48 protein-coding genes (1 of these 48 running past the window's edge) are annotated in these 57671 nt (G+C 62.3%); 32 read left to right on the top strand and 16 right to left on the bottom strand.

What is annotated here, in order from left to right:
* From ACTJLB_RS14210 to ACTJLB_RS14200, 3 genes are all read left to right on the top strand, one after another.
* On the top strand, window positions 1-578 hold the end of the coding sequence (locus ACTJLB_RS14210; protein WP_440783636.1) for an NAD-dependent succinate-semialdehyde dehydrogenase. The gene continues 862 nt to the left of window position 1, outside the view; only the last 578 of its 1440 coding nucleotides appear in the window; its start codon lies off the left edge, out of view; its stop codon occupies window positions 576-578.
* Window positions 579-650: 72 nt separating this feature from the next.
* Window positions 651-2033: an MFS transporter gene (locus ACTJLB_RS14205; protein ID WP_020068587.1), complete on the top strand. Its 1383-nt coding sequence runs from the start codon at window positions 651-653 to the stop codon at window positions 2031-2033.
* 350 nt (window positions 2034-2383) lie between these two features.
* Window positions 2384-3985, top strand: a complete 1602-nt coding sequence (locus tag ACTJLB_RS14200; protein WP_020068586.1) for a peptide chain release factor 3 — start codon at window positions 2384-2386, stop codon at window positions 3983-3985.
* A gap of 128 nt (window positions 3986-4113) precedes the next feature.
* On the opposite strand, the gene ACTJLB_RS14195 is transcribed toward ACTJLB_RS14200, so the two are convergent.
* On the bottom strand, window positions 4114-4983 hold the full coding sequence (locus tag ACTJLB_RS14195; RefSeq protein ID WP_087753648.1) for a LysR family transcriptional regulator: 870 nt from the start codon (window positions 4981-4983) through the stop codon (window positions 4114-4116).
* Window positions 4984-5250: 267 nt separating this feature from the next.
* On the opposite strand from ACTJLB_RS14195, the gene ACTJLB_RS14190 reads away from it, so the two are divergent.
* Window positions 5251-7731 carry a bifunctional acetate--CoA ligase family protein/GNAT family N-acetyltransferase gene (locus ACTJLB_RS14190; protein WP_440783635.1) on the top strand — a complete coding sequence of 827 codons (2481 nt, stop codon included), beginning with the start codon at window positions 5251-5253 and terminating at the stop codon, window positions 7729-7731.
* Window positions 7732-7765: 34 nt separating this feature from the next.
* Here the strand turns inward: ACTJLB_RS14190 and ACTJLB_RS14185 are convergent, their stop codons facing one another.
* Both ACTJLB_RS14185 and ACTJLB_RS14180 read right to left on the bottom strand, forming a co-directional pair.
* Window positions 7766-8311, bottom strand: coding sequence for a hypothetical protein (locus ACTJLB_RS14185; RefSeq protein ID WP_087753647.1), 546 nt, complete (start codon window positions 8309-8311; stop codon window positions 7766-7768).
* 109 nt (window positions 8312-8420) lie between these two features.
* Entirely contained in the window at window positions 8421-9209 is a 789-nt protein-coding gene (locus ACTJLB_RS14180; RefSeq protein ID WP_310069894.1) for an IclR family transcriptional regulator, read from the bottom strand.
* A gap of 213 nt (window positions 9210-9422) precedes the next feature.
* Here ACTJLB_RS14180 and ACTJLB_RS14175 point away from each other — a divergent pair, with 213 nt between their 5' ends.
* The 6 genes from ACTJLB_RS14175 (at window position 9423) to ACTJLB_RS14150 (ending at window position 14784) form a co-directional block, all read left to right on the top strand.
* Entirely contained in the window at window positions 9423-9746 is a 324-nt protein-coding gene (locus ACTJLB_RS14175; protein WP_408130520.1) for a UxaA family hydrolase, read from the top strand.
* Between the two features lie 42 nt (window positions 9747-9788).
* A complete protein-coding gene (locus ACTJLB_RS14170; RefSeq protein ID WP_440783634.1) occupies window positions 9789-11114 on the top strand; it encodes a UxaA family hydrolase in 1326 nt (441 codons plus the stop codon).
* Window positions 11115-11194: 80 nt separating this feature from the next.
* Complete coding sequence (locus ACTJLB_RS14165) at window positions 11195-12235, top strand: aldo/keto reductase (protein ID WP_440783633.1); 1041 nt, start codon at window positions 11195-11197, stop codon at window positions 12233-12235.
* A gap of 8 nt (window positions 12236-12243) precedes the next feature.
* Window positions 12244-13074: an amidohydrolase family protein gene (locus ACTJLB_RS14160; RefSeq protein ID WP_088176622.1), complete on the top strand. Its 831-nt coding sequence runs from the start codon at window positions 12244-12246 to the stop codon at window positions 13072-13074.
* Window positions 13075-13113: 39 nt separating this feature from the next.
* Window positions 13114-13857, top strand: coding sequence for an SDR family oxidoreductase (locus ACTJLB_RS14155; RefSeq protein ID WP_440783632.1), 744 nt, complete (start codon window positions 13114-13116; stop codon window positions 13855-13857).
* Between the two features lie 78 nt (window positions 13858-13935).
* Window positions 13936-14784 (top strand): ureidoglycolate lyase, encoded by an 849-nt coding sequence (locus ACTJLB_RS14150; protein WP_440783631.1) that lies wholly within the window; start codon window positions 13936-13938, stop codon window positions 14782-14784.
* A gap of 39 nt (window positions 14785-14823) precedes the next feature.
* Here ACTJLB_RS14150 and ACTJLB_RS14145 read toward each other — a convergent pair whose 3' ends face one another.
* Window positions 14824-15258: a PaaI family thioesterase gene (locus ACTJLB_RS14145; protein ID WP_020068575.1), complete on the bottom strand. Its 435-nt coding sequence runs from the start codon at window positions 15256-15258 to the stop codon at window positions 14824-14826.
* A 269-nt stretch (window positions 15259-15527) separates the two neighbouring features.
* Between ACTJLB_RS14145 and ACTJLB_RS14140 the strand changes: the two genes are divergently transcribed.
* On the top strand, window positions 15528-17150 hold the full coding sequence (locus tag ACTJLB_RS14140) for a methyl-accepting chemotaxis protein (RefSeq protein ID WP_440783630.1): 1623 nt from the start codon (window positions 15528-15530) through the stop codon (window positions 17148-17150).
* A gap of 111 nt (window positions 17151-17261) precedes the next feature.
* Here the strand turns inward: ACTJLB_RS14140 and ACTJLB_RS14135 are convergent, their stop codons facing one another.
* On the bottom strand, window positions 17262-17465 hold the full coding sequence (locus tag ACTJLB_RS14135) for a cold-shock protein (RefSeq protein WP_006047528.1): 204 nt from the start codon (window positions 17463-17465) through the stop codon (window positions 17262-17264).
* 218 nt (window positions 17466-17683) lie between these two features.
* Here ACTJLB_RS14135 and ACTJLB_RS14130 point away from each other — a divergent pair, with 218 nt between their 5' ends.
* A complete protein-coding gene (locus ACTJLB_RS14130) occupies window positions 17684-17959 on the top strand; it encodes a hypothetical protein (RefSeq protein WP_020068573.1) in 276 nt (91 codons plus the stop codon).
* Between the two features lie 111 nt (window positions 17960-18070).
* Here the strand turns inward: ACTJLB_RS14130 and ACTJLB_RS14125 are convergent, their stop codons facing one another.
* Window positions 18071-19180 carry an AGE family epimerase/isomerase gene (locus ACTJLB_RS14125; protein WP_440783629.1) on the bottom strand — a complete coding sequence of 370 codons (1110 nt, stop codon included), beginning with the start codon at window positions 19178-19180 and terminating at the stop codon, window positions 18071-18073.
* 258 nt (window positions 19181-19438) lie between these two features.
* Here ACTJLB_RS14125 and ACTJLB_RS14120 point away from each other — a divergent pair, with 258 nt between their 5' ends.
* The 6 genes from ACTJLB_RS14120 (at window position 19439) to ACTJLB_RS14095 (ending at window position 24706) form a co-directional block, all read left to right on the top strand.
* Window positions 19439-20125 (top strand): MgtC/SapB family protein, encoded by a 687-nt coding sequence (locus ACTJLB_RS14120; protein ID WP_088176627.1) that lies wholly within the window; start codon window positions 19439-19441, stop codon window positions 20123-20125.
* 129 nt (window positions 20126-20254) lie between these two features.
* Window positions 20255-21595, top strand: coding sequence for a hypothetical protein (locus ACTJLB_RS14115; RefSeq protein WP_440783628.1), 1341 nt, complete (start codon window positions 20255-20257; stop codon window positions 21593-21595).
* Between the two features lie 369 nt (window positions 21596-21964).
* Window positions 21965-22123: a hypothetical protein gene (locus ACTJLB_RS14110; protein WP_020068569.1), complete on the top strand. Its 159-nt coding sequence runs from the start codon at window positions 21965-21967 to the stop codon at window positions 22121-22123.
* Between the two features lie 437 nt (window positions 22124-22560).
* Window positions 22561-22866, top strand: a complete 306-nt coding sequence (locus tag ACTJLB_RS14105; RefSeq protein WP_087753636.1) for a hypothetical protein — start codon at window positions 22561-22563, stop codon at window positions 22864-22866.
* Window positions 22867-22995: 129 nt separating this feature from the next.
* Window positions 22996-23940: a 3-hydroxyacyl-CoA dehydrogenase family protein gene (locus ACTJLB_RS14100; RefSeq protein WP_440783627.1), complete on the top strand. Its 945-nt coding sequence runs from the start codon at window positions 22996-22998 to the stop codon at window positions 23938-23940.
* Window positions 23941-24094: 154 nt separating this feature from the next.
* Window positions 24095-24706, top strand: coding sequence for a flavin reductase family protein (locus ACTJLB_RS14095; protein ID WP_020068566.1), 612 nt, complete (start codon window positions 24095-24097; stop codon window positions 24704-24706).
* Window positions 24707-24744: 38 nt separating this feature from the next.
* On the opposite strand, the gene ACTJLB_RS14090 is transcribed toward ACTJLB_RS14095, so the two are convergent.
* On the bottom strand, window positions 24745-26208 hold the full coding sequence (locus tag ACTJLB_RS14090) for a polyhydroxyalkanoate depolymerase (RefSeq protein WP_440783626.1): 1464 nt from the start codon (window positions 26206-26208) through the stop codon (window positions 24745-24747).
* 216 nt (window positions 26209-26424) lie between these two features.
* Here ACTJLB_RS14090 and ACTJLB_RS14085 point away from each other — a divergent pair, with 216 nt between their 5' ends.
* Window positions 26425-27078: a glutathione S-transferase family protein gene (locus ACTJLB_RS14085; RefSeq protein WP_131316367.1), complete on the top strand. Its 654-nt coding sequence runs from the start codon at window positions 26425-26427 to the stop codon at window positions 27076-27078.
* 40 nt (window positions 27079-27118) lie between these two features.
* Here ACTJLB_RS14085 and ACTJLB_RS14080 read toward each other — a convergent pair whose 3' ends face one another.
* Together ACTJLB_RS14080 and ACTJLB_RS14075 are read right to left on the bottom strand one after the other, a co-directional pair.
* Window positions 27119-29092, bottom strand: a complete 1974-nt coding sequence (locus ACTJLB_RS14080) for a methyl-accepting chemotaxis protein (RefSeq protein WP_440783625.1) — start codon at window positions 29090-29092, stop codon at window positions 27119-27121.
* 153 nt (window positions 29093-29245) lie between these two features.
* Entirely contained in the window at window positions 29246-31561 is a 2316-nt protein-coding gene (locus tag ACTJLB_RS14075) for a heavy metal translocating P-type ATPase (protein ID WP_440783816.1), read from the bottom strand.
* A gap of 330 nt (window positions 31562-31891) precedes the next feature.
* Here ACTJLB_RS14075 and ACTJLB_RS14070 point away from each other — a divergent pair, with 330 nt between their 5' ends.
* Together ACTJLB_RS14070 and ACTJLB_RS14065 are read left to right on the top strand one after the other, a co-directional pair.
* Entirely contained in the window at window positions 31892-33313 is a 1422-nt protein-coding gene (locus ACTJLB_RS14070; RefSeq protein WP_440783624.1) for a DUF1254 domain-containing protein, read from the top strand.
* A 218-nt stretch (window positions 33314-33531) separates the two neighbouring features.
* Entirely contained in the window at window positions 33532-37344 is a 3813-nt protein-coding gene (locus tag ACTJLB_RS14065; RefSeq protein WP_440783623.1) for a DUF748 domain-containing protein, read from the top strand.
* Between the two features lie 34 nt (window positions 37345-37378).
* Here the strand turns inward: ACTJLB_RS14065 and pdxR are convergent, their stop codons facing one another.
* Window positions 37379-38926 (bottom strand): MocR-like pyridoxine biosynthesis transcription factor PdxR, encoded by a 1548-nt coding sequence (gene pdxR, locus ACTJLB_RS14060; RefSeq protein WP_310069856.1) that lies wholly within the window; start codon window positions 38924-38926, stop codon window positions 37379-37381.
* Between the two features lie 128 nt (window positions 38927-39054).
* Between pdxR and ACTJLB_RS14055 the strand changes: the two genes are divergently transcribed.
* The 8 genes from ACTJLB_RS14055 to ACTJLB_RS14020 all read left to right on the top strand — a co-directional run bounded on the left by ACTJLB_RS14055 (window position 39055) and on the right by ACTJLB_RS14020 (window position 47005).
* Window positions 39055-40161: an ABC transporter ATP-binding protein gene (locus tag ACTJLB_RS14055; protein WP_440783622.1), complete on the top strand. Its 1107-nt coding sequence runs from the start codon at window positions 39055-39057 to the stop codon at window positions 40159-40161.
* A gap of 104 nt (window positions 40162-40265) precedes the next feature.
* Window positions 40266-41315 carry an ABC transporter substrate-binding protein gene (locus ACTJLB_RS14050; protein ID WP_440783621.1) on the top strand — a complete coding sequence of 350 codons (1050 nt, stop codon included), beginning with the start codon at window positions 40266-40268 and terminating at the stop codon, window positions 41313-41315.
* Between the two features lie 212 nt (window positions 41316-41527).
* Window positions 41528-42805, top strand: coding sequence for an ABC transporter permease (locus tag ACTJLB_RS14045; protein WP_440783620.1), 1278 nt, complete (start codon window positions 41528-41530; stop codon window positions 42803-42805).
* Window positions 42806-42820: 15 nt separating this feature from the next.
* Window positions 42821-43660, top strand: a complete 840-nt coding sequence (locus ACTJLB_RS14040) for an ABC transporter permease (RefSeq protein WP_020071570.1) — start codon at window positions 42821-42823, stop codon at window positions 43658-43660.
* Between the two features lie 152 nt (window positions 43661-43812).
* Entirely contained in the window at window positions 43813-44874 is a 1062-nt protein-coding gene (locus ACTJLB_RS14035) for an OmpA family protein (protein WP_440783619.1), read from the top strand.
* A 135-nt stretch (window positions 44875-45009) separates the two neighbouring features.
* Window positions 45010-45645: a response regulator gene (locus ACTJLB_RS14030; protein ID WP_440783618.1), complete on the top strand. Its 636-nt coding sequence runs from the start codon at window positions 45010-45012 to the stop codon at window positions 45643-45645.
* A gap of 11 nt (window positions 45646-45656) precedes the next feature.
* Window positions 45657-46052, top strand: coding sequence for a hypothetical protein (locus tag ACTJLB_RS14025; RefSeq protein ID WP_440783617.1), 396 nt, complete (start codon window positions 45657-45659; stop codon window positions 46050-46052).
* Window positions 46053-46777: 725 nt separating this feature from the next.
* Entirely contained in the window at window positions 46778-47005 is a 228-nt protein-coding gene (locus ACTJLB_RS14020) for a hypothetical protein (protein WP_440783616.1), read from the top strand.
* A gap of 109 nt (window positions 47006-47114) precedes the next feature.
* Here the strand turns inward: ACTJLB_RS14020 and acnA are convergent, their stop codons facing one another.
* The 6 genes from acnA to ACTJLB_RS13990 all read right to left on the bottom strand — a co-directional run bounded on the left by acnA (window position 47115) and on the right by ACTJLB_RS13990 (window position 55349).
* Entirely contained in the window at window positions 47115-49832 is a 2718-nt protein-coding gene (acnA, locus tag ACTJLB_RS14015; protein WP_020071576.1) for an aconitate hydratase AcnA, read from the bottom strand.
* A gap of 45 nt (window positions 49833-49877) precedes the next feature.
* The gene (locus ACTJLB_RS14010; RefSeq protein WP_440783615.1) at window positions 49878-51329 is read right to left on the bottom strand and encodes a bifunctional 2-methylcitrate dehydratase/aconitate hydratase; all 1452 of its coding nucleotides are present in this window, start codon (window positions 51327-51329) and stop codon (window positions 49878-49880) included.
* Window positions 51330-51353: 24 nt separating this feature from the next.
* The gene (locus ACTJLB_RS14005; protein WP_020071578.1) at window positions 51354-51863 is read right to left on the bottom strand and encodes a hypothetical protein; all 510 of its coding nucleotides are present in this window, start codon (window positions 51861-51863) and stop codon (window positions 51354-51356) included.
* A gap of 104 nt (window positions 51864-51967) precedes the next feature.
* Window positions 51968-53137, bottom strand: a complete 1170-nt coding sequence (gene prpC / locus ACTJLB_RS14000) for a bifunctional 2-methylcitrate synthase/citrate synthase (RefSeq protein ID WP_440783614.1) — start codon at window positions 53135-53137, stop codon at window positions 51968-51970.
* Between the two features lie 25 nt (window positions 53138-53162).
* Window positions 53163-54161, bottom strand: a complete 999-nt coding sequence (locus ACTJLB_RS13995) for an HpcH/HpaI aldolase/citrate lyase family protein (protein WP_440783613.1) — start codon at window positions 54159-54161, stop codon at window positions 53163-53165.
* A 204-nt stretch (window positions 54162-54365) separates the two neighbouring features.
* Window positions 54366-55349 (bottom strand): malate dehydrogenase, encoded by a 984-nt coding sequence (locus ACTJLB_RS13990; RefSeq protein ID WP_408488384.1) that lies wholly within the window; start codon window positions 55347-55349, stop codon window positions 54366-54368.
* A 592-nt stretch (window positions 55350-55941) separates the two neighbouring features.
* Between ACTJLB_RS13990 and ACTJLB_RS13985 the strand changes: the two genes are divergently transcribed.
* The 3 genes from ACTJLB_RS13985 to sdhD all read left to right on the top strand — a co-directional run.
* On the top strand, window positions 55942-56742 hold the full coding sequence (locus tag ACTJLB_RS13985; protein ID WP_204523395.1) for a GntR family transcriptional regulator: 801 nt from the start codon (window positions 55942-55944) through the stop codon (window positions 56740-56742).
* Window positions 56743-56897: 155 nt separating this feature from the next.
* Window positions 56898-57311 (top strand): succinate dehydrogenase, cytochrome b556 subunit, encoded by a 414-nt coding sequence (gene sdhC / locus ACTJLB_RS13980; RefSeq protein ID WP_440783612.1) that lies wholly within the window; start codon window positions 56898-56900, stop codon window positions 57309-57311.
* Window positions 57312-57315: 4 nt separating this feature from the next.
* The coding region (gene sdhD, locus ACTJLB_RS13975) for a succinate dehydrogenase, hydrophobic membrane anchor protein (RefSeq protein WP_440783611.1) at window positions 57316-57671 on the top strand (356 nt) is incomplete at its 3' end.

Below are 57671 nucleotides of genomic sequence, written 5' to 3'. Positions count from 1 at the left end.
GCTTTTACGTGCAGGACGGCATTTACGATGCGTTCACGCTGGCGCTCGCGCAGGCGGCGCGCAAGATGCGCGTGGGCAACGCGTTGCAAGGCGACGTCGAACAAGGGCCGTTGATCAATCAGGCCGCGCTGACGAAGGTGGAGGCGCATGTGGCCGACGCGTTGCAAAAGGGCGCGAAGGTGCTGACCGGCGCAAAGCCGCATGCGCTTGGCGGCACCTTTTATGAGCCGACGGTTCTCGTCGATGCATCCAGTTCGATGCTGATTGCGCAGGAAGAGACCTTCGGACCGGTCGCCGCGTGTTTTCGCTTCAAGACCGAAGACGAAGCCGTCGCCGCGGCCAACGCGACGCCGTTCGGGCTGTCCGCGTACTTTTATACGCGCGATCTGGCGCGTGCATGGCGCGTGGGCGAGGCGCTCGAAAGCGGCATGGTCGGCATTAACGAAGGGATTCTGTCCACCGAAGTCGCGCCGTTTGGCGGCGTCAAGCAATCGGGCCTCGGCCGCGAAGGATCGAAGTATGGGCTCGATGAATACACCGAACTCAAATACATGATGATGGGCGGGCTCGGACGCTGATCGTCAAACCTCATACGGGCGGGAGCGCATCGCGTTCGCCGCCCGAAAAAGCCAATAAATCAAGGAGACAGCGTGAGTAATCAGGATGTCCAGGCGAGCCCTCTCGGCCTCGCCCCCACTTTCCCGGCTGCGGCGCCGTCCGCGAACCGCCCCATTTCCATCGACGACGTGCCGTTGAACGCGTTCCACGTGAAGATCGCCGGCCTCACGTTTGGCGCGCATTTCACCGAAGGTTTCGCGCTCGGCACAATCGGCTACGCGCTGGCCGCGATGAATCGTCAAATGCCACTCGACGCATTCTGGATGGGCATGATCGGCAGTTCGGCGCTGATGGGCATTTTCTTTGGAAGCCTCGTGTTCGGTTGGCTGTCGGATCGGCTCGGGCGGCAAAAAATCTTTCTGTTGAGCTTTGTCATCATCACCGTGGCCGCGTTTGCGCAGTTCTATGTGCACTCGCCTTTCGAACTCTGCTTGCTGCGCGTATTGATCGGCTTCGGCATGGGCGGCGATTTTGCGGTGGGACATGCGATTCTCGCGGAATTCTCGCCGCGTAAGCATCGCGGAACATTGCTCGGGTCGTTCAGCGTCGTGTGGACGATTGGTTACGTGGTGGCGAACGTGCTCGGCATGCACTACGCCGACGCCTCGCCCGATGCCTGGCGCTGGCTGCTCGCCTCTGCGGGCGTTCCGGCGCTGATCGTGCTGGTGTTGCGCATGGGCACGCCCGAGTCGCCGCGCTGGCTGCTCGGCAAAGGCAGGATCGCGGAGGCGAGGTCGGTCGTGCTCAAGCACTTCGGCGAGAACGTAACGCTCGACGGCGCTCACGACCAGCACGCGCAAACGGCTGGCGGCTTCATGCGTCTCTTCGAGAAAGACCTGATTCGTCGGACTATCTTTAACTGCGCGTTTTTTGTGTGCCTCGTGATTCCGTATTTCGCGGTCTACACATTTTTGCCGACCATCCTGAAGGCGATTCATCTGAACAACGACTCAGGCGCGGATTTGCTGCTGAACGGCTTTCTCGTGCTTGGCGCGCTGATCGGTATCTGGCTCACGATCAAACTGCCGCGGCGCGTTTTCCTGATCGGCTCGTTCGCGGTGACGTGCGTGTCGCTGATCGCGCTCAGCTTGCTGCCGGAATCGGCGACGCTCGCCATGATTGTCGCGTTCGGCATTTTCACGCTGACCATGTCGGCATTCTCAAACCTGGTCGGCGTGTTCCCGCCCGAGTGCTTTCCCACCGAAGTACGCGCCTGCGGCGTCGGACTGGCCATTGCTTGCAGCCGTCTCGGCTCCGCAGTGGGGACGTTTCTGTTGCCGCTCGGCATCGCCACGCTCGGCTTTCACATCACAATGTTCGTGCTCGCGGCCGTGCTGCTGGTCGGCATGATCGTTTCGATTGCCTGGGCGCCGGAGACTAAACATTTGACGTTGACCGAAGCGAGCGGCGGCTAGGACACGAAGCGTGCAACCCGGCGGCGGCGCGGTTACGGGCCAAAGGTAACCGCTTCACCGCCCGGCGAACGTTTCTGACAGTAGCGCCGGCCGGCCGCCCCTTGCGGGCGGCTTTCCCACGTCCGCCGTCCCGGCGTGTATCATTCGTTCCCTGCGCTGTTCTGCGCTGGCGATTATCCGTATTGTCGAACGCTCGTTCCCGACCTGTTTTCCGACGCGGCCCGGTTGCCATAGTGATGCGGGTTCCCGACCCGACTCCCGCAGCTCGACGCCGCCGCGCCACGCGTGGCAGCCCGGAGGCCACAAGCTTCCGAAGACCGCCGAACCCCTATCCGTGACCGCCAGACCCGATGTCAGTCTCCGAACTCAAACGCCGCCGCACCTTTGCGGTCATTTCCCACCCGGACGCGGGCAAAACCACGCTGACCGAAAAGCTGCTGCTGTTTTCGGGCGCGATTCAGATTGCGGGCACCGTTAAGGGCCGCAAGAGCAATCGCTACGCGACTTCCGACTGGATGGAAATCGAAAAGCAGCGCGGCATTTCCGTCGCGAGTTCGGTGATGCAGTTCGAGTACGGCGACGCGGTTATTAATCTGCTCGACACGCCGGGCCACGAAGACTTCTCCGAAGACACGTATCGCGTGCTCACGGCGGTGGATGCGGCCGTGATGGTGATCGACGGCGCGAACGGTGTCGAAGCGCAGACGCTGAAGCTGCTCGAAGTGTGCCGCAGCCGCAAGACGCCGATCGTCACCTTCATCAACAAGCTCGACCGTGAGGTGCGCGAGCCGCTCGAACTGCTCGACGAGATCGAGCAGCATCTCGGCGTCGCGGCGGTGCCGTTCACATGGCCGATCGGCATGGGCAAGGAATTCCAGGGCGTCTACGACATTCAGCGCGATCAGGTTCGTGTGTTCCGGGCCGGGCAGGACACGGCCGGCGGCGCGGTTGAAACGCTGCAAGCGTTGAGCGATGAAGAAGGCGAGCGCCGTTTCGGCCACAGCTGGACCAAGGCAAAGGAAGAGATCGACCTGATCACCGGCGCAACGCCCGATTTCGACCGCGAGCAGTTTCTTGCCGGTCAGCAATCGCCGGTGCTGTTCGGCTCGGCGATCAACAACTTCGGCGTGAAGGAAATTCTCGACGCGCTGGTCGACCTGGCGCCGCCGCCGTCGATGCGCATGACGGTGCAGCGTCCGGTGATGCCGGACGAGCCGAAGTTCACCGGCGTCGTTTTCAAGGTGCAGGCGAACATGGATCTGGCGCACCGCGACCGCGTGGCGTTTATTCGTGTGTGTTCGGGGCGTTTCGAGCGCGGCATGGCCGTGAAGGTGACGCGTTCGAACAAGACTTTTCGCGCGAATAACGTTGTGACGTTCCTGTCGCAGCGGCGCGAGACGGTGAGTGAGGCGTATCCGGGCGACATTATCGGTATTCCGAATCACGGCACGCTGAGCCTCGGCGATACGCTGACCGAAGGCGAGGCGTTGCAGTTCGTCGGACTGCCGTTCTTCGCGCCGGAAATCTTCCAGACCGTCGAGGTGGTCGACCCGATGCGCGCAAAGCAACTCGGCGAGGCGCTCAAGCAGCTTGGCGAGGAAGGCGCGATTCAGGTGTTCCGTCCCGAAGTGGGCGGTTTGATGATTCTGGGCGCGGTTGGCCAACTTCAGTTCGAAGTCGTGTCGCACCGTCTGTCGACCGAATACAAGGTCGACGTGCGCATGGCGCCCGCGCGCTACCGCATGTCCCGCTGGGTGACGTGCGACGACCCTGCGGAACTGCGCCGCTTCACCGACTCATACGCCGCACGCATCGCGCTCGATGCATCCGACGCGCCCACGTATCTGGCCTCGCATGTGTCGGAGATCGAAGTTGCGCAGAAGGCGTGGCCGAAAATCGTGTTCAACGAGTTGCGCGAGCATTCGGGCGCGCCGTTCAAGAAGGCAATGTGACGAGTTGAGCCCGTCCGCCAGCGCATGTGGCCGGCGGAGCCTGTTCAGATCAGAGAAAGCCGCGTGTCATGCACGCGGCTTTTTTATTTCGAGGCTCGCTTTCGGCTTGCCATTGGATGGAATGGCCGCTAGCCCATGTTCAGTACTTGTTCGCGCAACCATCCCGCGAACGCCTGCACATATTCGAGGGCGGCGTGCTGAGGCGCGACGTCCAGCCAGTACCCGAACGGGCCGGCCACTTCGACATCGGAGAACTGCGCGAGGCTGCCATCCGCCAGTTCCTCGACGATCATATTTCTGTCGACGATAGCGAGGCCCGCGCCCTTGCGCGCGGCGCGGATCGCCTGTTCCAGCGTCGAGAATTCAATGCCGTTGTCCGCGTAACGCGCGGGCAGCGCCGCCGTGGCGAGCCAGTTCGGCCACAGGTCCAGCCTCGCGTCGTTGTGCAGCACGTGCAGCGCGGGCATGTGTTCAAGCAGCCTGTCGAGCGGCTCGCCGAGCAGCATCGGCGCGCCCACCAGTGCATGGCGCTCGGTCATCAGCAATTCGGAGTGTGCGTCGGGCAATGCATGACGGCCGAAGCGGATCGTGCAGTGGCAGTCGGCGGTCGGCTCGGTGCGAATCGACAATTCGACGTCGGGCATCTCATCAGCGAGTGAACCAAGCCGTGGCGAGAACCATTGCGTCGCGAAGGTAGGCGGTACGGCCACCACGAGACGGCGCCGGCCCTTTGCCGCGGTGATCTGCCGGAAACCGCGCTCAATGGTGTCGAACGCGTCGGACAGGCAAGGCAGGAATTGCAGTCCCACGGGCGTCAGGCGAATGCCTTTGTGATCGCGCTCGAACAGCTTCGCGCCGAGCGATTCCTCGAGCAGTTTGATTTGCCGGCTAACGGCGCCTTGCGTCACGCATAGCGCGCTCGCCGCGCGGTTAAAGCTCATGTGGCGCGCTGTTTCCTCGAAAAAGCGCAACGCGATGAGCGATGGCAAGCGTCGCATACATCACCTTCTGTCTCTTGGATCGTGCGGGGCAGTGCGGCCGATGTGAAGGCGCGCGGATCGCCTGCAATTGTCGCATTGAAGCACTGCATTTTGCCTGCGCGCGCTAAAAAAATCCCAATGCGCGGTTGCGCCGGTCAACCTCCGATTGCCAGGGCTGTGGCTCGTGCGCGAGAAGCGCCGCGCGATGGCCGCTCTTCGCCTATGCTGAGGAACACGCGCGCGTCGACGTCCGAGCGGCGCGCCATTTTCATCTGCGGAGCGCCTGTGACCGTTCGCAATCTCGACGCGTTGTTCCGACCCAAATCTGTCGCCGTGATCGGCGCCTCCGAGCGGCCGGGCAGCACCGGCGCGATGGTCTGGGCGCGCTTGCTGGAAGGCGGCTTCGAGGGTCCGCTGTGGCCGGTCAATCCGAGATACGAAACGCTGAGCGGGCACCCGGTAATCGGCGATGTCGGCGACTTGCCGCAAGCGCCCACCGTGGCACTCATCTGCACGCCGGCTCCTAGCTGGCCTTCCATCATTCACAAACTCGGCGGTTTAGGGACGCGCGCGGCGATCATTGTCGGCGAGATGCGCTGCGACGACGACAGGCTCGCGCTGCGGCATGCGCTGGCGGCGGCGCGGCCGCATCTTTTGCGGATTGTTGGACCGGGCAGTCTCGGCGTAGTGACGCCGGCGCTGCGCGCGCATTTCGGCGCGCCGTCGTGCACTGTGAAGGCGGGCGGCGTGGCGTGGGTCTCGCAGTCGAACGCGCTGACCAACGCGGTGCTCGGCTGGGCGCATGCACGCGGCCTCGGTTTTTCGCACGCGATCGCCCTCGGCGGCGAGGCGGATGTCGACGCGGGCGATGTGCTCGACTATCTCGCGAGCGACCCAGGCACGCGCGCGATCCTGCTCGAACTCGACAGCGTGAAGGCGGCGCGCAAATTCATGTCGGCGGCTCGCGCGGCGGCGCGCAACAAGCCCGTGCTTGCTCTGCGCTCGGGCCGCGCCGATCCCGCCGACGGGCTTTATACCGCCGCATTTCGCCGCGCCGGCATGGTACGCGTCGACGCGCTCGACGACCTGCTCGACGAAATCGAAACGCTTGGCGTGGGTCGCGTCGCAGCGGGTGCGACCGCGACGCTGATCACTAGCGACCGTGGCCTCGCGACGCTTGCGTGCGACGCCTTCGCCGCCGCTGGCGATACGCTCGCGCCGTGGCCGGAGCAAGCGTCGCAGGCGCTGCAGGAGGCGCTGCCGCATGCGGTAGGCGGCAACCCGCTGCAACTCGGCGACGACGCTCGTCCCGAGCACTTCGGCACGGCGCTGAAGCTGCTTGCCGAATATCGCGGCACCGGCACTGCATTCGTCGTGCATGCCTCGACACATGGCGCGCCGGTCGGCGACGTGGCGCAGGCGCTGATCGAAAATCAGCGGTACGCGTATCGCGGACTGCTCGCATGCTTCTTTGGCGGACTCGACGCTGCTACGCGCGACGCGTTGCATGCGCAAGGAATTCCGGTTCACACGACGCCGCAGCGGCTCGCCCGCGCATTCGCGCGTCTCGTCGATTACCGGATGGGGCGCGAATTGCTGATGCAGACGCCGGAGGGCCTGCCAGCGGAAGTCCCTGATGCGATCGACGCCGCGCAGGCGCAGGCTCGCGCCGCGCTTGCTGCGGGGGAACGCGAATTAACCGGTGAAGCGGCAGCGGACTTGTTGAAGCGTTTCGGGCTCGACATAGAAACGGTGCCGACAGCGAATGCAGCGGGCGTGGGCGAGCGTCCCGACGCGGCGCAAAGTTCGCGCGAATCGGACTGTGCGGAAACCAGCCCGCCGTCTGAGCGCAAGCCGGTAGTCGACATCGCCGTGGAGCTTCATGACGACGACAACTTCGGTCCTGTGTTCCGCTTCACGGCGCCGTCCGCCGATGGTGTTTCCGAGCCGCTGCGACTCTATGGTCTGCCGCCGCTCAATCCGACGCTCGCCCGCGACATCGTCACACGGTCGCCGTATGCGCGGCTGATCGCGCCGGAGCCTGCGCTAGCCGCCTTGACGGCGCTCTCGCAAGCCGTCTGCGACGTCAGGGAAATCGTCGGTCTTACGCTCACGCTGCGCGTGTACCGCGATCATGTGACGGTTGTCGCACCCACACTGCGCATCGCGCCGACGCGCAGCCGCCTCGCGATCATGCCGTATCCGCGCCGCTTCGAGGAGACACTCGACTGGCAAGGTCTGCGTATTACGGTGCGGCCGATTCGCCCCGAAGACGAGGCCGCGCATCACGACTTCGTCGAAGCGATGACGCCCGAGGATTTGCGGCTGCGGTTTTTCGGTGCAGTAGGCAGCTTCGATCATTCGCAGCTCGCACGCATGACGCAGATCGATTACGACCGTGAAATGGCGCTGATCGCGACAGTGCAAAGCGACGAGGGCCTGGCGCGCACGCTCGGCGTGGTGCGCGCGGTGGCGGACCCGGATAACGAAACGGCAGAATTCGCAGTTGCCATTCGCTCGGATCAGAAAGGGCGACGGCTTGGCCGGTTGCTGACCGACCGAATTATCCGGTATGCGCGTGCGCGCGGTATACATTGGCTTGTCGGCGAGGCGTTGCGGGAGAACACTGCGATGATCGCGCTCGCGAGAGCGAGCGGCTTCACGATCACGCCAACGGAAGACCCGAGTGTGGTGGGCTTCCGGATGGCGCTGGAAAAAGAAGCGGAGCAGGAGAAGAGCGCCGCGACGGTGCGCGGCGCGCGTTGATTCGAAGGTGCGAGCACCTGCGCAACAGCAGTGATCAGGCCGGCAGCTTCGCAGCCGCTTCATCGACCTGCGCTCGCGTGACGGCCAACTCTTCGAGCCACGCATCCGCATACACCGCACCGGTTTCGCGTTCCAGCCGCGCGATGGTTGCCGCGCAGCGGCTCGAATCCTTCGGCGTCGCGATAAACGACTTCACCGATTGCCCCGCCTTGAATGCATCGAACAGCGGCACGCGAATATCGTCCGGCAACTGACGCGTCGTCCATTGATACGGCTTGCCGTTGAACGTGAACGAGGGCGGCAGCACGCGTTCTTTCTTGGCGGCGGGAATCAGGCCATATGTGCGCGCGGCTTCACCAATCTGCTCAGGTGAAAACAGTTCGTCGGGGCTGATGTCGAATTGCTGGATGAAAGTCTCGATGCTCTTCATCGCTGCCGCACGGTCGTCACGCCGCTTTTGCGCATGAGCGACGATGTCGCGGAGTTCGTCGGCTTCTGCAGGCGTGATCGTGAAGCTCGATTGCTTCTGCTGGAGTTCGGAAAAACGCTGGAATTCGGAATCGGTCAGAAGTTTCGCCATTGCTTATCGAAGGGCGCGCATGAACGGATTCATGCGGCGACATTTTTGAGAGGGTCGCCATTCTAAACCATGCGCGCGAGCGGTCTGCATCGAGTCAGTCAGCCACGCGTCAGACACCCTTCTCGCTGAACATGGACAGCGCCTGAACCGTCTCGCGCAGCAGCGTAGTCGCGGCTGCGAGCGTAGGCGCGACGTATTCGTCGATACGCTTCAGATAAGGGCACGTGAGCGCCGCGATTGCCTGGCCGGACGGGCCGAGAATCGGAAAGGTCACGTCCGTCACGCCGAACGTCTGCTGGCTGTCCTTCTGCGAGAAGCCCGCCGCGCGAATCCGTTCGCACGCTGCTTCGAGGGCGTCGCGGTCTATCGTCACTTCGCCCTTCACCTTGGTGTGCTCGGCGAGCATCTGCGCGCGCTGCTCTATCGTCTGGAATGCGAGCATCACGCGGCCCGAGCCAGTGTCGATCAGGCCGACCCGCGATCCGAGCCGCACCGACATGCCCCAGGTGCCCGGTCCGTCCACTTGCGCGATGACAAGCAGATTGCCGCGGTCGTACACGGCGAGGTGACACGACTGTTCGGCGGCATCCGCGAAACGTTGCATGAGCGGCAACGCCTCTGAGATGAGCCGGTTCATCGGCGGATGACGATGGGCGAGCGCATACAGCTTGAGGCTCAGCGAGTAACGATCGCCGCTCGCGGAACGCACCACGTATTGCCGGGCGACCAGACGTTCGAGCATCCGGTACATCTCGCTCGCGTTGCGTCCAAGCAGCTTGGTGATCTCGGCGCGCGTGAGGCCTTGCTTCTGCTCTGCAAGCAACTCCAGGATGTCGAGACCTTTGTCGAGCGCAGGAGCGCGATAACGGTCGGCATCGTCTTTGTCTTCTGCGTCCATCGTAAGGTCATTCCGTGGGCTGTTCGTACCTGGCGCTTGAGTGTAAGTGCGACGGCCGATTCCTGCGAGCGGATGCGTCCAGGGAAAACACGGACCATTGGTGCAGTGCACTTCCCTTGACTTCGAAAAGTGCATATATGAATAATGCGTTCATTGGTGAATTTAGCATGTCCGCTCGTAGCATGCGTCGCCACGGTCTAACGGAGAACTCATTTGACCAGTCGCCCGCAAACGGATCCGCGTTTGATCCTGCTCAGTCCCGAGGACAATTGCCTGATCGCGGCGGCGAGGCTCGACGCCGGCACGCAACTGGAGATCGAAGGGGAGAGCGTGACTCTCACGCAAACCATCGAACTCGGGCACAAGGTAGCGCGCCGCGATCTGGCGAAGGACGACAAGGTGCTGCGCTACGGCGCAGTGATCGGCCATGTCACTGAAGCGGTGCAGCGCGGGGCGCATCTGCATACGCACAACCTCGAAAGCGATTACCTGCCGACCTATACGCACGACGCCGGTCATCAATTCGTACATCACTGATTCGCGCATAACGACGCGGCTTCGCGCTGCGGTGGAACGACCATGACTGACACTTCCGTAGCAACTGCCTCCGCGCAGCAGCCCATGCTGCAAGGCTATCCGCGCAGCGATGGCCGCAAAGGCATTCGCAATGTCGTCGCGGTCGCTTATCTGGTCGAATGCGCGCACCACGTGGCGCGCGAGATCGTCACAGAGTTTCGCGAGCCGCTCGACGCGTTCGGCGACACGCTTGCCGACGGATCTGCCGGGCGCGAGCCGCCGGTTCATCTGATCGGCTTTCCCGGCTGCTATCCGAATGAGTACGCGGAGAAAATGCTCGAGCGGCTCACAACGCATCCGAATGTCGGCGCGGTGCTGTTCGTCTCGCTGGGATGCGAGAGCATGAACAAGCACTATCTCGTCGACGTGGTTCGCGGGAGTGGCCGCCCCGTCGAAGTGCTGACGATCCAGGAAAAGGGCGGCACGCGCAGCACGATCCAATATGGCGTCGACTGGGTTCGCGGCGCGCGCAAGCAACTCGCCGCACAAGAGAAAGTGCCAATGGCGCTCAGCGAGCTGGTGATCGGTACGATCTGCGGAGGCTCGGACGGCACGAGCGGCATCACCGCGAATCCGGCGGTTGGCCGCGCGTTCGATCATCTGATCGACGCGGGCGCGACCTGCATCTTCGAAGAGACCGGCGAGCTGGTAGGCTGCGAATTTCATATGAAGACCCGCGCCGCGCGGCCGGAACTGGGCGACGCGATCGTCGCGTGCGTCGCGAAAGCGGCGCGCTATTACTCGATTCTCGGCCACGGTAGTTTTGCGGTCGGCAACGCGGACGGCGGCCTCACCACGCAGGAAGAGAAATCGCTAGGCGCGTATGCGAAGAGCGGCGCGTCGCCGATTGCGGGCATCGTGAAGCCAGGCGATATTCCGCCGACCGGCGGCCTCTATCTGCTCGATGTGGTGTCGGACGGCGAGCCACGGTTCGGCTTTCCGAACATTAGCGACAACGCGGAAATCGGCGAACTGATCGCGTGCGGTGCGCATGTCATTCTGTTCACGACCGGACGCGGTTCGGTGGTCGGCTCGGCAATTTCGCCGGTCATCAAGATATGCGCGAATCCCGCGACGTATCGGAACCTGGCTGGCGACATGGACGTGGACGCAGGCCGTATTCTGGAAGGCCGCGGCACGCTCGACGAAGTGGGACGCGAAGTGTTCGAGCAGACGGTGGCGGTGTCGCAGGGCGCGCCTTCCAAATCTGAAATGCTGGGTCATCAGGAATTCATTCTTACGTACAAGACGTTCGAGCCGGTCGGGCCGGCATGCTTGCCGTCGAGCACCGCCGCGCCTCGACGCGTGGTTACTGTGGCGCCGCACTGAGCGTTGCCTTGCCGTGTGATAAAAAGAGCATGCAACAGCAACCACTTGCATGCGACCGGAGCAAGAAGGAGACACGCTCAATGACTGCAACGAACGGTTCGAAAATCCAGCAACGCCGCCGCGTTGGCCGCAGCGCATTGCAAGTAACCGGATTGAGTCTCGGCACCGCGCCGCTCGGCGGCCTCTACCGCGATCTGTCCGAAGAAGAAGCACACGCCACCGTCGCGGCCGCCTGGAACGCCGGCGTGCGCTATTTCGACACCGCGCCGCATTACGGCCACACCAAAGCGGAGCATCGTCTTGGCGACGCTTTGCGCCGCTATCCACGCAGCGAATACGTGTTGTCGACGAAGGTGGGCCGCCGTTTCGTACCGCGCACCAACCCCTACGACGGCAGCGAAGGCTGGCAGGATCCGCTGCCCTTCGAAGCGATTTACGACTACACGCACGACGGTATTCTGCGTTCGTTCGAAGACAGCCAGCAGCGCCTCGGCATCGTCGACATCGACATTCTGTTGGTCCACGACATTGGCCGAGTCACGCACGGCGAGAACAATCCTCACTACTGGCGGCAACTGACCGAAGGCGGTGGTTTTCGCGCGCTCGACGAACTGCGCTCGGCCGGCGCGGTCAAGGCCGTTGGGCTCGGCGTCAACGAAGGCGCCGTAATACTCGACGCGATGTCCGAGTTCGATATCGATTGCGCGTTGCTCGCGGGCCGTTATACGCTTCTCGAACAGGCGACTCTCGACGACCTCTTGCCGGCGTGCGAACAGCGCGGCGTCAGCATCCTGTTAGGCGGTGCGTTCAACTCGGGCATTTTGGCGCGCGGCGTCGAAGGCGATCTGAAATTCAATTACGGCGAGGCGCCGCGCGAAGTCATCGAGCGAGTGGCGCGACTGGAGACGGTTTGCCGAAACCTCGGCGTGCCGCTCGCCGCCGCAGCCTTGCAGTTTCCGTATGCGCATCCGGCGGTCGCCACCGTGCTGACCGGCGCGCGCAGTGCCGACGAATTGCGTGAGAACGCTGCGTCGTTCGAGTTGCCGATTCCCGGGGCCTTGTGGTCCGCGTTGCGCGAGGAAGGCTTGCTCGACCCTCGCGCGCCCGCGCCACAGAACTGAATGTGAAGATGCATATCGACGCTCATCAGCACTATTGGGACCCCGCTCGCGGCGACTATGAGTGGCTTACGCCGGAGCTCGAAATTCTGTACCGCCCTTTCGGTCCCGCAGATCTGAAACCGTTGCGAGAGAGGGCGGGCATCGAGAGAACGGTCGTGGTGCAGGCGGCGCCGACCATCGACGAAACGCGTTATCTGCTCGACATTGCGCGCGACGAGCCGTCCATTGCCGGCGTGGTCGGCTGGGTGCCGCTCCTGCTGCCTACGGCTCCGGCTTTGATCGGAGCGCTCGCGCAAGAGCCCAAGTTCAAGGGTGTGCGGCCCATGCTGCAAGACCTGCCCGACGATACATGGATTGCGAATCCCGATCTCGCGCCTGCCATCGAAGCGCTGATCGCGCACGACCTTGCCTTCGACGCGCTGATCTACGCACGGCATGTCGACCACGTGGAAACGTTCGCGCGGCGTTTTCCGTCGCTGCGCATCGTGGTCGATCACGGCGCCAAGCCGCCCATCCGCTACGGTCAGGCCGGCTGGCAAACATGGGCCGACGCGATCGCGCGGCTCGCGAAGCTGCCGGGCGTGCACTGCAAGCTGTCGGGGCTCGCGACCGAGGCATCGCCGGGCTGGACCGAAGAGACACTACGCCCATACGTCGAGCACCTGCTTGCTACGTTCGGCCCCGCGCGGCTGATGTGGGGCAGCGACTGGCCCGTGCTCGAACTGAACGGCGATTATCTGTTGTGGCATTCGGTGGCCAACACGCTGCTTGCGTCGCTTGACGACGGCGAGCGCGAAGCGGTTTTCGGCGGCAACGCCGCCGCGTTTTATCGACTGTGACGTGACGAACACGTTTAGCCCATTCAACTGGAGTCGTAGATGACACAAAGACTGGCCGGCAAGACAGCATTGATCACCGCGGCGGGACAGGGCATCGGCCTCGCAACCGCCGAAATGTTCGCGCGCGAAGGCGCGCGCGTGATCGCCACCGACATCCGCATTGACGGGCTCGCGGGCAAGCCCGTCGAGGCGCGCAAGCTGGACGTGCTCGATGGCGAGGCCATCAAGGCGCTGGCCGCAGAAGTCGGCCCGATCGACGTGCTGTTCAATTGCGCAGGCTTCGTGCACGCGGGCTCGATCCTGGAATGCAGCGAGGAAGACTGGGACTTTGCATTCGACCTCAATGCGAAGGCAATGTACCGGATGATTCGCGCATTCCTGCCCGCCATGCTGGAGCGCGGCGTCGGCTCGATCATCAATATGTCGTCGGCGGCGTCGAGCGTGAAGGGCGTGCCGAATCGCTTTGCGTACAGCGCGTCGAAGGCGGCGGTGATCGGGCTGACCAAGTCGGTTGCCGCGGATTTCGTCACGCGTGGTGTACGCTGTAACGCGATCTGCCCGGGCACAGTGTCGTCGCCGTCGCTCGAACAGCGGATCGCGGCGCAGGCCGCGGCGCAAGGTGCAACGCTCGAAGCCGTGCAGGCGGCGTTCGTCGCGCGCCAGCCAATGGGCCGCATCGGCAAGGCCGAAGAGATTGCTGCGCTGGCGCTCTATCTCGCGTCGGACGAATCGGCGTTCACCACGGGCCACGCACATGTGATCGACGGGGGCTGGTCGAACTGACGCATAGACACAGGGCGTCGCAAGCCGGCGCACTGACGTATCAACCGAACACCACTGAACCCAGAGGAAAGTGCAACGATGAAACTGCTTCGTTACGGGCCGAAAGGCCAGGAAAAGCCGGGCTTGCTCGACGCGCAAGGCAAGATCCGCGATCTGTCCGGCGTAGTTGCCGACATCGACGGTGCGGCGCTGACCGACGAGGGCCTCGCCCGGCTGCGCGTGCTGGACGCGGCTTCGCTGCCGGTTGTTGACGGCAATCCGCGCATGGGCCCGTGCGTCGGCAAGATCGGCAAGTTCATCTGCATCGGTTTGAATTACGCGGATCACGCGGCCGAGTCGAATCTGCCCGTGCCCGCTGAGCCGGTCATCTTCAACAAGTGGACGAGCGCGATCTCCGGTCCGAATGACGACGTGGAAATTCCGCGCGGCTCGAAGAAGACCGATTGGGAAGTGGAACTTGGCGTGGTGATCGGCAAACCGGCCAAGTATGTGGACGAAGCGAACGCGCTCGATTACGTCGCAGGCTATTGCGTGATCAACGACGTGTCGGAGCGCGAATGGCAGATCGAACGCGGTGGCACCTGGGACAAGGGCAAGGGCTTCGATACATTCGGCCCGATCGGCCCGTGGATGGTCACGCGCGACGAAGTCGCCGATCCGCAGAACCTCAGCCTGTGGCTCGAAGTGGACGGACACCGCTATCAGAACGGCAGCACGAAGACGATGGTGTTCGGTGTTGCCAAGCTGGTCTCGTATGTGTCGCAGTGCATGAGCCTGCAACCGGGCGACGTCATTTCCACGGGCACGCCGCCGGGCGTCGGCATGGGCGTCAAGCCGAATCCGGTGTATCTGAAGCCCGGCCAGACGATCCGTCTCGGCATTGAAGGTCTCGGCGAACAAACGCAGAAGACTTACGCAGCGGAGTAAGCCACTGGGAGCCGGCGGCGCGCGTTTGAGGCTTTAGCGTTAATTCGCCGGTTCGTGATCGCCGTTCTCGCCGATCCGGTTGACCGTGCCTTGCGCAACCGCGACGAGTCTTTCGCGGTTGCCGTCCATCACAAAGATGTTGCATTGGCAGGTCGCCTGATGGCGGCCCGCATACACCACCTTCGCCCGCGCGATCAGCGTGCCGTTCACCGCAGGGCGCAAGTAATTGATCTTGTATTCCCCCGTCACGACCTTGGGCCCGAGCGACAGTGCGCCGGCAAAGGTCAGCGCGTTGTCAGCGAGATAGCTGACTACCCCGCCATGCACGAAGCCGTGCTGCTGCCGCAACTCGTCGCGGATCGGCAGGCTCAGCGTCAGTTCGTCGGTGCCCGTGTGCATCAGCTCTGCGCCTAACAGCATGCTGAACGGCTGGGCGTGCAGTGCGCCGCGCGCCCGGTCGAGTAGGTCGGTCATTGTGATTCCTTCGAGGAAGGCCTGCGGTGGCAGTGCGCACTGGCGTACGCGCGTCAGTCCCTACCCACTCTAGGAAGCGCTAACGCGCGCCGTCAAGGTGAATCGGAAATATCTGCCCCGCATTGTTGCTTGCGGCGGTAGGAATGCAGACGTTGGCCGACGTAAACGCGACGTAAGGCGATCTTTGGCGTTTTTGATCTTAAGCAAAGAATGGTGCTGCCGTTAACCCTGAGGTACTCCCCGTCATTCTCTGCCTTCAGGTGTTCACGATGTTCAGCAAGATCAAGGTCGCATCCGGCCTGTTGTGTGTTCTGGCCGCATTCTGCGTTTTCCAGCTTGTCACGGTAGGTCTCGGTTTCTGGTCACTCACGCGTACCCATGACGACGTTGGCGACCTTTCGAACATCGCGCTCAAACAAGTGGATGCCGTCAACGAAACCACGCAGCATCTGATGGACGCCCGCATCAACCTGTCGCGTGCCGGTACGCGCATGGTGCGCGGCGGCGCGGAGCCGACCGAAATCGTTCAGCATGCGCGCGAGCAGCTGACGGCCGCCGAGCAATCGTTCAACGCGTTCATGAGCGCCCCGAAAACGAGCGACGAAAACAGCGCCCGTGCCGCAGCCCTCGCCGAGCGCTACAAGAAGCTGCATGGCGCGCTCACGGAACTGGCGCAGTTTCTGGACGCAAACAACATTCAGGCGTTTCTCGACCAGCCGACGCAATCGTTCCAGGACGGCTATCTGACCGAGTTGCATAACTTCACGCAGTTCGGCAATGCGGCGAGCCGCGCGTCGCTCGATTCCATCGACGCGCGTATGGCCGCGTTCCGGGTCGTCAGCATTGTGATTCTGCTGGCGCTGGTCGGCGGGACGTTCGCGGTGCATATGGCGTTGCGCCGTGGCGTAGTCGCACCGTTGGAGGAAGCGGGCCGTCACTTCGACCGGATTGCACAAGGGCGTCTCGATCAGCCGATCGCAGCCCGGGGCACCAACGAAATCGGCCGGCTGTTCTCAGGACTTGCCAAGATGCAGGCGAGCGTCGCGCGCACCGTGCAGACCGTTCGCGAGTCGGCCGACTCCATTCACCTCGGCGCCGATGAAATCGCGACCGGCAACGCCGATCTTTCCGCACGCACTGAAAACCAGGCCGCATCGCTCGAAGAAACGGCGTCGAGCATGGAAGAATTGACTGCCACAGTGCGTCAGAACGCCGATCATGCGCGCGAAGCAAACGCGCTCGCCGAAACGGCCCTCGAGGCGACCTCGCGCGGCAGCGAAGTGGTCGACAAGGTGGTGGACAAGATGCGCGGCATTGCGCAAAGCTCGGACAAGATCGCCGAGATTATTTCGGTGATCGACGGCATTGCGTTCCAGACCAATATCCTCGCGCTGAATGCGGCCGTCGAGGCGGCGCGCGCAGGCGAACAGGGCCGCGGCTTTGCGGTCGTGGCAGGCGAGGTTCGCGGACTGGCCCAGCGCAGCGCGCAGTCGGCCAAGGAAATCAAGACGTTGATCAGCGAATCGGTCGCCGAGATCCAAGGCGGATCGGCGCTCGTCGAGCATGCCGGCGAAGCGATGAGCAACGTGTCCGCCTCGATCTCGCGCGTGACGCAGATGATGGCTGAAATCAGTGCGTCGTCGCTCGAGCAAAGCACGGGCATCGAGCAGGTGAACCAGGCGGTCGTGCAAATGGACGAGATGACGCAGCAAAACGCGGCGCTCGTCGAGCAGGCTGCGGCAGCGGCGGCTTCGCTGCATCAACAGACTCAGCAATTGAAGCAGGCGGTTTCCGTGTTCGAAATTTCGGCGGCTGTGTTGCGCACACAACAGATCGAAGAAACGCCGGCGGAATTCGGGCAATTTGCGGTGTCGGGAATGCGCGCGATTTAAACGGTTCGCGCTCAAAAATCGGGCAGCCAGAAAAGAAAAATGGCCCGCGGAAGCGGGCCATTCTTGTATTAGGCGCAAGCGCCTACGCGTGCCTCAATGTACCGTTGGTACTTAGGCCGGCGTGATGTTCGCAGCTTGCTTGCCCTTCGGGCCCTGCTTCACTTCGAACGACACTTTCTGGTTTTCCTGCAGGGACTTAAAGCCGCTGCCTTGAACTTCCGAAAAGTGTGCAAACAGGTCTTCGCCGCCGTCGTCCGGCGTGATGAAACCAAAGCCCTTTGCATCGTTAAACCACTTCACAGTACCTGTTGCCATTTTTGATCCAGTAAATGTTGTGTATTGCATTCGCGACCGCTATTTCTCAAATCGAGATCGAGCGCGAAGTACGAGTTGTATCACGTCTTTATGATGGACGCCAATCAACCAGTATTCGGGTATTCCCCGGCTTCGGCCTTTTCGAGGCGTCGAGGGCACAAAAAAGGACGTGCCTCCGCGTAGGGTAAACTGCTTGTATTACTCTTCCAGGAAAAACATTGACACATTATTTGCAAGAAGAACTTACGTCGTTCTGGAGCCGTTTGACCCCCTATCTCGCGGTATTGGAGTCTAAATCACCTCAAGACGACGCACCGGACCCTGTCGGCCGAATCACCGTGGATGCCGACGACCGCCAGGCTTTTGCCCTCCACACCACCGACCGCAAGCCGCAAGGCGGCACGTCCGACACGCCTACTGGCCAAAGCGCAACGTATATGCGGACCAGATCGGCCGGCGCCGATTGGGGCCCTTGGCAGCGCGAAGAGTATTGAGCGACCGGGCGGCGGGAGTGAGTCGCGCCGCGGCGAATGTTTGGCGGATCTCGACTGAGGGCGAGGCCGCTAAAAAGAGCGTTCGCCTCGCTTGTACGTCGGCCTGCCGTGTCAGGCCGGCAACGCGTTGAAAGCCGTTGCGAGGTGATAAGGCGTGGTCGACGGCATGTCGGCGCGCGCTACTTCACCCGTTGAAGTTTTGCATTCGACCCAGCCTTGCGGCCGCAAGAAACGTTGCTGGAACAGTTCGATTTGCCGCGGCAGATCGGCCCGCACGACAGCTTCGTCGTGGCTCGCTAGTGCTCGCAAATACTCCGTTTGCGCCCAGATGCGCTGAGTAGGATCTTTGATCCGACCGTTTTCATCGAGCGACGCACAGACGCCGCCCGTTTCCTGATCCACACCATTGCGTTGCGCGAAGTCGAACGCGCGCGTCAGTGTTTCCATCAGATCTGATCCCTCGAATAGCGCGCCTGCCCGCTTGGCCAGCCAGAACCATTCGAACTGATGCCCCGGCTCGAGGCGATTGTCGTCGGTGCCAATCGGCAATTCGGCGATGCAGCCCGACGGCGCATGCACGAAGTGACGAGCGACCGCGCCGGCCAGGCGCCTTAGTGCGGCGTCGAAAGCGTTGTCGCGCGTAGCTTCGCGGGCCGCGAGCCAAGCCTCCGTTAGATGCATCAACGGGTTCTGAACCGGTGTGCCGGTTACTCCGGTGAAGTCGGCCGTGAGTGCAGCATTGAAGAGATTGTCTTCAGCGGAAAAATGCGACTGGATCAGCGCGGACGTGCGATGCACGATTTCCAGCGCGTCGCGATTGCCGGAGCGGCGGCCATATTCCGCACAGGCGAAGACGACGAACGCATGTGTGTACAGGTCTTTCGCGGTGTCGAGCGGAGCGCCTTGCTCATCGACGCTGTAGAACCAACCGCCGTGTTCCGTGTCCTGAAAAGTGTGCGTAAGGGAATCGAACAGGACTTGTGCGTGAGCTGCGTCGCCGGCTTCGGAGAACACAAAGAGTTGGCGCGCGCAGGCCATTGCCCGATAGCGTTGCGCGGGCTCTGGAAGGTGATGCTCCGCGCTGAGCGCTTCGTACGGCAGTTTGAGCGCTCCGTTGAAACCGGGCCCGCGCCACATCGGTAGGATGACGTTGTTGAAGTGCTCGCGCAGTCCCGCGGCGAGCGCGATGGCCGGGGCGGCGTCAGGGTTCTTGCTGGGCATAGTCTTGTTTCAAACGCGATGTTTCAAACGCGGTGTTTCAAAGCGCTCGTGTCAGCGAGCGTGCGTCAAGCGGTAGTGCAATTGCCGGCCGCACCGGCACACGTGCTGAGGTTGCAGACGCGGGGCACGCATGGGACACGCATGGGACAAGCGTGGGGTAGCGGCGGCCTGCGGCTTAGCATAATGGAAACCGAACGCATCCGGCGCCCAAAATCGACGAAGAAAACGCTCAAATAATTTCAAGAAGGAGAGAACGCGATGCTGGGTAACCTCGAACTCGTCTCCCGCCTGGTGTTGGCCGCGGCGCTCGGCAGCGTCATCGGCTTCGAGCGCGAACGTCTTTCGTGGGCGGCCGGATTGCGCACGCATATGCTGGTATGCGTGGGTTCGGCGCTGATCATGATCGTATCGGCGTATGGTTTCGCCGAAGTGCTCACAGGCGAGCATGTCGTGCTGGATCCCTCGCGGATGGCGGCTCAGGTTGTTTCGGGCATCGGCTTTCTTGGCGCCGGTTCGATCCTGCTGCGCGGCGAAATCGTCCGCGGGCTGACGACGGCTGCGAGCCTGTGGTCGGTCGCCGCAATCGGGCTGGCGGTCGGCGGCGGGCTCTACACGGCGTCGATCGCGGCGACCATCATCATTCTGATCATCCTCGCGGGCATCAAGCCCCTTGAGCGGCGGTTCATCACGGTCAAGCAGCGACGCCAGGTGACCATGCTCGTCGAGCGCGGCGCCGTGACGTTTCACTCACTGCATGACGAACTTGGCGCAGCGAGCCCGCGCGTCAAACAGTTCGTCATGCAGCAAAGCGACGAAACACCCGAATGCGACGAGGTCATGATTACGCTGAATCGCGTGTCGAATGTGGAGTACGAGGCGATCTGCACGCGCTTGCGCCAACTGCGCGGTGTCAGGGAGTTCAGGCAGGACGACGCGTCGTCTTGAAACCGGAAAAACGTCGGCGAATGGCTTCGGCGGCGCTGGGCGCCATGCGACAATGCGGTCTCGAAAAATTCCAATGGCATTGACGAGCGGTGCCGGCGCCCGCTCCCCGCGACGACCGCTCTTTTCTCTATGGCAGATTCCGCAGTATCCACGCAATCCCGGCCTCGGCGCGACGCTTCCACGAAGAAGCGGCGCGAGGCCACGGTCTCGACCGAAACCGAAAAAAAGCTGGCGCGCGCCGCGCGCTCGGCACAACGCCTTGCACAACTGAGCGACGTCTCGCGCGACGACAGCACGCTCGACCTGTTCCCCGACGATCCGACGCGTGCCACGCTAGAAGCGATGAACATCGACGTTCGCCAGGGCACGCTGCACGGCTTCGAACTGCCCGATGTCGTGCTGGCCGCCGTGGGCGCGCTCGATACGCCGAGCGACAGCACGTCAGCTGACGCAAAAGCGGCGCGCCGTGCGCCTCGAGCAGCCAGGGCCGATGAACCGGCCCGGATAGACGCGCAATTGAGCGGTCTCGAAACCGAGCCCTCGACAGTGACCGGGCCAGACGCCGCGCATCCGGTGCCGGCTGCCGGTTTGAATGACCAGAATGAGACAGTAGTATCGCCGCGCGAGGCTATTCCTCCGCTGTCCCCCGCGATGGCCGCCGCGACGGTGGCGCGCAGTGTCACCGCGCTGCGTCAGGCAGCCGAGCGGGAGGTCGAGACGGTGGGATCCGCGGTGGGCAACCGGTTGGAGGCTGGCGGCAAATCTTCGCAGCGTTCGGCTTCGGGCAGGAAGATGGGAGCGGCGGTTTCAGATCAGGCGCACTTAGCAGAAGGGTCCGCCGCGAGCGCACAGGGTGAAGTCAGTGCACCGGCATCCGCGCGCAACGCGAACGAATCGGCGGAGGCGGACCGCTCAACGCGTGAGACGCCGGCCACGGCTTCATCCTCCGACGTGGGCTCGGCGTTCGCCGCACCCTGGCAAGAAGCGCAACGAGCGGAAGCCGCTGCGGCTGCCGCTGCCGTGCAGCGCGCAGCCCCGGAACTCGATCGTGCGCGGGCAACGGCCTTTGCCGACACCGTCGACGCGCTGTACGGCGTGATCTCCGACCAGCGCCGTGCAGCGACGGACCATTCGCGTCGGATGAAATGGATGCTGTCGATCGTGGTCGGCGCCCTGCTCATGACGGTCGCGATCGGCATTACGCAGACCATGCTGCTTATGCGCCTCACCCGCGAAACCACCGCGCAACAGCATCGGATCGAACAGATGTTGCAAAGCCAGCAGACCGCGATGGCCAGCGTGCTCGACACACAAATGGCGATGGCCAATGCAGCCGCCCATGCCGCCCCGCCCACGCTCACACCGGCGCCCGCACCGCAGCAGGCGCTCATGGCTCCGGAATCCGCGAACGGCCAGCGCGCCGTGCACGCGCGGCACATCAGAAAGCCGAAAACGGCGAATTCGCACTGACAACCTGCGAACGGCTGCCTGCCGTGCCGGCGAAACGCCGGCCGCGGCGGCAGCTTCCATCCCCTCGCCCCATGCGGTCCGCAGTGAAAGGCGTCCGAGCGCCTCGGGAACCCCTCAAGAGCGCGCTAGCCGGGCGCCACGTAGCCATCACGAAGCCAAGCCCCGCCCGCGTCCATGTCCATCGCCGCCCACTGAAGCCGTCGATAAAACAGGGACGTTGTAATGCTGCAACGCAATATCATTGTCCAAGGCCGAGACAGCGCGTCGCATCGAATTAATGTTGCATTGCACTAGCTTTTGCCTAGGGAAAACCCTATAATTCATCTTAAGGGAAAACCCTAGCAAATGCAGTACTAACCGGGAGTCGCCATGAGCTTCATCTTTGCATTGTTCCAAAAGGTCAGCGACCTCTTTGCGTCGCCCCACTTGCCGCTCGACTCGGACTACTCGTACGCAGCGCGTTCGCGGGAAGCTGAGCGTCAGCGCAAGGCGCAAGCCACGCTGTTCGGCATCAAGCTGTCCGACTAATAACAGGTCTGGAACCGGGCGCGCTCGTCGCGCCGGGTGCGCATGTCAATGCGCGTGTGTCATTCAAGCCACGGTCCGCGAAAGCGCGCCGTGGCTTTGTTTCATCTGGGCATTCGTTCGGGCGTCGTTTGTTCTTCGGCGACGCCTTTCGCCGCCGAATATTTCCCGGCCGAAATGAATGTAACGGCGCCTCACCTATCGGCAACCCGCAAGCCGGACGAATTGCCGCGAAAGTCTTATGCGTACGGACGTCGGAACGGAAATAACGGTTCCCCAATCCGTCCCTTTCTTTGAAATGTGCGCTTACAAGTGCTCACGTCTTCATGCGAGTTGCGTCGCTAAAGTTGGTTTCAAGCGCAGGGCGTCCTTGACGGGCCGGAACTTCGAAGCCCGATCTGCAAGGCGCTGGCTCGATTCAACCTTGACGGGAGAGAACTATGAAAGCCTTCAACAAAACATCGCGTTCGATCATTGCAGCTTTGCTCGCGGGCGGCGCCTTGCTGGCAGCCGGCGGCGCGTCGGCACAAGAACGCGTGATCGTGGAACGCGGTCCGGGTCCGGTCGTGTATGGCGAGCCGCACATGATGCCGGTAGGCGTGTCGATCAACATCGGCTGGCATGGCGACCGCTATTACGACGGTCACCGCTATTGGGATCACGACGACTGGATGCGCCACCATCCGCGCGACTATGATCCGCGTCACCACGGTCGTGACGAACATCGTCCGCCCCCGCGCTACTAATTCGCACATGACCGCGCCGTTTCTTGCGGCGTGAACCAGACAAAGCCGGCTCTTCCTCGCGGAAGGCCGGCTTTGTCGCATTCGGCATTGTCGGATTGCGTACTGCGCTATCCTTTAACGCTTTCGTCGATGTCAGCAAAGGGAGCGGTCGTGAGCAAGGCAGCGAAGGCAGTAATAGGAGTGGTTGGGACGGGATTGATGGGCGTCGGCATCGCCACGCAAAGTGCATTGCACGGATACCGGACTGTCGTGCACGACGTGGACGCGGCGCGTCTTGCGAGCGTCGCGCCGAAGGCGGAAGCGGTGCTCGACGAATTGATCGACGCCAGCCGCATCGACTCGAAGGCCAAAGAGGCCGCGCTCGCTCTGATCGAGACTCATGCGGAACTGGACGGCATGCGGTCGGCGGATTTCGTCATCGAAGCGATCCCCGAGGTGCTCGAGTTGAAGCACCGTCTGTATGAAAAGCTGACTGTGCTTCTCGCCCCGAACGCTATTCTCGCCAGCAATACGAGCGGCTTCCCGCCGGATCAGCTCGTCGCTCCGCTGGTTGCAAAGGAGCGTTTCGTGATCGCGCATTTCTGGAACCCGCCGCACATGATTCCGCTCGTCGAAGTGGTGCCCGGAAGCGCGACCGCGCCCGACGTCACGGCGAAGACTGCAGAATTGATGAGCGCGATCGGCATGGAACCGGTGGTTCTCACAAAAGCGATTCCTGGATTCGTCGGCAACCGCTTGCAGTTCGCGGTGTTGCGCGAGGCGCTCCATATCGTGCGCTCGGGCGCCGCGACGCCGGACGTGGTGGATCGCGTCATGAAAGCGTCGCTGGGCCGCCGGTGGGGAATAGTCGGGCCGCTGGAAGCCGCGGACATGGGCGGGCTGGATACTTTCCTCGACATCTCCACGCATCTGATGCCCGAACTGGCGAAGGACGAAAACGTGCTCGACCTGTTGCGGCAACAGGTGCAGGCGGGGCGTGTCGGCGTGCGCAGCGGCGCGGGCTTCTATGACTGGGACGACGCACACCTCGCGCAAGTCAAGGCAGGCCGCAAGCGCGTCATTGCTCAAGGGTAGCGAGCGAGGGCTCGGCACTTGCACAAATGCCATGAGAGGGCGGGTGGCTGCCGTGGCGTCGTACGGCAGTCATCACCAGTTTTCGATCCGGCCCACTGTGCCGCCCGTCAGTCTGCGGTATAAATACCCGTCGCCTTTTTCACGCTCCGCTCCCATGTCCCATTACTTCTACGACCCCGCCGCCGGCCACAACCTTGCGCATGACCCGTTCAAAGCCATCGTCGCGCCACGGCTGATTGGCTGGATCTCCTCACGCGACACCGAAGGCACGCTGAACCTCGCGCCTTACAGCTTCTTCGGCGCGTTCGCGAGCTCCCCGCCGATCATCGGTTTTTGCAGCGAGGGCCGCAAAGACAGCGTTGCCAACATCGAAGCGACCGGCGAGTTCGTCTGGAACCTGGCAACGAAACCGCTCGCCGAGCAGATGAACCGTTCATCAGCGCCCGTTCCGCCGCACGTCGACGAATTCCAACTCGCCGGGCTCACGCCAGCGCCTGGGCGCAACGTGCAGGTGCCGCATGTCGCAGAATCGCCGGCCGCGCTCGAATGCAAACTGCTGCAGGTGGTGCGGCTGCATAGTCTCGACGGCAAGCCGATGGACAACTATCTATCGCTCGGCCAGGTGGTCGGCGTGCACATCAACGAGGCGTATCTGAAAGACGGTCTGTTCGACACGCACGCCGCGCAGCCGATCATGCGCGCCGGTTATCGCGGGGACTACGCCGAAATAGGCAACATGTTTCAGATGTTCCGCCCGACCGCATAAAACGGCGCCGCGTCCAGACGGCGCGTGCGAGTGGGCTTTCACCGCGCTGCGGGCGGCCGTCGACGCGATGCCCGCGGCTTCGCGGCCGAAGCGGCAGCGCTGCTTTCCCCCGAATCCTGCGCATTCGGTACCACCACCGCTTTCGCATCCAACTGTTCGACGGAATCCACCGCGGACGCAACTGGCGCCGCGGCCGTGAGTTCGGCGGCAACGGCCGCGGCGGCGGGCATCGGCCGGATCGTACGCGCATGCGAACTCACCAGCACGGCGCGAGGTTCGTTGTCGTAAATCACGGCCCGCACTCGCGGATAAATCTGCCGCTCCCATCGCTGTCCGTTGAACACGCCGTAATGCCCGACACCGGTCTGCACATGATGTGTCTTCAGGTAAGGCCGCAACTTGTCGCACATGTCCTGGGCGGCGAGCGTTTGCCCGACCGCGCAGATGTCGTCCTTTTCGCCTTCAACGGTAAGCAACGCAGTACGGCGTATTGCTGACGGATCGACCAGCCGGCCCATCACCGTGAGTTCGCCTAACGGCAGCGCGTGCCGTTGAAAAACCGTATCGACGGTTTCCAGATAAAAATCGGCGGTCAGGTCCATCGTCGCGAAGTATTCTTCGTAGAACGAGAAGATCGTGTCGGCTTTCGCCGGATCTCCTTTGGCCCGTTCGTAATGCATGGTTTCGAACGAGTCGAGATGCCGGCTGAGATTCATCGACATGAACGCGCTCAGCTGCACGAATCCCGGATAGACGCGCCGATGCGCGCCTGCAAAGCCGAACGGCACCGCGCTAATCAGGTTTCTCTCGAACCACTCGATCGGTTTGCTTTTCGCCAGTTCGTTGACCCGCGTCGGATTGATGCGCGTGTCGATCGGACCCGCCATCAACGTCATGCTGGCGGGCTGTGCGGGATTGTCGTCAGCGGCCATTAGCGCGACGGCGGCTAACGCCGCAACGGTCGGTTGACAAACGGCGAGCAGATGCGCGCCAGGTCCAATCGTTTCGGTGAAGTCGATCACATGCTGCACGAATTCGTCGAACCCGAAGCGGCCCTGACTCAGCGGTACGTCGCGCGGGTTATGCCAGTCGGTGATGTAGACGTCGTGCTCGGCGAGCATGGTGCGCACGGTGCCGCGCAGCAGCGTCGCGAAATGGCCGGACATCGGCGCGATCACGAGCACGCGTGGCTGCGGCGCCGGCACCGTCGTCTGCTTGCGAAAGTGCAGCAGTGAGCAGAACGGAGTGTGCGCCGCGACTTCTTCGACGACCGGAACAGGCTTGCCGTCCATCATCACGCTGTCGATTTCGAACGGCGGCCTTACGGGCGTAAGTCCCGCGAGCGTCAGCAGATCGCAAGCCGCGCGAAGCGACCGTCCATGCGAAGTCGCGCCGAACTCGGGCCACGTGTCGAGCGAACGGTTCATCAGCGCCGCGCCGTGACGCATGGGCAGCATCATGTCCGCGAACGCTTGATAGGTTGGATAGGCGAACAGGTTCATGCATCCGCGCGCGAGCGTTGAAATGAAGGAGCCCGAATAGAAGGCAAGTCACATGCCATTGCGTTTGCGCGCAACAGCCGCGGCGGCACATTGGCATAGCATTTGCGCGCGTCGTGAAAGCGGTCCGGATTTGCCGCGCTTTGGTGCACCGGCGCACGGCAACGTGCATGTGCGCCGTCGGGCGTCGGTTGAACGCCTCATCAGGAGGGGATACGTATGGCGAATACCACGCTCACCATCAGCAGCAAGAATTATTCGTCGTGGTCGCTACGCGGTTGGTTGCTGACGCGGTTCAGCGGCTTGCCGTTCGAAGAGATCGTGATGCCCATCGACGATCCGGCGGCGCGCGCCGAACTGCTACTTCTGTCGCCTTCGATTCTCGTGCCTTGTCTGTTTCACGACGGCATCAAGATCTGGGACACGCTCGCCATTGCCGAATATCTGAACGAAGTCAGGCCTAAAGCAGCATTGCTGCCGGAAGACATTCGCGCGCGAGCGCATTGCCGCTCGATTTGCGGCGAGATGCATTCGGGTTTTGCTTCGCTGCGTTCCGCGCTGCCGATGAACCTCAAGGCGCACTTCCCCGACTTCAAGGTCTGGGCGCGCGCGCAGTCGGATATCGACCGGATCGTGACTATCTGGAACGAGTGTCTGGAACAGTACGGCGGTCCGTTCCTGTTCGGCGAGCGCACTGCTGCGGATGCCATGTATGCGCCGGTCGTGACGCGTTTCGTGACATACGACGTGAAGCTCGAACCGCATATCGCTGAATACGGGCAGCGCATCATGGCTCTGCCCGACATGCAGCAATGGATCGCGGACGCGCAGCAGGAAGCCGACGAGATCGACGAACTGGATGTCGAATTCTGACGACCGACGCTGCTTCAACCCGGACGCGATCCGCGGCGACTCAGTCCCGCCCGCTTTCCAGTTTGAAGACGCTGACCACTTGCGCAAGACGCGCGGCGTGATCCCGTAGTTCGGCAGCCGCGTCTTCCGCTTCGCCGACAATCGTCGCGTTCTGCTGTGTGGCTTCGCCGATCTGCGTGACCGCGAGGTTCACCTGCTCGATTCCGCCCGATTGTTCGCGCGACGCAACGCTGATCTCGCCCATGATCGCGCGGACCTGGCCGACTTGCTGAACGATGCCTTGCATCGTCGTGCTGGCCTGCTCGGCAATCTGGAAGCCACTTTGCACGGTCGCCGTCGATTCGGCGATCAGACCTTCGATCTCCTTGACCGAAGCCGCGCTGCGCTGAGCGAGCGCGCGTACTTCGGAGGCGACCACCGCAAAGCCTTTGCCGTGCTCGCCCGCGCGGGCCGCTTCGACGGCTGCGTTCAGCGCAAGAATATTGGTCTGGAACGCAATGCCTTCGATCACGCTCGTGATCTCCGCAATTTTTTGCGACGAGCGGCTGATCTCGCCCATCGTCGACACAACGCGTTCCACTGCACGGCCACCTTCGAGCGCCGCGTCCGCAGCGCGCGTGACGAGGTTGTTTGCTTGTGCCGCGTGGTCGGCGTTCTGCTGCACCGTCGACGTGATCTGCTCCATGCTCGCCGCCGTTTCTTCAAGGCTGCTCGCTTGTGTGGCGATGCGCGACGCAATGTTGCCGCTGCCCGTGGCGATCTTCTCGGTGCCGTGCGACATATCGGTGGATGCGCTGCGCACTTGCGAAACAATGCGTGCAAGTCCTTCGCCGATACCGTCGATCGAGCGCATCAGGCGACCAATCTCGTCGGCGCGGCTGCTCGCGCTTTTCGCCACGCGTACGCTCAGATCGCCCGAGGCGAAGCGCTCAGATGCCTTCGCGGCTTCATCGAGCGGCCGGCTGACGAGGCGCCGCACCGCAAACAGGAATACGACCGCGAACACGCCGACCAGCACGAAGCCGAGTACCAGGAAGCGATTGCGCGTGGCGGTGATATCGGCCATTACTTCGTCGCGCGGCGCGATGCCGCCCACCAGCCATTGCCACTCCGGCACCGTGATGAACGAAACGAACTTGCTGCACCCGCCTTTCTCGCCGAGCGTGGCGTCGGCGGAACTGTATTCGAGCCGGCCTTCCTTCATGTCGAGCATCTGCTGATACGGCGCGTTCGCATTGTCCGCGGCCTGGCCGGCGGCGGCCGGATGCACGATCAGCTTGCCCCGATCCGGGCCCTTCGACGCGTTGAGCACGAAGTAATACCCGCTGTCGCCGATCTTCAGGTTGCGAATGCCGTCTTCGACCTGCTGGATTTCCTGGTCGACGTTCACGCCGACAAAGAGCGCGCCGATCACGCGGCCGCTTGCATCGGTAACCGGCCGGTATTGCGTGATCCAGCGCTTGCCGAACAGCGCTGCGAGTCCCGTATAAGGTTTGTTTGCGACGAGGAGCGCGTAAGCCGGCCCTTTGCGGTCGAGCAGCGTGCCGATTGCTCGCGAGCCGTCCTGTTTCTTCAACGATGTTGTCACGCGCACGAAGTCGTCGCCGGTGCGCGCGAAGATGGTCGCGACTGCGCCGCTGCGTTCGAGAAACTGGTCGGGAATGCTGAAATCCATGTTCAGGACTTTGTCGCCGGCCTTGAACGTGGGCGTGGCCACACCGTTTACGTCGATCTTCTGCGTTTCGTCGAGCGTGTAGGTAGTGGGCAGGAAGCTCGCGAACATCGACGTCGAGCGGTCGACTTCGGTAGACAACGCCTTGTCGAACAACGTGATCATCGCGGCGATCGAGCGGTCCTTTTCGGCGATGCGCTCGAGCACCTGGTCGCTGACTTGCTTGCCGGCGCTGCGCGTGAGCGCCCACGTGAAGGAGGCGAAAATCAACGCCACCAGCACGCATGACAGAACGGCGAGCCGGGCGCCGACGCTGGCGCGGCGCAAAGAGAGAAATTCCATGGGCGTATGCGGAGTAAAGAGGGACAAACGAGGCACGGCTAGTGCGGAGGCACTCTCCGGCAACGTGTCTGGTTTACGGCCGCAATCGGCGCTTTCTTTAGGAAAGTGGAAGCCTTCTGTAATAGTGAGGCGCTCGCGGCGAGCGCCTTGGCGTCAAACCTTCGCCCGCCACGTGCGCAACAACAGCGCATTCGTGACGACGCTGACACTGGAGAATGCCATTGCCGCGCCGGCCAGCATCGGGTTCAACAAGCCGAAAGCGGCGAGCGGAATGCCGATCAGGTTGTACACGAACGCCCAGAACAGGTTCTGCTGGATCTTGCGCCAGGTCTTGCGAGAAATATCGATCGCATCGGCGACGAGCGCCGGGTCGCCACGCATTAATGTGATGCCCGCTGCATGCATCGCGACGTCGGTGCCGGTTGCCATGGCGATGCCGATGTCGGCGGCGGCCAGTGCGGGCGCGTCGTTGATGCCGTCGCCGGCCATCGCGACGATGCCCGCGCTGCGCATTTTCAGGTCGCGGATCACGCGGGCCTTGTCGTCCGGCAGCACTTCCGCATGAAATTCGTCGATGCCGAGCGCTTTTGCAACGCTCGCCGCACTGCCCCGGTTGTCGCCGGTGACGAGCACGCTTTTGACGCCCATTGCTCGGAGCCTGTCGATGGCGGCGCGCGCCGTCGGCTTTACCGTGTCGCCGAATGCGATGAGCGCGAGCGCGACGCCCGATTGTGAATCGCGCTGCATGAGCCAGGACACGGTGTTGCCCGCGGCTTCGAGTTCGCGGGCGCGCGCCTCGGCTTCCGGCGACAGGCCGATGCCAAGTTCGCGAAGCCAGCGCGCGCTGCCGAGCGCGAGCGCGCGGCCTTCGACGTCCGCTTCGACGCCGCGACCGGCAACGGCCCGTGCGGCGCTCGCAGTAAGCACTCGCGCACCGGGCGCCGCCGCTTCATGTGCCTTGACGACGGCTCGCGCCAACGGATGATCGCTTTGGCGTTGCACGGCGGCGGCGAGCGCCAGTGCTTCGTCGCGGCCGATGTTGCCGACCGGTTCGAACGCTGTCACCGATGGTTGGCCGATCGTCAGCGTGCCGGTTTTGTCGAACGCAACAACATTCACGCGATGCGCGGTTTCCAGCGCCTCGGCGTCTTTAATGAGCACGCCGTGGCGCGCCGCGACGCCGGTTCCGGCCATGATCGCCGCGGGCGTCGCGAGTCCGAGCGCACAGGGGCAGGCGATCACCAGCACGGCGACCGCATTCAGGATCGCCGTTTCGCCGCCGGCGCCGGCCAGCAGCCAGCCGATCAGCGTGAGCGCGGCAATGCCCAGGATCGCCGGCACGAAAATCTCGCTGACGCGGTCAACGAGCCGCTGGATCGGCGCCTTCTCCGCCTGCGCACTCTCGACGAGTCGAATGATCCGCGCGAGTGTCGTTTCGGCGCCGATCGCGGTGGTCGTGACGGCAATGGCGCCTTCGCCGTTGATGGAGCCGGCGGTCACCGCGTCGCCCGTCTGTTTGGCCACCGGCATGCTCTCGCCGGTAATCAGCGATTCGTCAATGTGAGTGCGGCCTTCCAGCACCGCGCCATCTACCGGAACCCGTTCGCCCGGCCGCACGATCACGACCGTACCCACCTTGACTTGCGCGAGCGGCACTTCGCGCTCGTCCGCGCCGACGCGAATGCGGGCCCGGTCGGGACGCAGCGCCTGCAGCGCGCGGATTGCGTCGGTGGTTTGGCGCTTGGCGCGTGCTTCGAGCCATTTGCCGAAGCGCACCAGCGTAATGACGACGGCCGACGCTTCGAAGTAAAGATGCATCGCGTCGTCCGGATGAGTGGCCAATTGATACACGCTGATGCCATAGGCCGCCGACGTGCCGAGCGCCACCAGCAAGTCCATATTGCCGGCGCCGGCGCGCACGGCGCGGTAAGCCGCGCGATAGAAGCGCGCGCCGAACACGAACTGCACGATCGACGCGAGGCCGAATTGCAGCCACGGCGGGAGCATCGCGTGCACGCCGAACCATTCGCCCAACATCGGCACGATGAGCGGCAACGTCAGCAACGCGCAGACGAGCACGGCTACCAGTTCGCGACGCGTCTGGCTGCGTTTGCGCTCGGCGGCGGTGGGGACGGCGGCGCCGGCGGTCGTTTCGGGAGCGCTCGCAACGTCGGCATCGGCTGGTTCCGGCGCTGCGTCCGGCGGCGCGAGCAGCGCGGCTTCATAGCCGGCCTTCTTGACGGCGGCGATCAGCGCGTCCGACGCGGCGGCGGCTGCGGCTGCAGTCAGATTGACGCTCGCGGTCTCGGTGGCCAGATTCACGGACGCGGAGGCGACGCCCGGCACCTTCGCCAGCGCCTTCTCGACGCGCATCGCGCAAGAGGCGCAGGTCATCCCGCCGATTTCGAGTTCGGCGGTACGAGTCGGGGTGGCGTCGGCGTCGTGTGGAGCAGTGGCAAGTTCGGTCATGGTGGGCAGGCTGGCGACGGCATTGAGCGGCATGATGAAGCCTAGTATCGACCTTCCCATGATGGGAAGGTCAAGCTCATGCGTGCAACGCGACTGTGAGACGTTCCGGAACAGGGGGCGAGCCGTCGTTACCGGAAACCGCGCCGCGCTTCGGAAACAAAATGCTATTCACGCCTTTGCGCTTGCCTGAGAAGCGCGGATACGATACAACGCGATGTTGTCGGCGATGCGACGCGGACTGGCTGCGCTGGGTTTTGGGAGACCGCGCGAGCACCGTTGCGCTCGCGCCGGCGTCTCCCTTTTGGACAGCATGTTCCGCCCACTGAACGAATGATAAAAAATCGCCGAGCACTGTTTTCGAATTACTGTACCTGCGTATCCGTCGCGGGCCTCGCATTCCTCACCGGTTGTGCGTCGACGCCTTCCACGACGCAAAAATCCACTGGCTGGATCAAGGACGAAGTCGCCGACTCATACGTGTTCGGCTATCCGTTGGTACTGATGGGCGTCGCACGCGACGCGGCAGTCGGCACCGACCCCGGCCGGGCGCCGCTCAATACGCTGCGCCATGCGCAGGCGCTGCCGCCCATCGGCGCGGCCAATCCAATGCAGCCGAGCCTCGATACGCTGGATTCGACCGGCTGGCTGGATGTCGGCGCGGAACCCGTGATCATCGCGCTGCCTGATTCGCATGGCCGCTACGTCGACGCTCGTGTGCTCGACATGTGGACCAACGTGGTCTGGTCGACGAACGATCAGTTCGCCACCCGCGCGGCAGGCATCAAGGCTCAAGCCATCGCCTTCGTCGGACCGGGTTGGCAGGGCGATCTGCCGAAAAACGTGAAGCGCGTCGATGTGCCGACCCGCAACGCATGGGTGAGCGTGCGCATCCAGTCGAACGGCAGCCGTGATCTGACCGCGGTTCGCAAGCTGCAACGGGCGATCCGCGTCGCGCCGCTTTCCGTCTATGTGGGCGACGCGCGTTCGGCGTCGATTACGCCGCCGCGTAGCAGTGCCGATGCCGCCGCGTCCGCGAATGCGTCGGGCACGCCTGCCGCGCAAGTCGCAGCGCTCGACGCGAATGGCTTCTTCAACCGGCTCGCGCAGGCCCTGGCCGACAACCCGCCGGAGCCTGCCGATCCGCATGCGCTGAAAATCCTCTCCGACCTTGGTGTGACGCCGGACCAGCCCGTCAAGCTGCCTGGCGCATCGGAGGCAATTGCAGCCGGGCTCGCCGACGGTCACGAACGCGTGGTCACGCCGCCGTCGAACTTGCTGACCGGAAATGGCTGGAGCTGGTTCGGCGATGGCGTGGGCAACTACGGCCCCGACTACGCACTGCGCGCATACGCCGCCTACGCGCAGCCCGGCATCGGCACCAAAGACGACGAAGTGCGAGCGGTCGTCACTCAGGACAGCGACGGTCACGCACTCAACGGTGCGAATCGCTACGTGATTCACTTTGAGCCGAATCAGTTGCCGCCGGTGCGCGGCTTCTGGTCGATCACCGCTTACACGAAAGACGGCGCCCTCGGCGAAAGTGCGCCGGCGCGTATTGCGGTGGGCGATCGCAACGGCGCGCGCCGCAATCGCGACGGATCGCTCGACGTGACCGTGTCGTCCACGCGCGGCAAGGGCGGCAACTGGCTGCCGGCGCCGCGCGCGGATCTGCAACTGGTGCTGCGTTTGTACGCGCCGAAGCCTCAAGCCACCGACGGCACCTGGCAACCGCCGGCCGTCGTGCGTCAGTAATTCGCACGAGTCTGCTGCACGCTGGTCCGGGAGATTCGAAGGCCGATCAGCGCGTCCGTCACTGCAGCATATGAGTGACGGACGCGCGGCTCTATCGCGCGAGCAATTGTGTAAGCTCAGCTTACATTTATATCCCACGAAAGATTCACGACTTATACTGCCGCTTGCGGGATTTTCGTTTAGCGGCGGGCTTGCCGCCGCATTACCCAAAACCGAGCATGGCAAGCATTAATAAAGCATCATTCGCCTCTTCCATGCGGACCATGCGCGACGTCGCGCAATCGCGGCGCACAAGGCGCGTCATCACAGGTCTGCTGATCTTCATCGTATTGTTCGGTCTGCTGGGCTTTTTCGCGGCGCCGCCGCTGATTCGCCACATCGCCGAACAGCAACTCAGCAAGCAGCTCGACCGGCCCGCAACTATCGGCCGCATTGCGCTCAATCCCTACACGCTCAAACTGGAAGCCGACCGCGTACATATCGGCGAACGCGGCGGTGCCGGCAATTTCGTGGATATCGAGCGGCTCATCGTGCAGCCGTCGTGGAGTTCGCTGTTTCGCGCAGCGCCGATTATTGACGAAGTTCAGCTCGACTCGCCGCGTTTCCATGTGGTTCGCTACGACGCGCAGCGCTTTAATTTCACCGATCTGATCGAGAAGTTTTCGAAGCAGCCGAGCACGCCAGATACCAAGCCGACGCTCTTTTCTGTATCGAACATTCGTCTCGAGAACGGCCAGATCACATTCGACGACAAACTGCTCGGCGCCACCCACGTAATCGATCAATGGAAGCTCGGCATTCCGTTTATCGCTACGTTGCCTTCAAAAACCGATATCTTCGTCGAGCCGTTGCTGCGCGCGCGGATCGACGGCAGTCCGCTTGCCATCGACGGCAAGACGAAGCCGTTCTCTGCGTCGCGTGAGTCGGAGGTGTCGTTGCGCTTCGACGGGCTAGACGTCCCGCGCCTGATCTCATACGTGCCGACAAAGCTGCCTGTGATCGTGCAGTCGGGCAAGCTGTCTACCGATCTGAAACTGAACTTCGTCATGTCGAACGACGCGCCGACGCTGCGCGTCGCCGGCACCGTCGATCTGAACGACGTGAACGTGCAGGACCCGGGCAAGGCGCCGTTTTTTGCTGCGCGCGCCGTGCATGTCGCCGCGCGCACGCTCGAACCGCTGAAAAGCGTCTACCAGTTCGACGATATTCGTATCGACGCGCCAAGCGCAAATCTCGCGCGTGACAGAAGCGGCGTGCTGAGCGTGGAGCGGATGTTCGCACCCGCGCCGGCCGCTGCAAAAGCGGTAGCTGAGTCGGCGAGCGCGCCGGCGGCGGCATCGAGCGCAAGCGATGCGAACAGTGCCGCAAAGACCGACGCCACGAAAGACGCCGCGAAGCCTGCACCGCCGCTCGATCTCTCGATCAAACGCTTTGTGCTCAATGACGGTACGGTGAACGTGCGAGACGAAGCCGCGTCGCGCCCCGTCGACGTCGGTCTGGAAAAGCTCGCTGTCACGCTGACCGATTTTTCCACGCTGGCCACCGCGCCCGCGCATTACACGCTGAATACCGACCTGAAGCGCAGCGGCGGTTCGCTCGGCCTGGCCGGCGCATTGAGCCTCGCCGCTAAGACCGCGAGCGCGAAGCTCGACGTCAAGTCATTGAATTTGCCGCTGCTGCAACCGTATCTCGACGCCGCAACCACTGCGCAAGTGACGGACGGCGCGCTTTCTACGACGGCGAATATCGGCGCGAACTGGTCAAAGTCGCCGGCTGCCGTGATGATCGCGGATACGCAACTCGATATGCGTTCATTGAAAGTGGCGGCGCGCGGCGGTAGAGAGCCGCTCATCGCGCTAGCCCAAGGCAGCGTGAAGGTCAAGCAGGTGGACCTGAATGCCCGCACGGCCGACGTCACGAGTGTCGACACAACAGGCCTTGCAGTCGACGTGCAACGCCTGAAAGACGGCAGCATCAACCTTGCGTCGCTCGGGGCGGCTCATGAAGCCGAGCCGACGCGCACGGCGATTCATGCGGCGAAGAAAGCACAAGCCGAAGGACCGGCGTGGCGCTACAAGATCGGCGAACTGAATGTCAAGGACGCCACAGCCAATTTCACTGACAACACCACGCCGCAGCCGGTGAAACTGGGCATCACGCCGCTGCAGTTGAAAGTGCAGCAGATCAGCAACGACCTTGGCCGCCCGCTGCCGGTCGAACTGCAAGCCACGCTGAATGGGAAAGGCACGCTCGACCTCAAGGGCGACGTTACCGCAACGCCGCTGAAAGTCGCCGTCAAGGTGAACGCGAACCGGCTCGACGCGGCGGCTTTCGAACCGTATTTCGGCAGCAGGTTGAACGCTGCGATCGCGAGCGCGCTGCTGAATGCCAGCGGCGATCTTGCGTTGAGCCAGGCGAAGTCGTTGAAGGCGAGTTATCGCGGCGACGTTGCGCTTGTCGACGTTCGGATGCTCGACAAGGCAACCTCGGACCCGTTCGCGGGATGGCGGTCGCTCGCGCTGTCGAAGCTGAAAGCGGATTACGACGAGCACGGCACGTCGGTGGACGCGGAGCGCGTCACCTTCACAAGGTTCTATGGACGCGTGCTGCTCGACGCACAAGGCAAGCTGAATCTCACCGACGTGGTCGCGCACGAAAGCGGCGCAGCGCAGTCGCTTACGCGCGACAAGAACAACAAGGGCGGTGCCGAACCGGTGCCGTTGACGCCGCCCACGGCGTCGGCTGTCGTCAACTCGTCGGCGCCGGTGGTGGCCTCCGCGTCTGCGCCTGCGTCGTCCGCTGCGCCGGCGACAGTGACGGCCGCGACACCTCCGCAAAATCCGGTCAAGCTGCATTTCGGCCAACTTGTCTTGCAGCAAGGCCGTGTAACGTACACCGATAACTTCATCAAGCCGAACTACACGGCGAACCTAGTCGGCATCCAAGGCACGGTAGGCGCGTTCGGCACACAGTCGACCACGTCTGCGCCTGTTGAGATCGCGGCGAAGCTGGCGGCCAACGGTCCGCTGTCCATTCGCGGCACGGTCAATCCGCTGATTGCGAAGCCGGCGCTCGATCTGACCGCAAGCGCGCACGACATCGAACTGACTAATCTCACGCCGTATTCCGCGAAATATGCCGGATACCCGATCACCAAGGGCAAGTTGAACGTCGATTTGCATTACAAGCTCGAGAACGATCAGCTGAACGCGGACAACCATTTGTTCATTGATCAGCTGACGTTCGGCGATCACGTCGAAAACGACACGGCGACCAAACTGCCGGTGCGGCTCGCCATTTCGCTGCTGAAGAATTCGCGCGGCGAAATCGACGTGAATCTACCCGTGTCAGGCTCGTTGTCGAATCCCGAGTTCAGCATTGGCGGGCTGATCTGGCATGCGGTGCTCAATCTGCTGCAAAAGGCGGTCACCGCGCCGTTCTCGCTGATTGCCCATGCGTTCGGCGGAAGTGGCGAAGAGTTGGGCTATGTGGAATTCGAACCGGGCTCGGCGCAGCTCTCGGAAGACGACAACAAGAAGCTCGACACGATTGTGAAGGCGCTCGGCTCCAAACCGTCGATCAAAATGGACCTGATCGGCCGCGTGGATCCGAAACTCGACGAGCCCGCATTGCGCGCGCGCTATGTGGACCGCCTCGTCAAACAGCAGAAAATCAAGGACGTAGTGGGCAATGGCCAGAGCGTGGACTTGTCGAGCGTCACCGTCGATGCGAAGGAATACGACAAGTACCTGACCAAGGCTTATAAATCCGCGGACTTCAAGAAGCCGCGCAATTTCGTCGGCCTGACGAAGAGCATGCCCGACGACGACATGAAGAGCGCGCTCGCGGCCAACGCGCCGATCGACGAGGCCAGCTTGCGGCAGCTCGCGCAACAGCGGGCGCAGAGCGTGCAGCAGTATCTGGACGGCAAGATCGACAGCAGCCGCGTGTTTATCGTCGCACCGAAGCTCGACGCAGACGGCATCAACGACAAAGGTGCGACCACACGAGTCGATTTTGGGCTGAAGTAAGCGACGCCTTCGCCCGCTCCCCCTTGCATCGCTCTCAGGCCGCGCGCGTCGGCTTCTTCAGCGCCGTCTGCTCGATCACGCGCGCGAGTGTGTCGAACGCAGGTCCGATCTTTTCGTTCGGCACGCACGCGTAGCCGAGCAGCAGTCCGCGCATGGCGGGCGGATCGCTGCTGTAGTAGCTCGCGAGCGGCCGCACGATCACGCCGGCGTCGAACGCTGCCGCCGTGACCGCGCGATCGTCGGCATGATCGGGCAGTCCGAGCACGAGATGCAAACCGGCCTCGTCGCCCATGACGGGCAGTTCGGTGCCGAACCGCGCCGTAATCGCATCGATCAGAATCTGCCGGCGCTCACCGTATAACGCTCGCATTCGCCGGACATGCGAGGTGAGATGACCGTCCATGATGAAGTCTGTCATTACCGCCTGCTGCATCAACTGACCTTCGCGATAAAGCTCGGCGATGCCCATACGGAATGTATCGACGAGATGCTCCGGCGCGATCATGTAGCCCATGCGCAAGCCGGGAAACAGCATCTTGCCGAGACTGCCGACGTAGATCACCTGACCTGCGTCGTCGAGACCTTGCAGCGACGCTAGCGGCCGGCTGCCGTAGCGAAACTCGCTGTCGTAGTCGTCTTCGATGATCCACACGTTGTGCTGGCGCGCGTATTCGAGCAGCGTGCGGCGGCGCGCGAGGCTCATCACCATTCCAAGCGGATACTGATGCGACGGCGTGACCAGCGCGAGACGCGGCGGCTGCTGCAAATCCTGCTCGCGCGGATTGAGGCCTTCTTCGTCGACCGGCACCGGAACGAGTGTGATTCCCGACGACTGCAGCACGCTGCGCGCCCCCCAATAGCACGGCTCTTCGACCCACGCGCGGTCGCCGACGTCGGTCAGCAATCGAACCGCGAGATCGATGGATTGGTGAATACCCGTAGTGATGATGATCTGGTCCGGCGTGCAATTCACCGAACGCGCGACCCGCAAATAGTCGGACAACGCGCGGCGCAGCGGCCGGTAGCCGCCGCCCGGCGCATAGGTCAGCAGATCGGGATTGGCTTCTTTCCACAAGCGCGCTTGCAGGCGGCTCCAGGTTCGCGCCGGAAATTCGGCGACGTCGGGCACGCCCGGCATGAACGCGCCCCACTGTTTTGCAGACACGCCCGCTTGACCGATCAGGCGCCGGCCGCGATTGGACAGATCGTTCAGATCCCGCTTTGCCGTCTTGCCTGCAACCGCGACCGGCTTGCCTTCCGAGTCCACCGCCGTGACCGCTGGCTTGCGCCGCGCGTTGACGGCGGCTGTGTCCGGCTGCGTGTCGGCGACATACGTCCCGCTGCCCGTGGTCGAGATCACATAGCCTTCGGCGGTAAGCTGGTCGTACACGTGCAGCACCGTATTGCGCGCGATACCGAGGTCTTCGGCGAGCGTCCGCGAGCTTGGCAGCTTGGTGCCCGGCGGCAACTGGCCGGCGAGGATCGCCTGCTGCATCAACCGCAAAGTCTGCCGGTAGATCGGCTCGGCGGCCGCGCGATCAAGCCTGGCGGCGAGCCAATCCGACAAGATGATCGTATCCAAGTGGTTCTATCCGGAATAATGAAATGGTTCCATATTGTAGAACCGTAACGGTCTATAGTGGGCCACGCAATCGATGCAAGCCCGCTTATCGAAGGCAGCCGGCCGGACAGGCAGAGGAGACTACGGCGATGAAAACGGATGAAGTGATCGTCAGCTTTCGAGGCGTGCGCAAGACGTACGACGGCGAAACGCTGGTCGTCAAACAACTGGATCTGGACATCTATCAGGGCGAATTCCTGACGCTGCTCGGGCCGTCGGGTTCCGGCAAAACAACCTGCCTGATGATGCTCGCGGGTTTCGAATTTCCCACCGGCGGCGAGATCTGGCTCGACGGCACGTTGCTCAATACCGTGCCGCCCCACAAGCGCAACATCGGCATGGTGTTTCAGAACTATGCGTTGTTTCCGCATCTGACAGTCGAGCAGAACGTCGCGTATCCGCTGACGGTGCGCAAGCTATCGGCTGACGAGCGTGCTCATCGCACCAACAACGCGCTGAAGATGGTGCGCATGGAGAGCTTCGCGAAGCGGTATCCGGCGCAGCTTTCCGGCGGACAGCAGCAGCGCATCGCGCTCGCGCGGGCGCTCGTGTTCGAGCCCAAACTCGTGCTGATGGATGAACCGCTCGGCGCACTCGACAAGCAGTTGCGCGAACACATGCAGTACGAACTGAAGTCGCTGCACGAGAAGCTCGGCGTGACGTTCGTGTATGTCACCCACGATCAGGGCGAGGCGCTGACCATGTCCGATCGCGTCGCCGTGTTCGACAAAGGCATCGTGCAGCAGCTCGACACCGTGGACCGCCTGTACGAATCGCCGTGCAACGAGTTCGTCGCAAACTTCATCGGCGACAGCAACAAGCTGCGCGGCACGATTGCAAACGTGGACGGCGAGTATTGCGAGTTTCACCTCGTCGACGGTACGCGGCTGACTGGCCGCAACATCGGCGGCGCGCGCGCGGGCACGCCGGCAGTTGCGTGCATCCGTCCTGAACGCATGAAGCTGGCGAGTCACGGCATCGGCGCGCCGCGGGCGGGTGCCAATGCGCTCAGCGGCGAAGCGCGCGGACTCATCTATTTTGGCGACCACGTGCGCATGCGTTGCGGCTTGCCGCAACAGGACGAGTGCTTCGTCAAGGTGCCGCTCGGCACCGATGCGCTCAATACGTTCGCACCTGGCTCACCCGTCGCACTCGAGTTTGCGCCCGAGCATCTGCGGGTATTCGCGGGGGCGTGATTGCGTGAAACGCGCGCATGATTGCATGAGAAGAGCGGTCAGCAGCACATAAAAAAGTTGCATGAATGATGCTTGAAACCACCACCAAAGGAGAGCAACACACCATGAGCAAGATCGGGAAATCGCGCTGCGCCGTCGCTGTCGGTGCTGTGGCGCTCGCGCTCGGCGCGGCGCAGGTCAATGCGGCCGAACTGACGGTCGTGAATTTCGGCGGCGCGAACGGGGACGCACAAAAGGCGGCCTTCAACCAGCCGTTCGAATCGCAGAGCGGCAGCAAGGTGACCGCTGTCGAATACAACGGTGAGCAGGCCAAGGTCAAGGCGATGGTCGAGGCCAAGCACGTGAACTGGGACGTGGTGGAGGTCGAATCGGGCGACATCGGCCGAGGTTGTGACGAAGGTCTTTACGAGAAGCTCGACTGGTCGAAGATCGGCAAGAAATCGGATCTGATTCCGGAGGCGCCGCAAACTTGTGGCGTCGGCTTTTTCGTGTGGTCGACGGCGCTCGCCTATAACGCCGACAAGCTGAAGACTGCGCCGTCGGGCTGGGCCGACTTCTGGGACGTGAAGAAGATCCCCGGCAAGCGCGCGATGCGCAAGGGCGCGCGTTACAACCTCGAATTTGCGTTGATGGCCGACGGTGTTGCACCGAAAGACGTGTACAAGGTGCTGGCGACCAAGGAAGGTCAGGACCGCGCATTCAAGAAGCTCGACGAGTTGAAGCCGAACATCCAGTGGTGGGAAGCGGGCGCGCAGCCGCCGCAATTCCTCGTGGCCGGGGACGTGGTGATGTCGACGGCGTACAACGGCCGGATCGATGCCGCGCAGAAAGAAGGCAAGAACCTGAAGGTCGTGTGGAATGGCAGCATTTATGACCTCGACTATTGGGGGATTCCGAAGGGCTCGCCGAACAAGGCGCTCGCCGAGAAGTACATCGCCTTTACGATTTCGTCGAAGCCGCAGCAGGACTACGCGCACCACATCGCCTATGGTCCGGTGAACGTGGCGGCGATCAAGGCGCTCGACGCGAAGACGCTTGCGAACCTGCCGAACTCGCCGGCCAACGGCAAGAACGCGGTTCTGCAGAATTTGTCGTTCTGGACGGATCATGGCGACGAACTGGAGCAGCGTTTTTCGTCGTGGGCTTCGAAGTAGGAAGCGGGTCATGTGAAGAAGCGCGCGCAGGGGTGGGTTCGGCGCGCGTGGGTTTTAGTGCATGGGACGGCAGTAAGTGCTAAAGCGCTAACTGCCGTCGACAGCTTTGCATGGGACGGCAGTGAGCGCTAAAGCACTAACTGCCGTCGACAGCTCTGCATGGGACGGCAGTAAATGCTAAAGCACTAACTGCCGTCGACAGGAGAACGGGTGTGACTACGATGACGATCGCCGCCGATTCGACGCCGGAATCGACCGGCCGGCTCAAGCGTGAACTGAAGGCCGCGGAAGCGAAAAAGCGCGCCACAGCGCTGCTGCTTATCGCGCCGCTTGCGATTTTTCTGCTGCTGATCTTCGTCGTGCCGATCGGCGCATTGCTGACGCGTGCCGCGCAGAATCCGGAAGTCGTGAACGCGCTGCCACATACGCTCAGCGCTCTGAGCACCTGGGATCGCAAGACGCCGCCGCCCGATGCCGCATACGCCGCGTTGGCGACCGATCTCACCGCGATCGCCGACAGCGATGGCATGGGCGCCCTCGCGCGACGGCTCAACGTGGAGATTCCAGGCTATCGGTCGCTCGTTGCCAAGTCGGCGCGCGCCATGCCGTTCGTCGACGACAACAACAAGCCGTTGCAACTATCTCCCGCCCAGTTCCACGCGAAGTTCGCCGAACTGGACGAACGCTGGAGCAACATTGCGTACTGGCAAGCCATCGCGAAGAACGGCAGCCCGTATTCGCCGTTTTATCTCCTCGCTTCGCTTGACCACAAGCAGGACGCGTTCGGCCATATCATCCCGACCGATCCCGACCAGCAGATCTATCTCGCCGTTTTCAGCCGTACTTTCGTGATCGGCGCGACAGTCACGCTGTTTGCGCTGCTGCTTGGTTACCCCCTTGCTTACTGGATTTCGACGCTGCCCGAGCGTCGCGCGAATCTCGTGATGATTCTCGTGCTGATTCCGTTCTGGACATCGATCCTGGTCCGCGTCGCCGCATGGATCGTGATCTTGCAGAGCGAAGGGCTCGTGAACAAAGCGCTGATCGGCAGCGGTTTGTTGCACGATCCGCTGGCGCTGCTGTTTAACCGCACGGGAGTGTACATATCGATGACGCACATCCTGCTGCCGTTCATGATCCTGCCGCTTTATAGCGTGATGAAGTCCATTCCGCCCACGTATCAACGCGCGGCGGTCTCGCTCGGCAGTCATCCGTTCGCCGCATTCTGGCGTGTGTATGTGCCGCAGACTTATCCGGGCATCGGCGCAGGCGCGTTGCTGGTTTTCATTCTGGCCATTGGCTACTACATCACACCGGCGCTGCTTGGTGGACCGAACGACCAGATGGTCAGCTACTACGTCGCGTACTTCACCAACGTGACGATCAACTGGGGCATGGCATGCGCGCTCGGCGGGCTGCTGCTTGCCGCCACGCTCGTGCTGTATGCGATCTACGGACGCTTCACGCGCTCATCGCTGAGCCTTGGCTGAACGGAGCCCACCGCCATGAAACTCGCCAAGCCCCTTTTTGCGCCACACACGTCGCTGGTTGAGCGCGTATGGTATTTCGCGTTGCGCGCGCTCGCCGTGCTCACGCTGCTGTACCTGATTCTGCCCGTGCTCGCGATCGTGCCGCTGTCGTTTTCATCGAGTACTTTTCTGGTATATCCGATTCCGGGCTGGTCGCTGCGCTGGTATCAGAATCTGATTGCGTCTGATGAGTGGCGCATGGCGGCTAAGAATAGTTTTATCGTTGCGCCGTCCGCGACGGTAGTCGCGACCGTGCTGGGCACGCTTGCAGCAATCGGGCTCACCAAGGCGAATTTCCGCGGCAAGGGGTTGCTCATGGCAATCCTCATTTCGCCGATGATCGTGCCGGTGGTCGTGGTGGGCGTCGGCATGTATCTGTTCTTCGCGCCGCTCGGTCTCGCCAATACGTATATCGGTCTGATTCTCGCGCACGCGTCGCTCGGTGTGCCGTTCGTCGTGACGACGGTGGCCGCGACGCTGCAGGGTTTCAACTACAACCTCGTGCGCGCGAGTCTGTCGCTGGGTGCGAATCCGGTGAAGACGTTCTTCCGCATCACGCTGCCTGTGATTGCGCCGGGTGTGATCTCAGGGGCACTGTTCGCGTTCGCGACATCGTTCGATGAAGTCGTCGTCACGCTGTTTCTCGCGGGCGCCGATCAGACGACGCTGCCGCGACAGATGTTCACCGGCATCCGCGAAAATATCAGCCCGACTATTGCGGCGCTCGCCACCATCCTGATTGTCTTTTCGACGTGCCTGTTGCTGGCGCTCGAGTGGCTTCGTGGCCGCAACGCGGCGCGGGCGATCAGGGCGTAAGCGCGGGCCGGCGTGTATCGCCAGGTTCATTGAGGCAGCACGCCATTCGACAACTCTTGACATTGTTCTAAGATTCATCCCATTCCGTGGGCTTGTCCGTCTCGTCATACTTTTATCCCTCGATAAGAAGATGCGCGAGACGCAGACATTTAATGAAAACCCCGCTAACCGTGCTTGTGTGCGCGCTGACGCTGACAGCTTGCGCGGACCACGCCGCGCGCGCACGGCTCGGCATCCAGGATTCCACTCTGCTCAGATCCGGCGTTGGCGCCTCGCAAGACGAGGCCGCAGGCGCCGCCAACCCGCAATGGGTCCAAACCTACGCAATTGTCCATAACGGCGCTTCGGCGCTGGCCTCGTTGCAAGCGCGACTCGACCGCATGCCGCCGCAACCGAACGATTACTTTCGCGCGAAGGCGCAATGCTGGATCAACGCTGCTCAACAAACGCGGCAGGCTGGCGACCTTTGGGGTTTCGTCGAAGAAGCCATCGGCGAGGCGGCGGTCATCACCATAGGTCTTGAAAGCGGCAAGCCGGTATCCGCTGCTAATCCTGCACTGCGCACCGTGTCCACTGTGCGTCCCGATCTTTGGCAGATCGTCAATACCATCAAGTCGGATCCCGCCGTCGCGTCGTGTCACGAGGCGCAACCGCCGCTGGCGTGCGCCGAAGTAGAGCTCATGCAAGCTGGACACGACGCATGGATGCGAAGCTTCTCCAATGCCGAAAAGCGTCTGCCAGATATTCAGGACAACTTGCGTAAGTCAGCTGAAAGGGTGTTGCAATGCAAGCGGGACGTCGCCACCAGTGCAGCGGCGCCGAGTGCAAAATCGCCCAGGACAGTCACGTTACGCGCCGATGCTTTGTTCCGTTTCAACGGCAGCAACGACGTCGAGATGCTGCCCGCCGGACGACGCGCGCTTGACGCAGTGGCTCGCGGTTTAAAGACCGATGCGGCGCCTGGCGGTTTGACAATCACCGGCTACAGCGACCGTCTCGGCGACACCGCGCGTAATCAGAGCTTGTCACTGCAACGTGCAGAAACGGTAGCGCGGTATCTGCGCACTCGCGGCGTAACCTCGCCGATTGCGACTCGCGGCCTCGCCAGCGCAAATCAACTGGTCGAGTGCCGACAGACCAGGCGTGATGATCTGGTGCGGTGTCTCGCGCCGAATCGCCGCGTGGAGATCGAGCTCGTCGTTGCCGCTCCCTAACGTGCCTTTGTATCGCCGCCGGACGGCTTAGTTCATCACGCATGTGGCGCGACGGCAGCAGACGGCCGCAATGGTCTGCAAGGGCCGTGATGGGCCGCAACCGGCATTGGATGTTTTTCAGGAGGAACGCAACACATGTCAACTATTCTGATTATCGACGACCACCCCGCGTTTCGGATGATCGTCAGGTTGCAGCTAATGCAATTGCTGAGCGTCGAACAAGTGATCGAGGCGGACAACGGACAGACCGCCGTCGAAATGGCTCGCCAGCACAAGCCCGACCTCGTCATACTGGACCTCGACATTCCGCGTATCAGCGGACTTGACGTCATTCCGCGGCTCAAACTTGCACATCCGTCGATCCGCGTGATGGTGCTGTCGGGGCACGACCCGGCCACTTTCGCGCCGCGCGCAATGCGCTCGGGCGTTCATGGCTTTGTCGGTAAATCGCAGGAGATGAAGGAGATCATGCGCGGAGTGGAAGCGGTGCTTGCCGGCTACACCGTATTTCCGGTCGCGCCCGACGGCGCGACCATTACACCGGGCGTGTCGCCGACCGGTGATGAGGGCAGAATCATGTTGCTCTCCGACAAGGAACTGGTCATTTTGCAGATGCTTTCGAAGGGCATGTCGAACAAGGCGATCGGCGACGCGCTGTTCATGAGCGACAAAACAGTGAGCACCTACAAGGGCCGCATTCAGGAGAAACTTGGGCTGTCGTCGCTGGCGGCGTTGATTGAGTTCGCATCGTTGCACAAGTTGGTCGACTAGATTCTTGCGGTATGGATAAGACGAATTTCAACTGTGCTTTCGAGCCCGTCGAGCTTTCTGAGCCGACGGAGCCTTTTGATCCCGGCTATCTCGACGCGCTCGCGGACGAAGGCATCGCTCTCGACGCGTTTCTGAACGGCTGGTGTCGAGCGATGCGTGACGATCTCGGCCGCCTCAGCGACCTACGTTGCGAACTCGAATCGGCGCAATTGCCGGCCTTGCTGCACAGAGTGAGTGGCGCAGTGGGTCTCGTGGGCGCACAGCATTTAATGCACGCACTGCGGCACGCGAGTACCTCGCTGTCTCAGCGCAATGCCGGCTCCATTGACGCACTCGTAGCGCGTGGAAGGACTTTGATCGCGCAACTGGAAGCGGCGTCTTATCCACACCGGAACACATCATCATGAATAGGCCACTGGCCTTGATACAGGGCGCTCTGGCGCTTCCCAGTACACGCCCGCTGTCGGGTCTGCCACCGCCTTTCGGCTCGTGGCGGCGGTCGACGTCGCACAGACAGCAATGCGCCCCTCAAGCGGCGATCCCGGGCGTGCCGCGATATGCAGCATCTGCGAACCGTCGCGGTCGAATTCCGCAGAACCCAAGAATTCTGTTCCTCTACAAGCTGCCGCAGCGGCGAGACGATCCGCATCGGTTCGATGAACAATTGGCTGAAGCGAAACGTTACCTCCAGGCAGATCACACACGGCCGAGGTCGTCACGGTCGGACCATATTCTGAGCGCGGCCATCTTCGTGAGTTGCAGCATAGCGCTCGCCTGGCTACTCGCGACATGTTCCACACACGAAGTCGCCGGCAGCTTTGAACCGGCGGCGAGACCGTCTACCGCGGCGATACAAGCCGGCCCCGTCATAGTGAATCCGTTAGCGAATGTTCGGCCCGAGTTGGCCCAAACCGCGTCAGAAGCAGTAGAAACGCATTCAACGATTACGCACGCGTTGTCGTCAGTAAAGGCTGCGTCGCCGGATGCCGTGCATCCTGTCGAGACGCCAAGCTTGTCCCAGCGCGCGGAGTCGCAACGGTCAGCGAACAAGTCCCGCCATACCGTCGCGGCTGACCGCGTCGCGAAGCTCCGTCAAGCGACTGCACGGTTGAGTCGTCCTATCGAATCTCCGGTGCGCCTCTCTTTGTCGAGCCAGCCGGGAACGGCTACATCGCAATCGTCTGCGAACGACTCCGCCGAGCGCGCCGCGTTGCGCGATTGGGCTGTGCAGCAGCGGCGCGCAAATGTCAGTGTGCGTGCAAGTGGGCCTGCGCCGGGCGACATCGACTGGAACGCGCACATGACGCAGCGCCGGATCACCGACAACCCGGCGGCGTTCCAGGCGGGCCACTCACAGTAATAATCGACGAAAAAAAAGCCCGACCAAGGTCGGGCTTTGAAAGTCGGCTGCGCCCTCCACAGGACGCAGCCCCTGCAAAACAGCCAAGCTGTTTGCGTTGCCGCGATGCTTAAGCGGCCAGCAGCGAACGCAGTACGAACGGCAGAATACCGCCGTGCTTGTAGTAGTCCACTTCGATCGGCGTGTCGATACGCAGCAGCACCGGAACGCGTTTCTCGCTGCCGTCCTTGCCGCGGATCACGAGCGTCACTTCCTGCTGCGGCTTGAAGTCTGCGCCGAGGCCTTCGATGTCGTACGTTTCTTCGCCGGTGATGCCGAGCGACTGCACGCTATCCGAGCCCTTGAACTGCAGCGGCAGAACGCCCATGCCGACCAGGTTCGAACGGTGGATCCGCTCGAAGCTGCGTGCGACCACGGCCTTCACGCCCAGCAATTGCGTGCCCTTTGCAGCCCAGTCACGCGACGAACCGGTGCCGTACTCTTCACCTGCAAACACGATGGTCGGCGTGCCGGCGTCGATGTACTTCATCGCTGCGTCGTAGATCGACAGCTGTTCGCCGCTCGGCTGATGAATCGTCAGACCGCCTTCCACGCGCGAGCCGTCTGCCTTCGCCGGGATCATCAGGTTCTTGATCCGGACGTTCGCGAACGTGCCGCGCATCATCACGTCGTGGTTGCCGCGGCGCGAGCCGTAGCTGTTGAAATCGGCCTTCTGCACGCCGTTTTCCTTCAGCCACTTGCCTGCCGGCGAGTCTTCCTTGATCGAGCCAGCCGGGCTGATGTGGTCGGTCGTGACCGAGTCACCGAAAATGCCCAACGCGCGCGCGTTTTTGACTGCCGCAATGCTGTCGGCCGGCGTCATCGAGAAATCGTTGCCGAAGAACGGCGGCTCGGCGATGTACGTCGACTTCGGCCAGTCGTAGACCTGACCTTCTTCGCCTTCGATCTTGCTCCACAGGTCGCCCTTCTTGGTCAGCGACGCGTAGTTCTTGCGGAACGCGTCCGCGTCCAGCGCAAACTTGAGCAGGTCGTTGACTTCGTCGCTGGTCGGCCAGATGTCGCCGAGGTACACGTCCTTGCCGCCTTTGCCCTTGCCGACCGGTTCGGTCATCAGGTCGCGCGTGATATTGCCGGCGATAGCGTAAGCCACGACCAGCGGCGGCGAGGCCAGGAAGTTCGCGCGGATGTTCGGGTGAATACGCGCTTCGAAGTTACGGTTGCCCGACAGAACCGCTGCCGCGACGATGTCGTTCTTCGTGATGGCTTCGTTCAGTTCCGGCGTCAGGTCGCCCGCGTTGCCGATACAGGTCGTGCAACCGTACGCAGCCAGCGTGAAGCCCAGTTTGTCCAGGTACGGCAGCAGGCCGGTTTTCGTCAGGTACTCGGTGACGATACGCGATCCCGGAGCCAGCGACGTCTTGATGTGCGGAGCGACCGTGAGGCCGGCTTCGACAGCTTTCTTCGCGAGCAGGCCGGCGGCCAGCAGCACGCTCGGGTTCGACGTGTTCGTGCACGACGTGATGGCGGCGATCAGCACGTCGCCATTCTTCACGTTGACGCCGTTGCTCGTGGTGTACTGCGCGTCCAGATCGGCTTCCTTCTTGGCAAAGCCGTTTTCTGCCACCGGCTTCGAAAACAGGTCGCTGAAGGTCGACTTCACATTGCCGATTTCGATGCGGTCTTGCGGGCGCTTCGGGCCAGCCAGCGACGGCGCGACGGTGCCGAGATCCAGCGTCACGACCTTCGTGAAGTCGATGTCGCCTTCCTTCGGAATACCGAACAGGTTCTGAGCCTTGAAGTAGTTCTGGAACGCCGAGATTTCAGCGTCCGTGCGGCCCGTGCCCTTGAAGTAGTCGATGGTTTTTTCGTCGACCGGGAAGAAGCCCATGGTCGCGCCGTATTCCGGCGCCATGTTGCCGATCGTCGCGCGGTCCGGCAGCGACAGCGAGCGCGTGCCTTCGCCGAAAAACTCGACGAACTTGCCGACAACCTTTTCCTTGCGCAGCAGTTCGGTGATGGTCAGCACCAGGTCGGTCGCCGTCACGCCTTCGCGCAGCTTGCCCTTCAGGTTCACGCCGACCACGTCCGGTGTCAGGAAGTACACCGGCTGGCCGAGCATGCCGGCTTCAGCTTCGATACCGCCCACGCCCCAGCCCACTACGCCGATACCGTTGATCATCGTGGTGTGGCTGTCGGTGCCGACCAGCGAATCCGGGTAGTACACGGTGTCCGCGCCTTCGGCCTTCTTGTGCACGCCGCGTGCGAGGTATTCGAGGTTCACCTGGTGAACGATGCCGACGCCCGGCGGCACTACCTTGAACGTGTCGAATGCCTGCATGCCCCACTTCATGAACTGGTAGCGCTCGTTGTTGCGCTGGAATTCCAGTTTCATGTTCAGGTCGAGTGCATTCTTTTCGCGGAAGTGATCGATCTGCACCGAGTGGTCAACCACCAGATCAACCGGGACCAGCGGTTCGATCGACTTCGGATTCTTGCCCACGCGTTGCGCCACGCCGCGCATTGCCGCGATGTCGGCGAGCAGCGGCACGCCGGTGAAGTCCTGCAGCACGACACGCGACACGACGAACGGAATTTCGTCGACGCGCGGAGCGGTCGGCTTCCAGTTCGCCAGTTGCGTGATGTGTTCTTCGGCGATTTTCTTGCCGTCGTAGTTACGCAGCACCGATTCCAGCACGATTCGGATCGAAACCGGCAGGCGGTCGATCTTGATGTTCAGTGCCTTGCCGAGTTGCGGCAGGGAATAGAACTTGCCTTTGCCGGAACCGCTGTCGAATTCCTTGAGCGTTTTGTGGAGGTTGTGGGCCATGGTGTTTTCCTTGGTTTGATCGCGGAACTACAGTACTTAACTTGACTAGATGACGTACAAATCGACGTACTCATTGACCGGCATGGCTTCGAGCCGTGCCTGATCCAGCGACACGTCGAGAATCGCCAGTTGTTGCTTGACCGGGAAACGGCGCGCGAGGTTGGTCTTGAACTTCTCCACCAGCAACGGAATTCCGTCTTCGCGACGACGCTTGTGACCGATCGGGTATTCGACTACGACTTCGTCGAACTTTGATCCGTCGTTGAATTCAATCGTCAGTGCATTGGCGATCGAACGCTTTTCGGGATCGTGGTAATCCTTTGTGAACTGCGGGTCTTCCACACATGCCATTTTTGCGCGCAGCACATCGATACGCGGGTCTTGCGCGACCGCGTCTTCGTAATCTGCAGCCGTCAGTCGGCCGAAGATCAGCGGCACAGCAATCATGTACTGAATGCAATGATCGCGGTCGGCCGGATTGTCGAGCGGACCTTTTTTATCGATGATGCGTAGCGCGGCTTCGTGCGTGCGGATAGTGATTTTGCGGATGTCTTCCACGCGCCTGCCTTGCAGCTGAAGCTGCGCATGTAACGACATCGCCGCTTCCACAGCGGTTTGCGCGTGAAACTCGGCCGGAAACGATATCTTGAACAGCACGTTTTCCATCACATAGGAACCGTACGGGCGCTGGAATTTGAACTCGTTGCCCTTGAAGAGCACGTCGTAAAAGCCCCACGTTTTCGCGGTCAGCACCGACGGATAGCCCATCTCGCCCGTCTTCGAAATAAGCGCGAGACGGACTGCGCGCGAGGTCGCGTCGCCCGCGGCCCACGATTTACGCGAGCCGGTGTTCGGCGCGTGGCGGTACGTGCGCAGCGCTTGCCCGTCGACGAGCGCCTGCGAGACCGCATTGATCAGCTCGTCGCGCGTGAGGCCGATCATTTGACCGACTACCGCCGTCGACGCGAGCTTTACCAGCAATACATGATCGAGCCCGACCTTGTTGAAGGAGTTTTCGAGCGCGATGCAGCCTTGAATTTCGTGCGCCTTGATCATTGCGATCAACACGTCTTTCATCGCAAGCGGCGCTTTGCCGGCTGCGATGGCAGTGCGCGAGAGCCAGTCGGCTGTCGCGAGAATTCCGCCCAGATTGTCCGACGGATGCCCCCATTCGGCGGCGAGCCAGGTGTCGTTGAAGTCGAGCCAGCGGATCATGGCCCCAATGTTGAAGGCGGCCTGAACGGGATCGAACTGAAACGACGTGCCCGGCACCTTTGCACCGTTGGGGACGATCGTGCCCGGCACGATGGGTCCCAACAGCTTGGTGCAGGCAGGGTAGGTAAGCGCCTCGAGTCCGCAGCCGAGCGTATCGATCAGACAATGACGCGCGGTTTCCAGCGCGAGCGTGCCGTCGATCTGATAATCCAGAACGTAATCGACGATATCGACCAGGACTCTGTCCGGATCGGGTCGCACGTTGGAAATCGGAGCGGACATCGGGGAGCTTTCCTGACGACGTGATTAGTTGCCGAGCTTGTTGATTGCGTTCGACTGCGTCGGGGCCGGTGCGCCCTGCGCCATCGCCGCCGTTTGGCATTCGTCGGCCAGACGCGAGCTGTCCTTGTCCTGGAACAGCATGGCCTTGGTCGGGATCACGACCAGATCCATGCCGGTTGCGGCGTCGTGGAAACGGTCTGCGCCCGTGGTGGTCGCTTCGCGCGGCAGGTTGTAGTTTTTGTTCGCCCAGTGAACCGTGACGATCTGGTCACGCTTCATGTCGCCCTTCAGTTCGAAGGCCAGACCTTCCTTGCACGACCACTTTTCCGCGCCTTCCGGTACCGGATCGACCTTGGCTTCCTTGGCGGGGTTTTCCTTACGCTTGATGAGGCGGCGCGGTTGCGGGCGCTTTGCAACAGCCTTCTTGGCAGCCGGCTTTGCGGCAGTCGCCGTTTCTGCGGCGGCGTCGGTCGCGACGGTCAACATTGTGGTGGACAGGGCGCCGACGACGGCGGCGATCAACAGCTTGTTCATGGGAGAAAACCTTTCTATCTAATTTCAGTTAAACATTGCGCGGGCTACCGGTCCTGGCGGCCGCGGGGTTGAACTGCACGCGCCTTGAAAGCGCACAGCGACCGCTATTTTCTCCTATTTAGCGGCACGTACTTCAAATTCTCAGGTCCGGTGTAATTCGCGCTCGGGCGAATGATCTTGTTGTCGAGCCGCTGCTCGATGATGTGTGCGCTCCAGCCGGCCGTGCGTGCAATGACGAAAAGCGGCGTGAACATTGCCGTGGGCACGCCCATCATGTGATACGACACGGCGCTGAACCAGTCCAGGTTGGGGAACATCTTCTTCGCTTCCCACATCACCGATTCGAGTCTTTCCGCGATGTCGAAAAGCTTGTTGTTGCCCGCTTCCTTCGAAAGCTTTTTCGCTACTTCCTTGATGACCTTGTTGCGCGGGTCCGAGATCGTGTAGACCGGGTGACCGAAGCCGATCACCACTTCCTTGTTCTCAACGCGCCGGCGGATATCGCTTTCCGCTTCGTCCGGTGTCTGGTAGCGCGACTGGATCTCGAACGCGACTTCGTTCGCGCCGCCGTGCTTCGGTCCTCGCAGCGCGCCAATTGCGCCCGTGATCGCCGAATAGATGTCAGAACCGGTGCCCGCGATCACGCGGCCCGTGAACGTCGACGCGTTGAACTCATGCTCGGCATACAGGTTCAGCGACACGTGCATTGCATCGACACACGACTTCGACGGCTCGACACCGTGCAGCAGATGCAGGAAATGGCCGCCGATCGAATCGTCGTCGGTTTCCACTTCAATGCGTTTGCCGTTGTGCGAATAGTGGTACCAGTAGAGCAGCATCGAGCCGAGCGACGCCATCAGTTTGTCGGCGATATCGCGCGCGCCGGGCAGGTTGTGATCGTCCTTCTCCGGCAGCACGGTGCCGAGCACCGAGACGCCGGTGCGCATCACGTCCATTGGATGCGCGGCAGCGGGAATCCATTCGAGCGCGGCCTTCACATTGGCGGGCAGGCCGCGCAACGCCTTGAGCTTCGTCTTGTAGGCGGTGAGTTCGGCCTGTGTCGGCAGTTTTTCGTGCACGAGCAGATACGCGATCTCCTCGAACTCGCAATTGCCCGCGATGTCGAGAATGTCGTAGCCGCGGTAGTGCAGATCGTTGCCGGTCTTGCCGACCGTGCAGAGTGCCGTGTTGCCCGCGGTGACGCCGGACAGCGCGACGGATTTCTTCGGTTTAAAGCCGCCTTGTGCGCCGGCGGATTGCGTTGTCTCGCTCATCTCCCGCACTCTCCTGTTTGTTTGCTCATTGCACTGCTTCCCCGAAAAGCGGCGCTGCATCTTGCGGAACGGCCCGGCCAGTAGATTGCGCCCGACGCAGCACCGACCAGTAATAGCGGTAGCTCGCGCGGTCATGCAACGTGTCGCGATAGCGCGTGGGTCCCCATTGGGCGGACTGCGCGGCCAGCAGAATTTCGGTGGCGATGGCGATTTCTTCGTCGCGTGGCGCGAACGCGGCCACGATTACCTCGACCTGCGCAGGGTGAATGCTCCACATGCGCGTGTAGCCGAACTCGTTGCGTGCGCGTGCCGCGTCGTTTGCAACCACGCTCATATCGCGCACTTCAGTGCTGACGTTGTGCGACGGCACCTTACCGTACGCATGGCACGCGGCGGAAATTTCGAGCTTGGCCCGGCGCACCAGCGGATGATCGAACTGCCCAGGCGAGCGCATTGCGGTATCGGGGATCGCGCCGTCGTGCGCGGAAACAAAGTCCATCAGACCGAAGCTCAACGCTTCGACACCGGGCAACGCGGCAAGATCGAACACACGCGTCAGCGCACCGTGTGTTTCAACCAGCAATTGCACTGGCACTGCTCTGGCGACGCCAAGCTCGCGCCGCGTGGCCTCGATAAACGCGACCATTTCGGCGGCGTCGGGTACGTTGCGGATCTTGGGCAGGGTGATGTAGGCGGGCGCACGCTTTGCCGCACGCAGAATCAGGCGGACGTCGTCGCGCCAGTGCGGGTGGTCGAAGCCGTGAATCCGTACTCCGACGCGGCCGAAGCGGTCATGCTCGCTGCCGAGCAGCGACGCGACCAGTTCCGCGTGCTCCGCTTCGCGACCGACCTGCGCGCCGTCTTCGCAGTCGAGCGTGATGTCGAACACCGGGCCCAGTTGCTGCTGCAACGCGAGCGATTTCAGCATCAGCTTTTCGCTGCCGGCGTAGTGGTCGCAGGCAGGCAACACAGCGGGCGGCACTTCGCCGTCAAACAGCACTTCGGCGGGTGTGAGGGCGCGCATCTTCGGCGTCAGGAGCGTGGGCTTTTGTTGAGGGAAAACCGATTCGGGCGCGTTCTATCCGAGCGTACAGGCAGGCAAAACGCGTTCGAATCAGGTGCGAACCGCGCGAAGCGCCAGATTGGCTCGCTTCGCTCGGTTTGCACGAAAAAAACCGGAACCCGCTGCGATGAAGCTACGGAGTTCCGGTTGTTCTGCATCAGGTGCTTAGCCGAGCAGATGCTGAACGCCTTCGCGCTCTTCCAGCAATTCCTGCAACGTGGCGTCCATCTTCTCGCGCGAGAACGCGTCGATTTCCAGACCTTCCACGCGCTTGTATTCGCCGTTTTCGCAGACCACCGGCACACCGTAGATGATGTCTTCAGGAATGCCGTACGAACCGTCCGACGGGACACCCATGGTGACCCACTTGCCGTTCGTGCCGAGCACCCAGTCGCGAACGTGGTCGATTGCAGCATTAGCCGCCGACGCTGCCGACGACGAACCGCGTGCCTCGATAATCGCCGCGCCGCGCTTGCCGACGGTCGGGATGAACGTGTTGCGATTCCATTCGTCGTCGTTGATCAGCTTGGTCAGGCTCTGGCCTTCTGCGGTTGCGAAGCGGAAGTCAGGGTACATGGTCGGCGAGTGATTGCCCCACACAGCCAGCTTTTCGATCGAAGCGACCGGCTTGCCCGACTTCGCGGCCAGCTGCGACAGCGCGCGGTTGTGGTCCAAACGCAGCATGGCGGTGAAGTTCTTCTTCGGCAAATCGGGTGCCGACTTCATCGCGATGTAGGCGTTGGTGTTGGCCGGGTTGCCGACCACCAGCACCTTCACGTCGCGGCTCGCGACTTCGTTCAGCGCCTTACCCTGAACTGTGAAGATTTCAGCGTTGGCCGACAGCAGGTCCTTACGCTCCATGCCCTTCGAACGCGGACGTGCGCCGACCAGCAGGGCGACGTCAGCGTCCTTGAATGCGACCTTGGGGTCGTCCGTGATCACGACGCCCGACAGCAGCGGGAATGCGCAATCATCCAGTTCCATCACGACGCCTTTGACGGCGCCTTGCGCTTGCGGCAGGTCGAGCAGTTGCAGCACAACCGGCTGGTCCTTACCGAGCAGATCACCATTGGCGATGCGGAACAGCAGGGAGTAAGCAATTTGACCTGCGGCGCCGGTGACGGCAACGCGCTTTGCGGGCTTAGCCATTGAGAAATCTCCAGGACGATGCGTTAGACGCTAGGGAAAACGCCATTCTATATGCGCGTTCCTCGAAGCGTTGTGAAACACGGCGGAATTCAGTGTTTGCGGACGCCCGCTGTCAGCCCATGAATTGCGGACCGACCGCGGCGCTGCGCCAAGACCGCGATGCCGGAAACCTGTACTGCCGAGCGCTCTCAAGCCGCCGTTTCGCGGCTGGTCCGGCCCGCACGCGAAAACTTGCGGGCGGCCCGGTATTTCTCTGAGAGGGCGGGGGCGGACCAGCGAGGCGCCGCGTAGCCGCTGCACCCGTGCGGCTCCTGCAAACAGCGCGTTTCGGCGAGCGTCTGGCCAACGAATGGCGGCGAATCGAAACCTGGACTGCGTGGGAACAGCATGGTGCAGAGTGGCTGCCGGTGCGTCGCGGCGCTGCGAAACGAATGCAGATCGCAACTGCCAAAAAAACCCGCAAACCCTTGCTCTACAAGGAGTGTAGGAGTCGGCAGACGCAAAGTCAACCTTATCTTATGTCTTATATAAGACACATCTATTGCCGGGGAAACGCTGGACGCGGCCCAGCCCTTTATGATGAAATGCGCGCATGAATTCCAACCCGGCCAACACCACGAATCCGAACGGTCAAACGGCCGCTGGCGAAGGTGTATCCGCGAACGTCCCCGCTGCGTCGCCCACTTTTAGCCCTCTGTATCAGCAGATCAAGGGGCTGATAACGCAGAGCCTCGAAAGCGGCGAATGGAAGCCCGGCGAGATCATTCCTAGTGAAGTCGAATTAGCGGCCAGATACAAGGTCAGCCAGGGCACGGTGCGCAAAGCGATCGACGAACTTGCCGCCGAGAATCTCCTCGTGCGCCGTCAGGGCAAAGGCACGTTTGTTGCGACGCACAACGAGGATCGTGCGCAGTTTCGCTTTCTCCGGTTACTGGCTGATGACGGCGCCGAGCATCCGCACGTGAGCCGGCTGCTCGAATGCCGGCGTCTGCGGGCGTCCGCGGAAATCGCGCGGCAACTCGATCTGAAGCCGGCCGATCCCGTAGTTCTGATCAAGCGTCTGCTGCAGTTCGACGGCGAAGTTACGGTACTCGACGAAATCTGGCTGCCTGGTGCCGTATTTCGCGGACTGACGCTCGAGCGGCTCTCGGAGTACAAGGGTCCCCTGTACGCGATGTTCGAGACGGAATTCGGCACGCGCATGATCCGCGCTACGGAGAAAATCCGCGCGGTCGCGGCGGAGCCGTCGGTGGCCGATCTGCTGCACGTGCCGGCGGGTTTCCCGCTGCTGTCGGTGGAGCGCGTCTCCTATACCTACGGTGACAGGCCGGTGGAAGTCCGGCGAGGTTGGTATGTCACAACCGGGTATTACTATCAGAACGATCTGAGCTGAATCGGGCTGAATGAAGGCGTGGCATCTCGTGCGCGCGCCTTTTGACGGTGCCTTTATTGCGCGTGCTGCAACGGACCTGTCGGGGTTTTCGCTGCAGCGCGATATGAAAAGGCGCTAAAATTGCGGATTAGTGTGACTACAAGTAGGGGTCTAGCATGGCTGAAGCCGTAAAAAAACCGAGGCCGGAATTCCGGAACATCGGTATCGGGCAGATATTGACGGCGTATCGCCTGCCGCTTGCAGGGCGCGTGTCGATTCTTCATCGCTTGAGCGGTGGTCTGCTGTTTGTTTTCCTTCCGTTCCTGCTGTACCTCTTCGACCAGAGCCTGACCTCCGAACTGAGCTTCGAGGTCTTCAAGGGCTTTCTCTCCAACATCATCGTCAAGCTCATCACGCTGGTGCTGGCCTGGGCGTTCCTGTTCCACTTTTGCGCCGGCATCCGTCACCTCGTGATGGACACGCACCGCGCGGTCAACAAGGAAGGCGGCAGGCAGACCTCCATCGTCGTGTTCGTCGTGTCCTCGCTTCTCACGCTCGCCTTCGCGGCGAAACTCTTCGGAGCATTCTAAAAAAATGGCAGCCCCTAACCGAATCGGTCCGAAGCGTCTGGTCGTCGGCGCGCACTACGGTCTGCGCGACTGGCTCGCACAACGCATCACCGCGGTCGTGATGGCCGTCTACACGGTGATCCTGCTCGCGTGGTTCTTCGGCGCGCGCGACTTCTCCTACGAAGGCTGGGCCTCGATCTTCGCCACCCAGTGGATGAAGCTGGCCACCTTCGTCACGCTGCTCTCGCTGTTCTATCACGCATGGGTCGGCATCCGCGACATCTGGATGGACTATGTGAAGCCCGTGGGCATGCGCCTGTTCCTGCAGGCGCTGACCATCGTCTGGCTGCTCGCGTGCGCGGGCTACGCTGCGCAGATTCT

Source organism: Paraburkholderia sp. 22098 (genome assembly GCF_052045935.1).
In the GTDB taxonomy this organism is placed as follows: domain Bacteria; phylum Pseudomonadota; class Gammaproteobacteria; order Burkholderiales; family Burkholderiaceae; genus Paraburkholderia; species Paraburkholderia caledonica.
This window is presented reverse-complemented; position numbering and strand designations above follow the sequence as displayed.

Bases quoted from the DNA above. Each gene is read 5' to 3' on its own strand.
- ACTJLB_RS14030 (WP_440783618.1), top strand. From the start codon at position 45,010: ATGTCAACTATTCTGATTATCGACGACCACCCCGCGTTTCGGATGATC.
- ACTJLB_RS14170 (WP_440783634.1), top strand. From the start codon at position 9,789: ATGACTGACACTTCCGTAGCAACTGCCTCCGCGCAGCAGCCCATGCTG.
- ACTJLB_RS13990 (WP_408488384.1), bottom strand. From the start codon at position 55,349: ATGGCTAAGCCCGCAAAGCGCGTTGCCGTCACCGGCGCCGCAGGTCAA.
- ACTJLB_RS14140 (WP_440783630.1), top strand. From the start codon at position 15,528: ATGTTCAGCAAGATCAAGGTCGCATCCGGCCTGTTGTGTGTTCTGGCC.
- ACTJLB_RS14185 (WP_087753647.1), bottom strand. From the start codon at position 8,311: ATGGCGAAACTTCTGACCGATTCCGAATTCCAGCGTTTTTCCGAACTC.
- ACTJLB_RS14100 (WP_440783627.1), top strand. From the start codon at position 22,996: ATGTCAGCAAAGGGAGCGGTCGTGAGCAAGGCAGCGAAGGCAGTAATA.
- ACTJLB_RS14150 (WP_440783631.1), top strand. From the start codon at position 13,936: ATGAAACTGCTTCGTTACGGGCCGAAAGGCCAGGAAAAGCCGGGCTTG.
- ACTJLB_RS14180 (WP_310069894.1), bottom strand. From the start codon at position 9,209: ATGGACGCAGAAGACAAAGACGATGCCGACCGTTATCGCGCTCCTGCG.
- ACTJLB_RS14095 (WP_020068566.1), top strand. From the start codon at position 24,095: ATGTCCCATTACTTCTACGACCCCGCCGCCGGCCACAACCTTGCGCAT.
- ACTJLB_RS14010 (WP_440783615.1), bottom strand. From the start codon at position 51,329: ATGTCCGCTCCGATTTCCAACGTGCGACCCGATCCGGACAGAGTCCTG.
- ACTJLB_RS14110 (WP_020068569.1), top strand. From the start codon at position 21,965: ATGAGCTTCATCTTTGCATTGTTCCAAAAGGTCAGCGACCTCTTTGCG.
- prpC (WP_440783614.1), bottom strand. From the start codon at position 53,137: ATGAGCGAGACAACGCAATCCGCCGGCGCACAAGGCGGCTTTAAACCG.
- ACTJLB_RS14055 (WP_440783622.1), top strand. From the start codon at position 39,055: ATGAAAACGGATGAAGTGATCGTCAGCTTTCGAGGCGTGCGCAAGACG.
- ACTJLB_RS14120 (WP_088176627.1), top strand. From the start codon at position 19,439: ATGCTGGGTAACCTCGAACTCGTCTCCCGCCTGGTGTTGGCCGCGGCG.
- ACTJLB_RS14135 (WP_006047528.1), bottom strand. From the start codon at position 17,465: ATGGCAACAGGTACTGTGAAGTGGTTTAACGATGCAAAGGGCTTTGGT.
- ACTJLB_RS14070 (WP_440783624.1), top strand. From the start codon at position 31,892: ATGATAAAAAATCGCCGAGCACTGTTTTCGAATTACTGTACCTGCGTA.
- ACTJLB_RS14090 (WP_440783626.1), bottom strand. From the start codon at position 26,208: ATGAACCTGTTCGCCTATCCAACCTATCAAGCGTTCGCGGACATGATG.
- acnA (WP_020071576.1), bottom strand. From the start codon at position 49,832: ATGGCCCACAACCTCCACAAAACGCTCAAGGAATTCGACAGCGGTTCC.
- ACTJLB_RS13995 (WP_440783613.1), bottom strand. From the start codon at position 54,161: ATGCGCGCCCTCACACCCGCCGAAGTGCTGTTTGACGGCGAAGTGCCG.
- ACTJLB_RS14040 (WP_020071570.1), top strand. From the start codon at position 42,821: ATGAAACTCGCCAAGCCCCTTTTTGCGCCACACACGTCGCTGGTTGAG.
- ACTJLB_RS13985 (WP_204523395.1), top strand. From the start codon at position 55,942: ATGAATTCCAACCCGGCCAACACCACGAATCCGAACGGTCAAACGGCC.
- ACTJLB_RS14025 (WP_440783617.1), top strand. From the start codon at position 45,657: ATGGATAAGACGAATTTCAACTGTGCTTTCGAGCCCGTCGAGCTTTCT.
- ACTJLB_RS14035 (WP_440783619.1), top strand. From the start codon at position 43,813: ATGAAAACCCCGCTAACCGTGCTTGTGTGCGCGCTGACGCTGACAGCT.
- ACTJLB_RS14085 (WP_131316367.1), top strand. From the start codon at position 26,425: ATGGCGAATACCACGCTCACCATCAGCAGCAAGAATTATTCGTCGTGG.
- ACTJLB_RS14145 (WP_020068575.1), bottom strand. From the start codon at position 15,258: ATGACCGACCTACTCGACCGGGCGCGCGGCGCACTGCACGCCCAGCCG.
- ACTJLB_RS14115 (WP_440783628.1), top strand. From the start codon at position 20,255: ATGGCAGATTCCGCAGTATCCACGCAATCCCGGCCTCGGCGCGACGCT.
- ACTJLB_RS14165 (WP_440783633.1), top strand. From the start codon at position 11,195: ATGACTGCAACGAACGGTTCGAAAATCCAGCAACGCCGCCGCGTTGGC.
- ACTJLB_RS14200 (WP_020068586.1), top strand. From the start codon at position 2,384: ATGTCAGTCTCCGAACTCAAACGCCGCCGCACCTTTGCGGTCATTTCC.
- ACTJLB_RS14155 (WP_440783632.1), top strand. From the start codon at position 13,114: ATGACACAAAGACTGGCCGGCAAGACAGCATTGATCACCGCGGCGGGA.
- ACTJLB_RS14105 (WP_087753636.1), top strand. From the start codon at position 22,561: ATGAAAGCCTTCAACAAAACATCGCGTTCGATCATTGCAGCTTTGCTC.
- ACTJLB_RS14080 (WP_440783625.1), bottom strand. From the start codon at position 29,092: ATGGAATTTCTCTCTTTGCGCCGCGCCAGCGTCGGCGCCCGGCTCGCC.
- ACTJLB_RS14160 (WP_088176622.1), top strand. From the start codon at position 12,244: ATGCATATCGACGCTCATCAGCACTATTGGGACCCCGCTCGCGGCGAC.
- sdhC (WP_440783612.1), top strand. From the start codon at position 56,898: ATGGCTGAAGCCGTAAAAAAACCGAGGCCGGAATTCCGGAACATCGGT.
- ACTJLB_RS14065 (WP_440783623.1), top strand. From the start codon at position 33,532: ATGGCAAGCATTAATAAAGCATCATTCGCCTCTTCCATGCGGACCATG.
- ACTJLB_RS14125 (WP_440783629.1), bottom strand. From the start codon at position 19,180: ATGCCCAGCAAGAACCCTGACGCCGCCCCGGCCATCGCGCTCGCCGCG.
- ACTJLB_RS14005 (WP_020071578.1), bottom strand. From the start codon at position 51,863: ATGAACAAGCTGTTGATCGCCGCCGTCGTCGGCGCCCTGTCCACCACA.
- ACTJLB_RS14195 (WP_087753648.1), bottom strand. From the start codon at position 4,983: ATGCGACGCTTGCCATCGCTCATCGCGTTGCGCTTTTTCGAGGAAACA.
- ACTJLB_RS14075 (WP_440783816.1), bottom strand. From the start codon at position 31,561: ATGACCGAACTTGCCACTGCTCCACACGACGCCGACGCCACCCCGACT.
- ACTJLB_RS14050 (WP_440783621.1), top strand. From the start codon at position 40,266: ATGAGCAAGATCGGGAAATCGCGCTGCGCCGTCGCTGTCGGTGCTGTG.